Below are 44,854 nucleotides of genomic sequence, written 5' to 3'. Positions count from 1 at the left end.
AGCGTCGATGGTACTGTGTGGGGTACACACGGGAGAGCAGACCGTCGCCAGTTTATAATTAAATCAGAGAGGAAGTCTTTATATTAGGGCTTCCTCTTTTCGTATGTATTGTGCTTATATTTTCAAATTTTCGAGTCAATGTTATAATATTTTTATCTCAAGAACTTATTCAACTTTCATAAATTCATTAATCAATCAGGAGGTTATTTGCGTGGCTATAAAAGTGGCTTGTTTCAATCTTAAAGGCGGAGTCGGCAAAACAACATGGGCGATAATATTGACTCAAATTGCTCTTATGCATAAACAAAATGTCGTAGCTTTTGATCAGGACGAACAACAAAATTTTTCTTACTATATGTCCCATTTGAAAGATAATGTCAGCTTCAAAAATTTATTAACTGTACGCACTGACCCACTAAAAGAGGAACATTTTAATATTTCAACAGACTGGCTGATAATAGATTGCCATCCTAGTGCTAATGAACTCTCTAAATTTGCTCTAAAGAACGCTGATTTTGTGTTGATACCTGTAACCCCTAATATCAATGATGTAATGCATTTAGATAAAATTAGGACGATTGCAGGTGAAAATAAAGAATTAATACAGTTTCCTATTGTCAAAATCGGTTTTGGCGCAGCTGGTGTGGGAGCTGTTGCAACACATGTAGATCAAATAATAATTGACATGGGATTTGCACCTGCTGTTATAGGAAATACGTTATATTATAAACTTATTACAAAAAATTTATATTGTGTACCTAGAAAATGGTGGTCTGTAGGGCTTTCTGCTAATCAGCGCGAACCTTTCGAAAATATTTATACAGAGCTTTTGCACCGTTATAACCAGCTTTCTGCAATAAGAAACAAAAATAAAAACTGGGACGCAACCGGAGAATAGATTGAGCCATACTATTTTTATGACTGGCAGTGAAATTAATTTATCTCAAATACTGGCACGTCGTGAAAAACGCGCACACGAACAAAAAATTTTTCTCGATAAATATCACTCGCCGTTAATATCATTCAATATGAACATCCCAGGCCCGATCAAGACAAATTTACTAATCCGCAAAGCATTCGATACGGGAAAAAATTTAATTCTTGACTCCCTCGCGCAAATTAACGCAAAAATTAATGACTCTCTTGAGACTCACTCGGACACAGGCGACGAGCTTTTATTGTCAGTCAGCAACATTTCACCGGAAAATTTGAAACTTTTAGCACTCAAAATCGAGAATAACTCACAAATCGGCCGTTTATTTGATATTGACGTGATAAACTCTGACGGGGTTAAATTATCGCGAAAAACTTTTAGAAAGTGTCTAATTTGTGATAATCAGGCTCAAGAGTGCGCGCGCTCAAGGACTCACACGGTTCAAGAAATGCAAGACGCAATCATGAATTTATTGACAGAGGCTAATTTATGAGACGTAAAATTTTTTTATTCGCGGTTATATTTGCGTTTATAGTTTTTCCGGCGGAATCGGCTGTCAGGAACGCAAAAGATTTCTATAAAAGTTTATCGCGCAGACTCGGCAGGGACAGGCAGAATTATTCATATTTGACCGACAGAGAATTTGCTAATTTCCGCGAAGTAACAACAACTGGAATCGGACACAATAAATTATACCGCTCATCATCGCCCGTAAAAAATTGGGGAAATAGAAATCTTATCGCCGACAAATTAGCTCAGGAAGCAGGAGTCAAAACTTTTATAAACCTCGCTGACTCATCAACAAGCATTAAAGAATATCCAGACTTTGACGCAAGTTATTACAGTAAACAGAATATCATTTGCTTGAATCTCAGCACAAAATTTTTCACCGGCAAATTTAGAAAAACTCTCGCGCGCGGTATTAGATTCATGATCAACAACGAACCGCCATATTTAATTCATTGCGATTTGGGCAAAGATAGAGCCGGCTTTGTGTGTGCATTGATTGAGTGCTTGATGGGTGCTTCTGCAAATGAAGTCGTGAGCGATTTTCTGATCTCGTTTTATAATTATTTCGGGATTGTGCCGGATTCTGACCCTGACTCAGAGTATAATTTTGTCGCTGATAACGAGATTCGCGCGTTCCTTGCAAAGGCTTTCGGAGTCAAGAGCATTTATAACGCCAATTTACAAGAATGTGCAGAGAAATATTTTATCGGTCTCGGTCTCACTGTTGATGAAATAGAATCGTTGCGAAATAAATTAAAACCTTGACAACTTAATGAATGAGTAAAAAATTTTCCCCCGCTAATGATTCAAACGGGGGATTTTCTTTATTCCTGCGGCTTTGCTTCTGTGTCGAGTTGATCTTTTTTCGGTGCTGCCTCGTCTGCAATTAACTGCCCGTCCCTGAAGCGTAAAACTCTTTGACTCCATGTTGCAATTTCCGGCTCATGAGTTACAAGAATTACTGTTATACCCTGCTCGTGAAGTCCTGAAAAAATGTTCATGATCTCAACGGTAGTTTTTGTGTCAAGATTTCCGGTCGGCTCGTCAGCTAAAATAATCGGTGCATTTCCCACTATTGCGCGGGCGATTGCGACTCTTTGCTGCTGTCCTCCGCTCATTTGTGAAGGCTTATGATGTAATCTTTCACCGAGTCCGACTTTTTCGAGCGCGTTAATAGCGGCCTTACGTCGTTCCGAGCCCTTTACACCTCGATAAAGCAAAGGCAATTCTACATTTTCTACAGCGTCAGACTTAGAGAGCAAATTAAATCCCTGAAAGACGAAACCTAATTTTTGATTGCGTATGTCTGCAAGCTCGGCTTTATTCTGATTCTTGACGTTCACGCCGTCCAACTCATAATAACCGGAAGTAGGGACATCGAGACAGCCTAAAATATTCATCATTGTAGATTTTCCCGAACCTGACGGCCCCATAACACACACGAACTCACCACGCTCAATTTTGAACGATACAGAATCAAGCGCGCGCAATTCAACATCACCGGTCTTATAAATTTTTACGAGATCTTTGACTTCTATTATGCTGCTCATTATCTTGGACCCCCGCGTCCGTCCGGTCTTGGCCCTCTCGGTTGTCCTAATAGTCCGCCTCTTGTTGTTGTGCCTGTTGTTACTCCTGCTTGAGCATTTACTACAAGATTCACGCCTTCACGCAAAATTTCCCGCGGGCCTCTGTCTGGTCGTGTGTCGCCGTCTGGTCTGGGCGGTCTTGTTCCCGTGCTAATTTCTTTGACGAGTTCTACAAATCTGCCGTCAGTTACTCCCGTTTCGACTCTTATCGGACGCATCATAAATCCGTCATGTTCAGGCCAAAGAGTCCCGGTGTTAAGAGTCTTTCTCATCGTTAAAATATTTCTGTCAAATGAAATAGTCTTCAGCAAATCTTCAGGAGGAGTGAATCTCAAAGCAGCTACAGGGATTCTCAAAACGTTTTCGGCTTTTGCTGTCTCGATTGAAACATTTGCGGTCATTCCCGGTTTGAGCTTTAATTCCTGATTATCGACGTGAATAATAACTGTATAAGTTACTACATTGTCCGTAGTTGTCGGGGCGATTCTTACCTGTACAACTTTGCCGTTAAAAGTCTCGTCGGGGAAAGCGTCGACTCTGAATGTAACGTTTTGACCCTCTTTAACTGTTCCGATGTCGGCTTCGTCAACTTTTGTCTCAATTTTCATCTTTGAGAGATCCTGCGCGATTTTGAATAATGTAGGAGTCTGATAACTTGACGCGACTGTCTGCCCTGCCTCAACTTTTTTGTCTATTACTATGCCGTTAACCGGAGAAGTTATGCGTGTGTAGCCGAGATTCGTTTTTGCGCGTTCGACTGCGACTTTACCTTGTTCGACCTTTGCGCGTGCGTCCTTGAGTGCTGCCCGTCTGACTTCGAGATCTGCTGCGCTTGTGTCAACTGTACTGCGTGCGATTAAATTTCTGCGTAATAATTCCTGATTGCGCTTATATTGTGCTTCAGCGTCCTTCAATGATGCCTGCGCGCTTGATACACTCGCCTGCATACCGACTAAATTTGCCTGCGCCTCACTCAATGCTAATTTCTGCACAGAAGGATCTATTAACGCTATTAACTGGCCTGCTTTGACGACTGAATTATAATCAACGTATAATTCTTTGACTATGCCTGAGACCTGAGTCCCTACTTCTACTACGCTGATTGCGTTTAATTCACCTGTTGCCGTAACTGTTGAAGTGATATTCCCCCGCGATATTTGTGCCGTTACAAGTCCGTAAACTGTCGGCTCTTCGTGGAAGAAATAATAATATATTCCCCAGCCTCCTGCTGCTATGAGTGCCAGTAAAATTAATTTTTTGATTCCTGCTATCATGTTCTATACTCCTTCTCTATAATATTTCTAAAATCGTAATTTTATTTGCATCAACTATAATATTTTCAGCGTTGAGTCTGCCTAACGGGATAGATTTATTTTTGCCGTGATAGTCGCTGCCTCCGGAAATAAATAATTTTCTTGCATGTGCGATTTCTGCGAGGGATTCACATTTTGCAAGCTCATATTTTGAATAATAGCATTCAAGCCCGTTTAACCCGTAAGATATTAGCTCGTCGAGTGTCATAATAAATTTTTCGCGCGGTAATTCCGGTTCACGTTCACCGCCTAAAGGGTGCGCCCATACTGCTACGCCGCCAGAGTCAATAATCGCATTAATTGCAAGTTCTGCGCTTATCTTGTCGATTCCTGTCCTGCATTTGTCTATAAAATTTTCTATTGCTTCAGGTCTTGTGCGTGCGAATCCCTTAGCTATTATCATATTTGCTATATGAGGTTTGCCGACACTTGGAATTGACAATAAATTTTTTATCTCGCTGTCAGTGAACGTAATTGCAAACTTATCACGAAGTAACTCAATGCGCCTGAAAAATTTTGCGTGCCTCAAGTCCTCGCCGGTTTTGATAGCTTCACGGAAAGATTTATTATTCTCGTCGTAATTAAGGCCTAAAATATGACACTTGCTATTACTTCCGGTTATGCAGGAAAATTCTATACCCTGAACAAATTTTATATTTTCCGGTATGAGTTCGCGAATCTTAAGCGCGCCCGTTATTGTGTCGTGATCAGTCAGGGCAAAAATATTTATTCCTGACTCCGAAATTTTTTGCAGCAGTTCTTCAGGCGAGTCTGTACCGTCTGAGGCGTTCGAGTGAATGTGCAAATCTATCATCTAAAATTTTCCCTCGATCTCCGGCGGTAAATGTCCGAGTGCTGAGTCTAAATCCGTCCTTGCTGCCTGAGCGTCGTATAAAGCTCTGTAATATGTAGCTCTTGCAGTTGCTAGACTCGATACTGCGTCGCTTACTTCGAGTGCATCGCCGACTCCTACTTCATAGCGTCCCCGTGCAAGAGTCAAATTTTCTTCTGAATATTTCATAGCCTCTTCTGAAGATTTAACGGTGTTGATTGCTGCTTTGAGAGTCAGAGCTGCACTTCTTATAGATTGAGTGATGGTATTTTTTGCGCTCTCAACGTCTGCAAGGAGTGATTCAAGTTGTGCCCGTGCTGATTCGACTGCTGCCTTTGCTGCTCCGCCGTCTATAACCGGTACATTGAGACTCAAATCTATAGTGTATTCGCGTGAAGGGTTATTTCCTTCGCGTTTTCCGTAAGTCCCGCCGGCTGAAGCTGTAATCGTAGCAGAATTTGAACGCGCTGCACTCTTTATCGCGAGTTCTCCGCCTCTCACGTCATGAAGTAATTTTCTGTAGTCCGGACGATCCTGCAAGGCTGTAGCTACTAAATCATTCATATTTTCTGCGGACTCAGGCAATAACAATTTTGACGATAAAGCGAGATTAAATGCTCCTTCTATGTCAGTACCCATTGCGACTCGTAAAGTTTCTTGAGCGACTAGAATATCATTTTCTGCCTTTAACAGTGAGACTCTAGCTGCTGCAACGTCTGATTTTGCTTTAGTAACGTCGATTAAAGATTTTTGCCCGACATCGTAGAAACCTTGTGCGCTCCGTAAATGTTCCTCAAGGCTTGCTAATTTTTCGCGCTCGGTGTCCCTGTTTAAAATTTTGAGTACTAAATCATAATAGGCTTTCTTTGCATTTGCTGCTACTGTTATTTGAGTATTGCGCTCTGTTTCGCGTGAACCTAGTATGCTTTCATTCCTGATTTCTTTGCTGAGACGATTTTGTCCGGTGTCATAAATAGTTTTCGAGGCCGTAAGAGATAAACTCCCAGCGTTCATGTTATCGTCCCAGTATTGAAAATTGCCGCTGTTCGAGGCTGACCCCCTGAGATTAACGGTGACTCTGTCTTTAGCTTTGAGTGCTTCAAGTTGAGCTTGTAAATCTCTTGTTGCTGCCTGAGATTTTCTCAATGACGGGTGATTTGTCAGAGCAAGCGTTAAACATTCCTCAATGGATAAAGCTGTAACCTCTTGAGCACCTGCAAAATTTGCCGACAAAGCAATTAACATAACAACTAATAATATTCTGCGCATAAAATAACGCTCCCATAAAAAAATTGACCTCATGAAATTAATTTTATATTAACTCTCATGAAGTCAGTATAGTTAATCTTTATGAAAAATTTGTGATTTAACCGCGAGTTATTTGTGTGTTGGCCATTTTTTCATAAACGAGTGCTAATGCGCTGTGATCGTTCTGTCCTTTGCCGTCGCCGTGTAAAATCTTCATCATCTCGAAAACCTGCACAGTTAAGGGAATCGGCGAGTCAACTGATTTTGCAGCGTCCATTACATTTGTTAAATCTTTTATGTGCAAATCGATTTTGAATCCGGGCTTAAAATTTCTATCCATAATCATGGGTGCTTTTGCGTCCATAACAGTAGAGCCTGCGAGTCCGCCTCTGATTGCCTGATAGATTGCTTCAGGGTCAACGCCTGCTTTCTTGCCGAGCATGAGAGCTTCACTAACTGCTGCGATATTTACTGCAACAACGATTTGATTGCAAAGTTTTGTTACATTGCCTGCGCCTATATCACCGCATAAAACAACGCTTGAGCCCATAGCCTTTAAGACCGGTTCAAATTTTGCGAAGACTTCTTCTTTTCCGCCGACCATGAAACTTAATGTGCCGTCGATAGCTTTGGGTTCACCGCCTGAAACAGGAGCGTCAAGCATGTCAATACCTTTTTTCGCGAGGGCTTCTGCGATTTCACGGCTTGCGATAGGGTTAATTGATGACATGTCGATAAATGTTGCACCTTTTTCCATGTGATCGGCGACTTTGTCATCTTCGAGCATTACACTTTTTACGTGCGGGGAATTGGGGAGCATTGTCAAAACGAGTTCTGCGCCTTTTGCTGCGTCAACTGCATTTTCTGCGGCGGCTGCTTTACCTTGTCCGAATTCTACAACGTCTGCAATTACAGCTTTGTTCATGTCAAAGACTCTAAGCTCATGACCGGCCTTGATTAAATTTTTTGCCATAGGTTTGCCCATAATGCCGAGTCCGATAAATCCGATTTTCATTTTATGACACCTCGATAAAAAATTTTTTATGGATATATTGAATTATATCAGAATTGTAATAATATCACCTGAGTTAAAATCGTTTTCTGTCTTCTTCCAGCCGAAACCGTCAGTTATCCATACGAACACACAGCCGGGAATTTTGCGCGCCTCGTTGGCAAGAAATATATAGCTGCGTGCTGTCTCGTTGAGTTTGGAACCGCCGTCAGTGTAAAAATTTGTCTCTATTACGTAAATATGTTCTTCTGTCTTGACGGCGAAGTCCCAGCGTTTATTTTTTCCTCTGAAATCTGATGGGAGGCCAAGTTTCGGGCTTGTTACTTGCTTCTGAAATTTTACTCCCGATTGTGTGAGAAATTTTGCAACAAGTTTTTCCATTTGCTTTCCTCCCCTATTTTTACGGCTATTAGAGTCTAAACCTGTTTCAACGCCTGTTACATAATCTTTTACTCTATATCATTATCGCTGTATTCTGTTAAAATTGCGTTATCGTCAGCTGGAAGAGTCTCAAACTCTACACCGCAAAAATTTTCTGCATCAAGCACGTGTATACAGTCGTAATAATCTTCGCGTACTTTCCAAAATGCCGCGTCTTTGTCTTCTGCTTCGACAATAACACTTTTTGTCAATGTCTCTGTTATTATTACTTCAAATTTCGGCATGGTATCAGCTCCTAAAAAATTTTTCTGTATATTCCCCTCCCGACAAAGTCAATAAAGCCTTTATCACGCAAAAATTGCAGCTGCTGGCGAATCTTGGCAGTAATATTATGATTCTCCGGGTGCTTTTCTGCGAGCTCTGACTCAAATTTATATAGTTCGTCGAGTGAAAATATTTCGTGAGTGATCTTATCAAGACATCTCAGAATGTCAAGCAGCCATCCGCGCAAGTTCATATTATCGAGTCTGAGTCTCGCCGAATAACTATAATTTTGCATGACGACAGATTTTGCTATTTCTTGACGGGACTCAATGACTGCTATTTTTCCGTTTTCAGGTATATTGCCGTAAAGAATATAAGATCCGATATAGCCTGCTCTTCTTGCTGTAGGTGATAGAGGCTTGCGAATCTGCAAAATATCGGGCGTGAAAAAATATTTAGGAACAAGAGTCAAATTTTCTACTAGATTTTCATGATAGCCCAGCACAAATAAATTCGGGTTGGTCCGGCTCGTAATTCGTTCAAGGGCTGAATAATAAGCACCGTCTAAAATTTTTTTGCCGATTGAATTACTTTTACTCTTGAGTTCGTAAATTTCCCCGCAATTATCGCACATAAAATCCGCTACTTTCGCATTATTAGGGAGCTTAACGAGAGAATCATAACCGCATACAGGACAATACATTTCGTGTGAGAGCCAAGATTCACTAATGACTCTGACTCGCTGTGAAAGTGCCTTATATTTCAAGCCGGTAATTTCGGGAAAAGCCAGATTCATTTTTCCCCTAACAGATAATCAATATATTGTCTTGCTGCCCGCCCTGTTTTGCCTCCGTGCTGAATTTCCCACCTGTCAGCACCATATAATAATTTTTCGCGTTCAATTTCGAGTCCTGCCTCTTTTGCAAGCTCAATTACTATATCATGATAATTTTCTCGTGTAGGACTTGAATAATTTATGGCGATTCCAAATCTTGAAGCTAACGACAATTTTTCTTCTACAGTGTCGGATCTGTGAATGTCGCCTTTGTGTTCCATGTCATCGCGATCCTTCCACACTTCACGGACTATATGACGGCGGTTTGATGTTGCGTAGATTAAAATATTTTCCGGTTTTGTCTCGATTCCGCCCTCGATAATTGCTTTGAGGAATTTATAATCAATCTCGTTTTCCTCGAATGACAAATCATCAATGAACAGAATAAATTTATAATTTCTGCGTCTAAGTTTATGGGCGATCTTGAGAATATCTCTAAATTGATGCTTGTAGACCTCAACGACTCTGAGTCCCTGCGAAAAATATTTATTTAACAGAGCTTTAACGCTTGTAGATTTTCCTGTGCCTCCGTCGCCGTAAAGCAGGACATTATTTGCGGGCCGTCCGTTGATAAATGCTTCAGTGTTGCGCGTAAGTTCTGCCTTCTGAATCTCATAGCCGACAAGATTCTCAAGTTTTATATTTTCGTCAACTTTGACAGGGATAATTTTTCCCTCATAGTATTTAAATGCACGATTGAGCGCAAAGACTCCTACGCCGTAATTTGCATAAAAGCTCGTAACATGATTATAAAATTTTTCGGGTGAATCAGAGTCAGCTAATTTCCTGCTAAGTTCACAGATTATAGAGTCAGATTCATTATTAGTACTCTCGAAATTTTCAAGCCATTTACGGGAAAAACTAAAAAATTTCATGAACTCTGCAAAATCAGAAATTGCAATACTTTCAAGCGTTCCATCAGGGGGAGTGCGTCTCTCACATGAAAGCGAGAAAAAATTTTCATCGTTCACAATAAAATGAGTCAAATAATTCTGCCACACATTACCGGACGCAAAATTATTCTTTATGGCAAGCTCTATAATTTTCCCGGCCGATAAATTCAAATCGGGCATATTATAAGCATTCAAGCAATAATCTATCATGAATAAATTTTCACTCCTGAACACAAAAATTTTTATGATTATACAGCACAAAAAAATGACTCCGCGAAAAATTTTCACAGAGTCAAATAATTTCGTACAAAAAATTTTATTTCGTGACTCTAATCTGCCCTAGCCAATAATAACCCCATTTTCTAGACTGCTGCGCTAAATAAGGCGTGTCTTGTTCGTACCATTTGAAGCCCGATCCCCTCACGAATCTTTGAATATTGGTGTATTCGCGTCTGATTGCGTTTGCGGGGTTCTCGCTGCCTCGTCTGTTAATCTGATACCATGTTCGGCCAGTCCATATATAAATCACTGCCGGTTTTGCTCCCTTCCATGCAACTGGGACAGCAGGTTTGTCAAGCACTCCGATTCTGTCAATTGTTCCCTTCCAATTTCCGACTGACATAAAATCGCCCCTGAACGCCCAATCAGGTATATACGTAGAATTTTTTTGCCCCATTGCCATTTGTGAGCGCGTATAAGCTCCCTGTCTCACTGTTAAGAACTCATCGCCGGGGAGTCTTCTAATTGAAGAAATCTGCGCATCACTGACCCATTTTGTAATGCCGGCTGTCTCCGGAACAATTGAGCCGACTACATAACTTGTTGCAACGAGATTCGGGCCTTCTGACGTGCCGTATACCCACATTCCATCAGGATTTTTTTTCACGGGGTAGCCGTCAAGAGTTATATACCAGTCTTTAGGCATGTTATAAGGCTTGTACACGTAAAATGTCATTCCGGCATAGGGCGACTCAGGCACTAAAAGAGGTTCAGCAACATAAACTTTTGCGCTTGAGGTTGACTCTAACAGCAATAACGCAATGACAGCAGCAAAAAATTTTTTCATCATCGATAATCACTCCCTAAATTTATTACTCCGAGCCACTCATAACCCCATGAATTAGTATATTGCGCTAAAACGTGCGAGTCCATGTCCTGCCAGTGAAGCAAATTAGCTTTGTTTGTCTCGACAGTCAATGAATAAATTTCGCGCCTCAACGTACTTAATGCACTAGAAAAATTACTGCGCGGAAAAATCTGCTTCCATTTTGCGCCCGTCCACACGTAAATAACATTTGGATAATCGCCCTTCCACGCAACCGGGACTTTTGGCCGGCTCAAGACTCCGACTCTGTCAACACTTCCGCGCCATTTACTTATGGACATAAAATTTGAGTCTCTTGTCCAATCAGGCGAATAAACCGGCGATGAGCTGTCAACTTCAATTATTCGCGGTGCTTCGGGTTCTGCTGCTTGAGTGCCTAAAATGGGAGCAACTGACGAGACTCGCGCGTTATAGGGCTTGAGCTTCACAACTTGAGGAATCACAGAGCCTACAACATAGCCCGTTTTTGTTACAGCACCGTTATTGTATGACGCATAATACCAAATGTCTTTATTCTTATATACAAGATAGCCGTCAAAAGTCGCGTAAATGTCAATCGGCAAATTAGCAGGCTTATAAACATAAAAGCTCATGTAATGATATGCAGGCTGAGTGACTCTAATTGCATTATCGGCCGCAAAAGTTTTCGACGCAATCAAACATATTATAACCGCAAGAAATTTTTTAGCGTTCATGATTCTTTCTTCAGCCTCCATGAATTAATCTTGATTTCTCTGACCAACCGGAGGAATCGGAGTCTCTGAAATCGTACCGGGGTCAGGCGAAAATTGTCCTACAGGCGGTAAATATTGCTGCTGGGGGACTCTTTGCGGTTCCGGTTCAGGTTCAATTCTCGGAGGAAGAGTCGGCGGAGGTGTAACAGGCTGAGTCGGTCTCGTGATTTGCGGTTGTGTTGGCGTTGGAGTCGCTGGTCTTGCAGGAGTCGCCGGTGCTGGAGTCGTTGGTCTCGCCGGTTGAGTCGGTGCAGGCGTTGCAGGTCGAGTCGGCGGAGTCGGTGTTGCTGGAGTCGTTGAAGGTCTTGCAGGAGTGCGAGTCCTTGACGGCTGAGTCGCAGGTTTGCGCGTGGGTTTTGCCGGTGCTCGTTTTGTCGGAGTCGTTTTCGCGGGCGCTGCTGGTTTTCTCGGCTGTCTAGGAGTCCTCGTTGTAACATTAATTTTTTGACCTGGTTCGGGCGGATTATATAAGGGCTTATCTGCTCGAACAATTTGCGGCGCGGGCTGTGTCGCTGGAGTCCTTATAACGGGATCTGCTGTAACTTGATTATAAATTGTGCTGTCAGTCGAAATAATTGCGCTGTTAGAAGGCGGAATATATGCGGGTGTGCGTCCTCCTTCAGTCTGTAACTCATCGGGCGACGGAGGAACATAAATAGAAGGCTGCCATCTATCGCCATCAATAGGAGTTGAGCCGGGCTCAGGAGGTGTATAAACGGGTACGCTTGGGACTTGAGGATCTGCGGGGGCATTCGGGAATCTATTTCTATCGCGTGCATTCGGGGGAACTGTTGTAATTCCACGTCCGGAAGTCTCAACAGGATAAATTCTCGCGGGTCGTCTCGGATCCCATAAAGGAGTCTTCAATGGGTCATTAGGATAATAAACGACTCTCGACAAAGGCTCAAAGCTCGGATCTATCTGCACTGCTTTTGTGAAATAATATTGTGCCTGATAAAAGCTCCCGATATATTCATGATATTTCCCGTACCAGTACCATACATTAGGATCGTTTTTGTTCGTCTGGATAGCTTTAATCAAATATGGCTTGGCTGCCTCGTAACGTCCTTGATTCAATAAATTAATTGCCTGCTGTAAATAATTAGGCGCGGGCTTGGGTGCAGGTTTAACAGCTCGACGGGGTGCAGGTTTGGGAGCGGGCTTTCTTGCTCTGACTCGTCGAACTGATTTTTTCGGCGGTGTCGGGGGAGTTGGAGTCTTTGCGGGCTGCTCCGGATATGGGTTATAAGGCGTGCTGTCGTCTTGCGGTTCTCCGTCGGAAAATGCCGGATTATTATTTATCAGCAGAAGCACTATGATTGACAGAATAAAAATTTTTCTCATTGTCTCACCTTCCTGTTATAGTCGTGCGCTTGATTACTAAGTCATTAAGCTGGATGGGCTCTTTCTGGTTGTCGCGTATAACTTGAACGATTGCATTATCTTCATAAACTTTTATAACTTTTACTTTGCCGATAACTTTCGGGATTACTGCAATAGGCTCTTCGGGCGACACTGTTACATATGTATCGGATCTCACAACATCAAGAATCTCACCGACTCTGACTCCATCCTGCGAACAGTTTGCAAATGCTCCCAGAGAAATTATATATTTTCGTCGTATGCGCTTTGAGTCTGCTGTAGGTGATAAGATTCTTCCTGCTGTTACGTATGACGGTGAAAAATTATCGTTCGCTGTTAATTGCGCGCTTGGGTCGTTGCTCCTGATTGCGTTGCGAATTTGAGTCATTGCCTGTTTCTGTGCTTCCTCGATAGCTTTTCTTATTGCTGCCCAGTAAGGAGTCGTATTAAATTGCTGCCAAGTCGGGCGACTCATTCTTTGACCTTTGTAGGGCTGCTGAGTGAGTCCGAACAAATCGAGTCCGTCTCTAAATGGGCGGCCTAAACCCTTAATTGTTGCGTCAAAGAAAAAAACATCAGACTCCGAGTCAAGCGTAAATCTTCTGTCGGTGCCTTTAACGTTTCTGACTGATAATTCTTTAACCTGCGCTGTGTCATAGACTCTGATTCGTATCAAAAATTTTGCTGACTCATAATTGCCGAGTACATGTCTTTCACGCATTGTCGAACTAAATAATTCAATTTGTACGGCCATATCATCGCCGCGCCGTGAAGAAGATAGCCACTGATTCATGCCTGCTTCATCAAGAGTCCTGACATCAACAAGGGGCGAACGCTTGAACATTGACTCTAAATAATCATTCATTTTCTGCCGCAAAACGTCATACGGATAAAATTTGCTCTCCCAGACCTCAAGCTCTGTAGAATTTTGCGCCGGAAATATCACAACTGAAATTCTGCGCGGAAGTTGTGCAGCTTCAGAGATTCCCACTAACAGCAATAAAATTATCACGCACAAAAAATTTTTTACTCGCATTTAATTCACCAGTCCTGCAAAACTTTTTACATAGGGCTTAATATTTTCGTACCATTGTTTAAACTGTTTCGCCCATAAAAGCCGCGTCAACGTAAAGAAATCGTCTTCAGTGCTTCCCATAGTATCATTATGTAAGGCAGCTTTATAAATTTCTGTCGGAATCGTTATCATTATATCGCCGATATGTTTTGTCGTGTTCATTCGGGGAACGCAGCCGAAAGCAGTTAATCCCATTGTCTCATTCTCGAAAAAAGTTACTCGATAAGGAACATCACCAAGAGTCCCGCTTGAGAAATCTACCCGCCTTGAACGTGTAAAGCCCCGCTCTTGTGAGTCCTTCTCGCTGTCTGAGACGTAATTAATAATAACTTCATCAATATAATAATAGTGCCTGATATAAGCTGACAATTTATGACCGAGCTTAAATAATGCAGGATCGTGAAGAGATAAATTTTTCACGGGAATCTTCATTGTTGGCAAATTTCCGGGTGCTTTGGGTCTCTCGCCTGCCGACCATAAATAATCGGACATTTTCGTGCCTTCAGCTCCGCAATATGAGAAACCTAACAACATAGCCGCTGCTGTAACTCTAATTACGTTGTGCCAGCGTTCAGGGTTAATTTTCTTGAGTGCTGCGGGGATTCCTGTATTTATGAGTCCTTCAACACTTCTTGCAGCCTGAGAAGGGACACGCATTTTTTCAGGAATCATTAAATCTGACTCAGCGTCATTAACAGGAAAAAACGGCCGGAAAATTCCAAATGGTAACTCCTCACGATCTCCGGACGCGTCATTAATCCATAGAGACGAGCGTTTATCTTCGGACATTAAAGCAATTTCGCCCGCACTCGATACAATTTCGGGACGGTGTACAGCTTTCTCAATGTCGACTACAACCTGAAAAAATTTGACTCTAAAGTTAGTATTTACAGCAAAGGCCGCTAAAATTTTTTGTATTGCCGGTTCGAAGTCCTGCACTTGGTACGAAAAATTTTCATCGCGTTTTTTGCCGTTGATTGATAAAGTTCTGTCGCGCTTCTCTACCCATGCAATATGAATTAATTTGCGCTGATTCTTGTTCTTGTTGAATATCGACAAACGCGGAGTTTTTCCCCTTGTCCACATCTGAAGGGCTAAATTTTCGTCTATATCGTATGAACTTATAATTTTTCCTTGTTCGTCCATGTTTAGGCATCGCTCCTTTTCGTAAAATTTTGTGTGTATTTATGCAATTATAGCGCAATTAAATTTAGTTATTATTATGGATTAAGATTATCGCTCAAAGTCTTAAAATTTTATATTATTTGCAAAAATGGAGTGTATTATCATGAGAGGGAAAGTCAGAAAAATTTTTATGAGCCTCGTATTAGTTCTTATATTTGCCGGTTCTGCGTTTGCCGGAGTGCCTAGTATTATAATGCTGTCGACTCGTTCGTGTTCTGCGTGCGCAAAAATGTCGGGAGTCCTGCGTGAGATTAATAATCAATATCGCGGGAGAATTGCTACAACAAATATTTATCTTGATAATAACCCTGATATAGCGAAAAAATATAATATTAGATTCGTCCCGACTCTGATATTAAGAGACTCAAACGGGAAAGAAATAGCAGTTGAAGTCGGTTATAAATCGTCTGAAGAAGTGTTGAAAATTTTTGAGAAAGCAGGAGTGAATATTTAAGTGTGTAGAAAAATTTTATTTGCGCTCGTGTTCATTTGCGTTATGGGTGCGGGTGCTTTTGCTGACGATTTAAAATTTTCTGCTCGGCCTATTGACTGCGTGTCTCAAACTATGTTAGCAGACGGAAAGCCCGTAACTTTCAGATCATGGCTTGATATTCCATATGTAACTAAACCTGTAGAAATTGAATATCAGCGGTTAAATATTTATGTACCTGAAGAATATTTCAACGGTGAGACTATCAACGGCTACACTGCAAAAACTGCACCAATTTTCATGCCCAACGGTGTAGGAGGTTACATGCCGGGAAAACAATTAATCCCCGCAAATGATTTAATGCACGGAGGAGCTAACGTCTCACTTTACGCACTTTCACGCGGTTATGTAGTGATTACTCCTGCGATAAGAGGCAGAACTCTCGCAAACGGCAAAGCACCGGCATTGATTGTCGATTACAAAGCTGCTGTCAGGTGGGTGAGGCACAACAAAGACTCTTTACCTGCAGGAGACACAGAAAAAATTATTTCCGACGGTCTCAGCGCTGGAGGTGCGTTATCTTCACTGTTAGGCGCGACGGGTAATGCTCCGGAATACGAAAAATTTTTACGCGAAATCGGAGCAGCTGACGAGAAAGACAATATTTTTGCTTCAGTCGTTTATTGTCCGATAACAGATTTAGATCATGCTGATATGGCGTATGAATGGGTATTTAACGGGGTTAATATTTATCACATGGGACCAGCGCGCGAAATGGACGAAAAAATGAAGGCTGCTTCTGAGACGCTCAAGAAAAATTTTCCCGATTATGTGAACTCGTTAGGCCTTAAAGATTACACGCTTGACTCTAACGGTATGGGGACATTCAGAAATTTTGTAGAAGGCTTATACATTGAGTCGGCGCAGAAAGCTCTTGACAACGGCGAAGATTTAATCGGGCTTGACTGGCTTGTGATTGAGGGCGGAAAAGTTAAATCAATGAACTTGCAGAAATATGCTGTATGGGCTACAAGAATGAAAGCGGCCCCGGCATTTGACGCGTTAAATTGCAAATCTTTCGAGAATAACGAATTTGATGATAAACATTTCACGCAATATTCTTTCACACACTCGACTTCAGATAATCCCAAAATGGCCGACTCTGAAATTATTAGACTCATGAACCCATTAAATTTTATCGGCAAAGCTGACACGGCCAAGCACTGGCGAATAAGGCACGGAGTCAAAGATCGCGATACTTCTATGGCTGTACCTGCTATTCTTGCGCTGAAATTAAAAGAGTCCGGCTGTAACGTAGAAATTTCTGCTGCTTGGAATGTCCCTCACGACGGAAATTACGATTTAGATTTATTATTTGCGTGGCTGGATAGTATTTGCAAGTAAATAAAATTTTTGCCCGTTCGCGCTGCTTTATGAGTTCGAGCGGGTTCGCGTTTATTTCTAAGTATGGCAGCTAGACTTTAATATCAGTAAAAAATTTTTCATGTTAGCGCTACAAATTGTTTCAGATACAAAAAAGTTTTCGCTTTTAACGTGAGAACAGGACGAAAAATTTTCACGCTATAAATTATCAATCAAATAAATATCTCGCGCAAATACACACCTTAAGCAAAAAAATTTTTTCATGAATGCTTGCTGTCATTGAGAAAAATTAAATTTTTTGTAGTTGTAAATGTAGTTGCAAAATTTATAACTTCACTTGAGTAACTTGATGGTAAATTTTTTGTTATTATAGCATAGGTCAGTAAACATTTTTGGGAATCTATGACAAAATATTTTTGTTGAGCTAAAAACTTGAATATTTATAAAAAATTTGTTGTCCTCCCCCCTAAAACCCGTTTTTCTCGCGCTCTTTTTCCCCGCCCTTAATTATAAACGCACGTTGTTGCGGCAAACAATAGCAGCCGATAAAATTTTGACTTTACTTGAATATAAATTGTTCGGAAAAAATTATCCCTCTAGTAATATAATAATTACATCTCGCAACATGAAGGAGCAAAATTTACAGACTCACTTGAATATCTTTACGGGAAAATATCATATAGGCAGCACAAAATATTTACTTGAATATAAATTGTTCAGGAAAAATTATCCCTCTAGTAATATAATAATTACATCTCGCAACATGAAGGAGCAAAAAATTTTTATGTGCCGTTCTCTGCCGGACGAAATAAAATTTATCGAAACAGTTAAGCAGCTCGGTGACAGAGCAATTTTAATTGACAGCAGCAATTATGAAACACTCTTTATATCGCCTGAATTTCTCGCAATGATTGAGGCTGACTCAGGAGATTATAATTTTATGCAGTTAATTCACCCTGAAGATATTTCGCTCGTTGATTATATGCTCGAACACAAGCACTCACCCGACGAGTCAAAAATTTTGCAGCTCAGAATCTCTACAGCCAATAATAATTTAATCTGGTGTGAAGCTCATTTTGCATTTATCGAGTCAAAATATATTTATATAACTTTCTCGGACATTACCAGATTCAAAAATTATGAGGAAAAAATACGCACAAGTTATGACACTATCGGGCAAAATTTTTATCATCAGGACGAGCACACTCTCGGAATGTTCAGAGCTGATTTAACTCTTGACGAACTCGAAGAAATTAGGGGCAGAGACATTTTTATAAACGAGTCTGACATAAAAATTTATTCTGACATGCTCAAATCACGCGCAAAACACTATATAAATTTCATGGAACGCAAAAAATTTCTTGAAACTTTTAACGTTGACTCACTGCTTGACTCATATATAAAGGGTCAAATTTCTACTAAGCAGGTGTTATTGTCAAAGCGCGAAAACGGTACTATCTGCTACGTTGAATTTTCTGCGATGATGACAAGAAATCCCCTTAACGGCCATGTCGCAGCATTTATCACAGAGCGTGAATGCAATGACTCAAAAGTTTATCAAACTATAGTAGATAAAATTCTTGCGCGCCAGTTCGAGATGATTGCATATATAGCAACCGGAAAATATCATATTACAGTCAGTGAAGAGTTAGAAGGCAGCATACTCCCGAAAAATTCACATGACATTTTCAGCCAATATATAAATGAAGAAATCGTACCAATTTTACACGGCACAGACGAGCAAAAAAAGTCTATGGCTCATTCTCTTGCACCTGACTCGATTGCGTTCGGGACTCAAAGAAGTGCGCTCTATGAGGTAAATATTACGTGTGAGATCGACGATAAAATTTTTCACAAGCAATTCAATTTTTACGCCGTTAATCCGGGATTCTTTATTGTTCTGGTATCCGACACGACGAGACTTCACAAGGAACAGGAAGCACGCAGCACACAATTAGAAGACGCATTAGAACTCGCAAAGGCCGCAACGATTCAAGCACGCCGGGCAAATTCCGCAAAAAGTGAGTTTCTCGCAAATATGTCTCATGAGATCCGCACGCCCATTAACGCTGTTCTCGGCATGAATGAAATGATTATCCGCGAAAGCACTTCAAGCCGCATAACAACTTATGCCCGAAACGTTGAGAGCGCCGGGAAAAATTTACTCTCGATAATTAACGATATTCTTGACTTCTCGAAAATTGAAGCCGGAAAAATGGAAATCGCAGAGAGTGATTATAAATTAAGTTCTGTGCTGAATGACGTTACTAATATGATAGTCTTCAAAGCTAGACAGAAAGATTTAAAGTTTACAGTTAATGTTGATGAGTCCTTGCCTGATGATTTGTTCGGCGATGAAGTAAGAGTCAGACAGGTCGTAACAAACGTTCTCAACAATGCAGTAAAATATACTCGTGAAGGCAGCGTATCACTTGATGTAACAGGAACAAAGCAGGGCGAAAATATTAATCTCGTCTTCAGAGTTAGCGATACAGGAATCGGCATAAGAGCAGAAGACATACCGAAATTGTTCAAGAAATTCGAGCGCATTGACCTCGTGCAAAATAATACAGTCGAAGGCACCGGATTAGGACTCTCAATCACTCAGAATCTTTTACGCATGATGGACGGAAAAATCGAAGTTACCAGCGAATACGGCAAAGGGTCAACATTTACGATATATTTGCCGCAAAAAATTATTTCACCCGAACCGATCGGAAATTTCCAGGAAAAATTTGAGCGTTATGTTCATGCTTTACGCGCATATAAAGAGTCATTCAAGGCTCCTGACGCTCATTTGTTAGTAGTTGATGATACAGACATGAATTTAACAGTTATAGAGGGATTATTAAGCAAGACAGAAATAAATCTTGACACGGCCTCAAGCGGTTTAGAAGCACTCTCACACACTCAACGCACAAAATATGATTTGATTCTCATGGATCAACGTATGCCGCAAATGGACGGGACTCAGACTCTTAATAACATTCGGGCGCAGGAAAACGGACTAAATATTGACACGCCGATAATATGTCTTACTGCCGACGCTGTATCAGGTGCAAGAAGCAAATATCTTGAAGAGGGCTTTACTGATTATTTATCGAAACCAGTAGAGAGCGCGAGTCTTGAAGCAGCGTTAATTAAATATCTGCCGCAGGAAAAAATTTTATTGCAGGAGGGCGAGTCAGAACAGGAAATTTCAGAATCTCACGAGCCTTCAGAGCTTGAAAAATTTTATTCACTCACCGACGGACTTAATTACGACGAGGCCATTAAAAATTGTGCAAATGAGTCGATCTTAAGCAAAACTTTGACTCAATTCTGGAACTCAATAGATAATAATTTGCGCGACATTGAGAAATTTTTTAGCGTGTCAGATATTCATAATTATACGATCAAGGTTCATGCGTTAAAGAGTTCTGCACGTTTAATCGGGGCTGAAGAGTTATCAAGCAGGGCCGCTCACTTGGAAGACTGCGGAAATAATAACGATCTCGACGAAATAAAATCAAAGACTCCGGAATTAATTGCGCTTTATAAATCGTATCGGGAAAAATTATCGCCGCTTTACGTGAATAATGACGCAGAATTAATCACTCCCGAAAATTTGCATGAGGCCTATGAAGCTATAAAGGAATTTGCAGCAACTTTTGACAGCGACTCTATTGATGGGATTATTGCAAGTTTGCGCGAATATAGAATCCCCGAAAATGAGTCAGAGAGATTCAATATTATTGCGTCATGTGCTGATTCTGCTGATTGGAACGGATTAGAGCAGGCACTAAAAGATTTATAGACAGGAGAAAATATCATGAAGGAAAAAATTTTATACGTCAGCGACCGGCCTTCAATGGGTGCGGACATGTTGATAAAAAATTTGGACAATGACTACGAAATTTTGCGTGTGCGTTCAACAGACGAAATTAAACACGTGCCGGACATAATATTTGTAAATCTCGCGGGGCTTGAGACTTCTGACAAGATAAAAGCGTGTACAGGTTCGAAAATTTTTTTGCTGGGCAGTAAATTAGAACTCGATTCAATAGACATCAATAACGCCGAAAAATTTGCAAAGCCCTTCAACGCTAACGAGATTCGCGACAAACTAGCGGAAATTTCAGCACAGAAAGCAAGCAGCATACAGAAAATTATTTTACTTGTTGACGATGACGCAGTAATGATTCGCACGTTAAGAGACGGACTCAGCACAAGTTATAAAGTTTTGCCGGCCAACTCGGGAGCAAACGCGCTGAAAATTTTATCCCGCACAAGACCTGATTTAATACTGCTTGATTACGAGATGCCGGAAATGAACGGGACTCAAGTTTTAGAGACTCTAAGAAATAATCAGGAGACCGCAAATATTCCGGTGATGTTCTTGACGGCAAAGGGGGACTCTGGCAGCATTGAGAAAATTGACGCGCTCAAACCTGAAGGCCATATGTTAAAGACTCTCCCGTTAAGAGAGATTAAAGCGATAATTCAGAAATTTTTTGACGGGCAATAATAGATTTTACGCGAATAAAAATTTTACATCAAAAATTTCACTCAGCGTAATATAATATTTACATCATTCATTTATTTAATACATACAATAAGGGAAGGTGTTTATACAAATGGGGGCACGTAAGCCGGAAGATACAAGGAGCTTCGCATTATGTGCACACGGAGGAGCAGGAAAAACTACACTAGCTGAAGCAATGCTCTTCGACAACGGCAATATAACCCGTATGGGTTCAGTTCAGAACGGAAACACAGTCAGCGATTTTCAGTCCGAAGAACAAAAGCGCAATATCTCAATCAGCACATCATTAATGACTCTTGAGCGCAAGGGAAAAACTTTTTATATTCTCGACGCGCCGGGCTATGCTGATTTCACAGGAGAAATGAGCGCAGCAATTAGAGTCGCAGATACAGCCGTTATTCTCGTGAGTTCAGTCGGAGGAATCGAAGTCCAAACAAGTAAAGCATGGGAATATTCAGAGCACCATAAATCACCCGTTGCATTCGTTATTTCGAAAATGGACAGAGAAAACGCAGATTTTGAGAAAGTCCTAGCCGACATCAAATCGCAGTTTACAAATAACGCTCTGCCCGTGTTTTTGCCGATTGGTGCAGCAGATAAATTTACGGGAGTCGTTGACGTTCTCAAGGGTAAAGCCTACACCTACAAGCCAGACGGAAGCGGAAAATTTACAGAAGTTGAAGTCCCTGCAGATCTTGCTGACGAGTGCGAGTCATCAAAAGAGGCGTTAATCGAAGCTGCTGTAGAAATGGACGACGCACTAATGGAAAAATATTTAGAGGGCGAGTCAATTTCCGATGAAGATTTTGCGCGCACACTGAAAAAGGCCATTGCAGCACGTCGAGTCATGCCTGTTGCTGTTCTTTCTGCTACGACAAATATCGGAGTCCAACAATTTATGGATTTTGCTGCGGATTATTTCCCGTCTCCTGTTGATATTGGCGCGGTCGAGAGTGCAGAGCCGAAAATTGATGCTCCGTTTTCTGCGTTGTGCTTTAAAGTTATGGCGGACGCTTTTGTCGGTAAACTTTCATTTATCCGCGTTTATTCCGGCAGTTTATCATCAGAGGGCAGCAATATTTATAATGTCAATCAGGGCGAGGACGAGAGAATCAGCTCATTTAAATTAATGACCGGCAAAGACGGCAAAGACGTTAAAGAAGTTATTGCGGGTGATATAGTTGCGATTCCTAAGTTGCAGAGCGCGAGAGTCGGCCACACTTTAGCGGTTAAGGGCGGATTTTCCGGTAAATTTTCAGCGATTGAATTTCCAAAACCTGTTTACAGTGTTGCAGTTATTGCAAAATCGCGCGCAGATGAAGACAAGCTCGGAAATGCTATATCCCGCACACTTGAAGAAGACTGCTGCTTGACGTTCGAGAAGAATCCAGAGACTCGCGACAACGTGTTATCAGGAATGGGCGACATGCATATTGATATAGTTCTCGCAAAAATGAAGGAACGTTACGGCGTTGAACTCGACACAAAGACTCCGCAGGTTCCTTATCGTGAAACAATACGCAAAATGTCAGAAGCTCAAGGCAAGCACAAGAAGCAGTCAGGCGGACACGGCCAATACGGTGATGTTTATATTCGTTACAGACCGTTGGAAAGAGGCGCAGGCTTTGAATTTATTGACAGTGTTGTTGGCGGTGCAGTGCCGAGAAACTTTATTCCCGCCGTTGAAAAAGGTTTACGCGAGTACATGAACGCAGGCCCGTTAGCAGGATTCCCCGTTGTTGATTTCAGCGCAGAATTATATTACGGTTCATATCATGATGTAGACAGCTCTGAAATGTCATTCAAGCTCGCGACCCGTTTGTCATTCAAGAAAGGAATTATGGACGCTAACCCCGTTTTGCTTGAGCCTGTTATGGATGTTGAAGTTACTGTTCCTGAAAGATTTATGGGCGATGTAATGGGCGACTTCAATTCACGCAGAGGCCGTATTATGGGAATGGAAGCTCACGGAAAATTGCAGGTTGTAAAGGCGCAAGCTCCGTTAGCTGAAATGTTCAGATATGCAATTATTTTGCGTTCGATGACTTCCGGTGAAGGTTCTTTCTCTATGGAATATTCACACTATGAAGAAGTACCCGGCGACATTGCGAAAAAAGTTATTGCCGCTCACAAGAAGGAAGACGAGGACGAAGAGTAAAAAATTTTTATTTCCTCCTGACTCACAATCGGGAGGAATTTTTTTTATTGCATACAGGAGAAATTATTACATGATAAAGTTTTTCACGCGCCTAAAACTTGAATATATTTACGTTATATTTATGCTAGTTGCCGGGACAATATTGACATTCTTAACGCCCGTTTATCAAGTTCCAGACGAGCCGAATCACTTCGCAAGAGCATGGCAAATTTCAGAATCAATATTCATAAGCCCTACAGAAAATAGAGAAGACAGCTATAAAAATTTACTCTCACGCGTACCGGCTGCATTCTTCCCGAAAAAATATATTGATAATCCCTTTGACGCTGAAAAACGTTTTTCACTCGGCGATATTTCCGAATTTATGTCAAGCCCTGTTAATTTCAACGATATAATTACAATGCAAATAAATAATACTGGCTCATATGCTCCTGTTGTATATTTTCCTCAGGTAATAGCGGCTTATCTTGTACGTAATTTCACTAAGGGGGGGGGGGGCATTACTTCTACTCGATGAGATTTGCGGCTGTATTGTTCGTAACGTTGTGTATTTTTCTAGCGATAAAGATCTTGCCCGAAAAAAGTTTTCTCATATTCTTGATTGCAATGATGCCTACGTTTCTCGCCGAAAGTGCTTCAATAGCTGCCGACGCTGTAATAAATAGTGTAAGCATTCTTGTATCAGCTTATATATTATCACTCGCAAGGACTGACGAAAGATTAAAGCCTTCTCAAATTTTTATTCTTCTATTATCAGCTATTATTATCGGCCTGTTAAAACAAGTTTACGGGACTATAATGCTGTTATATTTTGTAATTCCGTATAAGAGACTCGGCAGCAGGAAAAATTATATTACGTTAGGGATTATTATTTTGCTTGTTTGTCTTATCTCGTCGCTCTCATGGCTTTATTTGGGTGTAACGAGATTAAATGCTGCGTCAGGTTTTAATTCCGGCATATACATAAATCCGGCTGAACAAATGAAATTTTTTGCAGCGAACCCGTTAAAAGTCTTTAAGGCAATAATCACGAGTTATAAAGATGTTACATTTTTTGCAAGATCTTTTATGGCTACTTTGGGTTGGCTTCAAGCTCCTATGTCGTTATGGTTTTGCTTTATTTATGCGTCTGTAGTCATGGCAGGAAGTTTATTTGGCGAGCTAAAAATTTATTTCCGTCAGCGTCTTATTATGATAGGCGGTTGTTTGGCGACTCTCTTAGCTATAGATTTCATGTTATATTTTACCTGGAATTCTCCGGGAGCTTTAATTTGTGAAGGAATGCAGGGGAGATATTTAATTCCGCTTGCTGTTATGGGATTCTCTGCGATTTCATATTTTCCAAGACTCAAACATGAGAAGGCTATTGCTTTGACGGCTGGTCTTGTTAGTGCTGCAATGACAATAATTAAGACGTATACATATTTTTATCGGGTATAAATAGTAAATTAGGCAACTATTTTGAATCTCATAATAAAATCTTTCTCCCTAAAAAAAATCCTGCCTCACGCTTTGAACATGAAGCAGGAAAAATTTTTTAATCATGCACTAATAATTTCATTAACTCGTCATCATGCTTGTAACCTACTGAAGACTCATCGTCAAAAATCATAGTCGCGCCCTTATCCGGTGTGTAGGCCTCCCATCCGGGATTACCAGTACGCGCAAAATTAATCCATGCTTGACTCATTTTGTCAGCAAGAGCCTGCGCCCTTTTTCCGCCCCCTGTAGCTTTCTCGCTCAAAGCAATATTATTGAACACAAACGGAATTTCAGAACAGTGATAAGCCATCGCATAACCTCCCATAACAGGAGTCTCCCACGTGAAAATATACGCATAAACAGGAGCTCCCTTTTGTGCTGCTTTAGCGTTAAGGATTCTTAGTGCGCCGTCTCTGAGCCAAAATTCAACGTACAATGAATCAGCTTTCTTCTTGTGAGGATAGGCTTTCATGAACGCTGATAATATAGAGTCTGCCTTGTCGCCGTATTTTTCGCGTAATTTCTCATCAACTTGTGAATCGTTCCAGAAATTTTTATTGTCGCCTTGATTCTTGTCCATGTTCACTAGCAGCGGGACAGTCGCCCATTCGTTGAGAGTTGAACCTGCAATAAGCGGAATATTTTTCACTTGTTCCATGAATCCGCCTGTGCCTATATCATTAGGAATCAAATCGCCGTCTTTTACTGGAGACCACGAATAAATTTTTTCGCCCTCTTTGATTGCTTGAGCCATTGCCTTATTAGCTGCTTCACTTAATTTCGAGTAGGGGACATTCTTAATTTCTGCAATTTTTTCGGGAGCAATATTTAATTTTTCGAGAGTCAATGCTGCGACTCTGCGTGCTGCTTTCTGTTCCGGGAAAGTTATTCCCATAAGATCAACAGCTCCGCTCTGTTCGATTCCCTTGTGAAAGAGTCCTGCAGCCTTAGGCATTCCCATTAGTGCGAGAATTTTTGCGCCGCCTCCTGATTGTCCGAATAAAGTTATATTTGCGGGATCTCCTCCGAATTTTGCGATATTGTCTCGAATCCATTCAAGAGCTGCAATTATATCAAGCATTCCAAGATTGCCGGAATATTTGTATTCATCACCGTAAGCCGATAAATCAAGAAAGCCCAAAACGTTAAGCCTGTGATTAATGCTCACGACTACAAGATCACCCTTGCGAGAAAGATTTTCACCGTCGTACACGTCTTCAGCCGCAGAATTTCCAGCCTCAAAACCTCCGCCGTGAAGCCATACCATTACAGGACGTTTTTTATCATCGAGTCCGGGCGTCCAAATATTAAGATTTTGGCAGTTGTTGCTTTGCGCATAATTTCTGCCTTCCCATAGCGGCCAGTAATAATGAAACGGGAACATGTCGCCTTCTGGTGTAATATCTTGCGGGGACATAGGGCCGTAATTTAATGCGAGCTTTATTCCGTCCCACGATTTTAATTTTGCAGGAGGCATAAAAATTTCTGATTCAGCGTAAGGCACTCCATGATAAGTGAAAATCTCATTGCTGATATAACCTTGAATTTTTCCGCCCTCAACATCAACAACTGCAACGCCGGGACCTGCAATAATTTCAGCAGTCGACACACCAGTAAAAGCAAGCGCAATAATTAAAGCACACGCAAAAATTTTTCTCATCATGATTTATAACCCTTTTGATTCAAGCCATTTTTCTATGTGATCGGCGATTACTTTATTATTTAGCTCCTGAAACATAAAATGACTGTTGCCCGTTATGCCCTCGTCAGGAAGATATATCACAGTCGCGTCTCCGCCGTCTTCGTTGTAATGTTTTGCAAAGTCCCGGCACTGATCTAATACACTTTTCCAGAAAGCTGTACTCTTTATATCATTCGGGCCGTTTTCGATATAATCACCGAAATAAAATATCATCGGAATTTTTGCCGCAACAAATTTTTTGTATGTCTCGCTGCCGACTTCAGGAGCAAACCCCGGTTCAATCGCAACAATTGCCGCAATATTTTCTGTGTCTGTCTGCCAGCCTACGCGCCCGCCCTGTGAATGAGTCAGATAAACAGCTTTTTTGCCGGTCATCGATCGTACTTCATATAACACTGCGCTTAAAGCCTTGCCGAAAATTTCTACGTCATAATTTCCGGTGTTAGGAGTCATTTGACGCAAAAATTGATTTAATGCTGCTTCACCTGCAGGGAATTGACTTCCTTCATAACGGTTAGGAGTCCCCCGCCCGATTCTGAAATGAGTATACCATGCCTGATCGCCGGGGTTAAATTCTGTTCCATTTGCCCGCGTATCTTGTTCATTATTTACAATTTTGACGGTTGAACCTGCTGCACCTCGTCTAGGTTGATCCACTAGAAATGCTGCGCGCCCCTTTCTCAGAAAAATATCGCTCCAGCCCTCGCGCCTGTCCGGAGTTGACTGCCAGCCCGTTCGAGTCTGCCCGTAACCATGAAGATAAACTATCGGAGTCTTATTTTCGCCGTCGGGAATTTGATAGAAAACATTTGCGTGGTCAACATGCGCCGTATTTCCTGCACGTGAGAAATCAAGCCAGTTTTCAGAAATATTAAATTTCCCCGGTAGAGGCTCTGTTACTGTTCCGCCCGCTGAAAAAATACCCTGTTCACGAATTATTAACGGTTCACCCGCAAAAGCCGGGACACATAACAAACAAATTATTAACGCTAAAAATTTTTTCATGAAATCACCCTCTAAATATTTAATGTGTAGCTTTCAAATATTGCAAATCTCCATAAAAATATGAAGCTGTTGTTCCGCCGTCAATCAAGAAATCACTTCCAGAAATCCAACGTCCACGGCTGCTCATAAGAAATTCTGCCAAGTCCCCGACCTCGTCAGGAGTTCCCGCTCTGCCTGCAGGACATAAACGAAGCATTTTGCGATAACCTTCACCACGCGGGCCGTGAAGTTCATCATTTGCAAGCGGTGTGATAATTATTCCGGGACTGATTGAATTTATTGTTGCTCCGCGTTTGCCCCATCGTGTGGCCTCGTACATTACGCGCAAAACATTACAGCGTTTCGAATATTGATAGGCCTTCAGTGTGTCAGTAATTGATTTTATGAACGGCAGATCTAATAATTTTTCTGTCGGTGAAGCTGCGAGCTGTTCGTTTTGTTCTTCGGGTAAAGCTCCGAGACGATGCCCTGACTGTGAAGAAATTATGACTCCTGAGCCGCCCTCACTGATAATTTTTCCGAACTCTTCAAGCAAAACCGCTGTCCCGTAAAGATCGACTCTTAAAATATCTTCAACTGACGCTTGAGAAGGCGAGACTCCTGCAGCATTAATTAAATTCTTTATTTCTCCTAAAGTCTGGGCATATTCAACAAGTTTCAAGATTGAATCTCTTGAGCCTAGATCCGTTGAAATTGTGCTTGTCTCAAATCCTGCATCATCAAGAATTTTTGCTGTTTTCTCCGCGCTTTCCTGCTTCAAATCTGCGAGTATTATATGCTTACCTGCTCCGACTCTTCGTGCTATTGCCTGACCTATTGAGCCTGTGCCTACAAGAACAACTACATTTTTTTTGCTCATGCTGACTACTCCTTTATTTTAATTTTGCGTACTCTTCAGCCGGTAAAAATCCGTGCCAAGTTGTTTTTGTGTCTTCGCCGGGTACTTCTATAGCTATATGCTGAAACCATGAATCTTTTGCTGCTCCGTGCCAGTGCTTGACGTTTGCGGGAATATTCACAACATCGCCGGGCTTTAACTCTTGAGCTTCTTTGCCTTCTTCCTGATAATAACCGCGTCCGGAAATTGCGATTAAAATTTGTCCGCCGCCTTTTGCTGCATGGTGTATATGCCATTCATTATAGCTTCCGGGTTCAAATGTTACGTTGAAGATTCCGACCTGCTCAAGTGAAAGAGGATGCAGAAAACTTTTTCCCGTGAAGTGTTCGCCAGCTATGTTATTAGGAGTTCCGACGGGAATAATTTTGCTCAAGCCGTCAGAAAGAAAATTAATTTTTTGGAAATAAGCCTTAATATAACCGATGGCCTGCTCAAATGTTTCGCCCTGAAAGCCGTGATCACCATTTTTAATTACGTGAAATTCTGAATCAGGATAAGTCTTCGCCGCTCTTTGTGAATACTCAATCGGAACAATTGAATCTTTATCGCCGTGCAGAATCAAAACAGGTTTTGAATATTTCGGCATGTCTGAATAAATATCATAGTCCCACATATCATTTACATAAACCGGGCCTACATCAAGCCAGCCGTTATATTTATAAATGGGCGGACAATCTTCTTTATTTGCAAATTTTTTGTGTAAATCGTCCTGAATCAACAGCGCAGGATATAAGAGCACAAGCCCGGAAATTTCATCAGCATGACGTGCCGCAGTTATTACAGAAACAGCACCGCCCTGACTGCCTCCAATAATTGCAATTTTCTTAGCGTCAACAAAATCCCATGATCTAGCAGCTTCAAGAACTGATTCTAAATCTTTTACTTCGGTCATCACGGACATTTCTGTAGTTTCACCGTCGCTATGATTGCCCGGTGTTCCGTCTGTTCGAGTCTTAGGGCCTCCTCCTGCAAAATCAAACGTATAAACCGCTATACCCATAGAAGCAAGTGCTTCACCATAAGCCGGCCATCTTCTAGCATAGTTGCTCCCGAGTTCATGTGCTGTAATCACAAGCGGAACTTTTGAATCTGTTTCGGGCATATAGAGAAGACCTCTTAAAATTTTTCCGCTTTCAGAATTTACAACGTTCATAGAAATAATTTTATGAGCAAATAATTTTTGTTCTGCTCCTGCAGCACCCGTTAAGCACAGTAAAAGCAGCAAATTCAACAACAATATTTTTCTTAACACGAATAATAACCTCCTGAAAAATTTTTGATACAATACTAACAATCGGTTCATACTATCGGTCAAGCGTAATTTTATCAAAATGGCAGGGGAGAAATTTTATGATTTACACAATGATGCAGGCTTGCAAAGAAACGGGAATGACTTATCAGGGACTAAAATTTTATTGCAACGAGGGCTTAATCCCAAATGTTAAGCGAGATAATATTAACAGGAGAATTTTTGACGAACGCGATATTGCATGGATTAAGAGTCTAACTTGCTTGAAAAATTGCGGGATGAGTCTTCAAGAAATGAAAGAATATACTAAATTATGTCTTGAAGGAGCTTCAACGATTCCGGACAGGCAAAAAATTTTAGAGCGTAAAAAATTACAGCTTCAGGAAAATATCGCAGCATTAACAGCTTCAATAGAGTATATTGACAATAAACAAAAATTTTATGATGAAGTTCTTTCGGGTGAACGTGAATATTTCAGTAATTTGCTTCCGTGTTCATGTCAGAATCAAAAGTCAGAATCCCGGCAGCACTAAACGGGCTCTGACTTAATGCCATTACTTTACAGCGTGCCGACTCTTGAAGTACGATTAATTGCATTTTCTTTTACATGGTCAATGCTCCACGTCAAAGCATCCAGCATATTTTGCTTATCATCACGCAGAACGCCTTCGATTTTCACGGAATCAAGCGGATGTAATGCCCAGAAATAACACTCAGGCAAATCCAGTCTAAGAAGAAATTCCCGCTCTTCTTCTAGGTTTTCTTTTTCTGAGGCCGGAATAAATTTACCTGTTCGTATATCTTCATCAAGTTGTGTTCCCACGAAAGCAGACATAGTGTTGATAAGAATCTTATGGGGCTTTATCTCGTTTTCCAATGCTGCGGAGACTCTAGCACACTCCAGCCCGCGACCTTTACCAGCCGTCCCAAGCATAAGTAAATCACAGTGTTGAATCCCGGCATTATTCAGGCGAATGCATTGTTTTCGAGTTTCGTTCGCTGAGTACCCTTTGTTCAGATTCTCAAGTACATCATTTAGGCCGCATTCCACCCCGATATAGAGATCGTCAACACCGGCTTCCTTCAAGGCGTTCAAATCGTCATCAGATTTAGAGGCGATATTATCCGTCCGGGCATACATGGTAATAACTTTTGTATTTGGCAGATACTTTTTTATGAGATCGATACGCCCTAAAAGTTTTCTTGCAGACAACGCGAAGGGATCTGCGCCAACTAGATAGACTCGTTGAATTTTCTCACAATAGCTTTTATACTTTTGCTTCATTTCCTTCAGATATTCCTCTTATTCCTCTACCTCAACTAGTGAAATCATTCGGAAAGGAACATCCTTATACATGTTGCAGAAAGTGCAGCTGTTATGAGTGCAGCCTTCTGTAATAGGAAGCAAAAAAGTACTCGCTTCTACCGGCGGACGATAAATTGTACCGTTATATTTCATTTTTCCTCCTCCAATCAAAATTAAAACGCTCGTGTAACCATTTCACGATATTGACGCAGCTTAATTTCGTCGCTTTCATCCATGAACTTCCGAATATAGGCAAGCAGCTCTTCTTTTGCCTCAGGTAGACGGCACTTCACATGAAACAGGTTAGAAGCGTGTTCATTCATAAAAATAGTGTCGTTAGTCAGGCACCGTACAAATTCATAAATTTCTTCAAGTTTTTCCATCTCAGTAGATTCAGTATAAAGCCCTTTTTCTATTGCCCTATATAGCGGGGTCCCCGGTACAACCGTCAGCATAGAAGTATTAACCATAGTAGGATGAAGCCCGTCATAAAGCTCTGCAGTTCTCTGTGCGTTGACAAGGCCATATTTATGACCGCCTGCTCCGTTCAGAAAATTGACGATGAAGGGCAGTCCTGATGTATTAATTTTTTCTAACTGCTCTCGTGCTTGTGCGGAAGTATAACCCTTATTGATACGTTTCAGAACAACATCATCACCAGATTCTACGCCAATGTAGGGATCGGAGAAGCCAACAGATGCCATATTCCGAAGCTGCTCTTCTGTCTTGTTGTAAAAATTATCGATACGGGCATAACCGCCGATTGTCTCAATAGACGGAACATATTTATGCAGCAATTCCGCCGTTTTCATCAGAACATCCTTCTGTTGTCTGTAAATATCCATCTGCTTCCTCATATGGCGGGCGGTTGATTCCTCCTGAAAAATGCATGTTTAAGCCCTCACTTTGTTATTCAGTAATTTATTTATATTATAGTCTAACTTGCTATATCTGCTGCGTTCACTTGGGAATTATTTCTGAGTGTAACAAAAAAAAACAGCTCCCGAAAATTTTCCGAGAACTGTTCTTTCGCAGCACAGGAAATTTATTTTTTGCGCTCGTTAAAAACTTCATTAGCAATCCTCAAAGCATTTAACGTTCGTGGAAAACCTATATAAGGATTCATTGTCGTTATTACGCTGATGACTTCTTCTTTTGTTGCTCCTGCGTCAAGAGTCCCGATCACGTGCGATTTATATTGCGCTTCAGCCGTTCCGAGAGTGCCTATTACAGCCATTGTCAACATTTCGCGCATTTTATAATTCAGAGTTCCCCGCGTGTAAGTGTCTCCGAAACAAAATGCTGAAAGATTATCCTGCAAATGTTTCTGATAATCAGGAGTCGAGTCGCGCATTTGATTAATTCTTTCGCCGTACGCATTGACCTGAAAATTTAAGCCCTTCTCGAATCTGTCTGAATCTGTTGTAGTTCCCTGATTATCGAGCGGCAAATTTACTCCCTTTGCTGCAAAAATTTCATTTGCGACATCAAGAGCCTCAAAAACTTTCGGGAATCCTATATAAGGTGCGACATGATACAATGCTTCGCGGATCTCAATGGGCTTGACGTTCAGAGCGAGCGAGCCTTCTACAGCACGTTTCAGAAATTTATGATTCTGATTAGTCGTAAGCACAACAATTGTAATTAATTGACGTTCTGTGTCAGTGAGCTTTATTTGCTGGGATAAATCGCCGTAAATATATTTTTTCATGACTGCGAATAATTCAGGGTCATTTTTCGCCGAGTCAAAAATTTCATTTCCGTGCATCCTTGTAAAATTTTCATCGGCAATTTTCGCGCGGTCATATCCGTCAAGAGTGCTTGCTGAAACTGGGAGCGCAAATAATATCACGCACAATAAAATTATTGCACTCTTCATAATTTATAGCGTCCTCCCGAAAAATTCTTTGAGCTTATTAATTTCCTGCTCGACAAATTCCGGTTTCCAATAAGTTTGTATGTGCATTGCTCCGGGAATTAAGAATAATTCTTTGTCGTTAGTTCCTGTTGCTTTCTCGATAGCGTCTTCGGACATATAAAGAGAATCCGCGATACTTCCTGCCATCATCAGCAAAGGCACGTTAATTAACTTAATGTTGTCGGTAGCGTCCCAAGCCATTAACTCGATTAAACTCGCCTGGGTGTATTCAAATGTTGAGTTAGGGTGTCTGTGAGTTTTGCCGTAATATAAAAGTCCTTCGCGGTACAAATCATTTTTTATTGAAGAAATATATTCGTCCGTTAGCTTGTCAAGATCTAAAGTTCCTCCTGCTGCTATGACATTATCATTTGCAATTATTGCGTTTCTTGCGTCGTTAGCCTGCTTTAGTCTTTCCTGAACGTCTTTAATTTGAGTGCTCATGTAACCTTCTCGACGAACACGGCCCGAATTGAACATGCTTAAAGTTGCAACAGCTTTCACGCGTTTTTCAGATTTTGCAGCGTTCAAAGTGTAACCGCCTCCGCCGCAAATTCCTAACATGCCGATTCGATTAACGTCAACTCCGGGATAAATTGTCAATAAATCAACCATGCCGTGAATATCTTCTGTCCTGAAAAATGGAATATCAGTGTGTCTAGGTTCTCCGCCGCTCTCGCCCTGATAAGCAGCATCAGCCGCAACAGTTATATATCCTAATTCAGCGAGTTTCTGAGCAAAGAGTCCCGCAACCTGTTCTTTTACGCCGCCATTCGGGTGAGCAACAGTAACAGCAGGATATTTTTTCGCCGGATCATAATCAGCAGGGGTATAAACATTTGCAGCGATTTTAATTCCGTTAAGCTCGTAAATAATCGGGTGAACATTTACTTTGCCTTTTACGTTCTCAGTGAGTGCACCGCCGTAAACAAAACCAAATTGATTAGCGTTATAAGGTGTCGGCTTTCTCTCCTCAAAACTTTTAACGGGTTTCATGTCAGCAAACGCAGCTCCAAAAAGTGAAAATAACATAACTATTGCACATATTGTAATTCTCAAGATTAATAACCTCCGTACTAAAAATTTTTTGGAGTATAACAACAGGTTGTAACTACCGGTCAAATTCTTAAGATAAACATTTCTGGAAAACTATGACAAAATATTTTTGTTGAGCTATTAAATTTGTTGTATGTGTGCGGCCCGCCTGTAATTATAAATGCACATTTTCGAAAGATTTTATTACGTGAACATCAAAAAATTTTTCTCCGATTATGATTCAAATATTGACATAAAAATTTTTCGGTCTATAATGTTTGACGTAACGAACAAACACGAAATTATTAATAGCTCCGAGCCTTAACCTGCAAGAGGCTCAATGCAGAGAAATAAATTAATAGATTCCTCGTTCTTGTTCGATCGTTTTATAGTTTTACCCCCCTCAAAAAAGTTAAAGAAGGAGAGAGACGCAGAAGCCCTCTCTTTTTTTATTTGTGCTATACTGTGATTCATGCAAATATTAACGGGAGCTTTGTAACATGAAAATCGAAAAATTGTCGCTCTACTTGATAACACTAAATGAAGAAAAACGGCTTGCGAGGACTCTTAATTCCGCAAAAAATTTGGTTGACGAAATTATAATAGTTGACTCCGGCAGCACTGACAAAACGCGCGAAATCGCAGAATCCTTCGGGGCAAAATTTATTTATCACAAATGGGAAAATTACGGCTTCCAAGTAAAATTTGCTGAGGAACAATGCAATTATAAATGGGTATTGAGACTCGACGCTGACGAAGTTATTTCACCTGAATTAGCGCAGGAAATCTTGACAATTAAACGCGACGCACTCAAAGACGGTTATATACTGCCGCGCGGTGAAGTTTTTCCGGGAATGAAACACGCTAATAAATGGGTCAGGCACTATAAAGAAATCAGACTCTACAATCGCGACTCTTGGACAATGAGCGGCAAAATCGGCAATGATGACGTAATTAAAGCTAGCCCGGACGCTACACACGGAAAATGCAAAAATTTCATAGATCATTACTCGTTTATATCGATTAATCAAATTATCAGGAAATATAATATTGAATCTGATTCACTTGCAGAACGCGCAGTAAAGCAGCAAAAAAATTATTCTCCGTGGCGGCTTGTCGGATGTTCGACGCTTGAATTTCTGAAATTTTATGTGCTTGGCCGATTCTTTCTGCTGGGCTGGTGGGGATTCATTCACAGCGTAAATGTCTCGATTCTAAGATTCCTGAAATTTGCCAAATTCTATGAGCACTATAATAATAAGTATGATGACGAATAATTTAATCAGCGTAATAATTCCGGCTTATAACGCAGAGTCACGCATAAAATTTACCCTTGAAAGCATAACAGCTCAAGACTATGACAACATAGAAATTATAGTAATAAATGACGCTTCAACAGATGAGACCGGCAAAATTTCAGCTCAATTACTTACAGATTCAGGGCGTAACTTCAAGATAATAAATCACTCTCACAATATGGGTGTGTGCGCGTCAAGAAATACGGGCTTGAAAAATTCATCAGGGAAATATATAGCTTTCATTGATGCTGATGACTTGATCGCGAAAAATTTTATTTCATGCCTTCACGAGCTTATAACGCAAAATAACAGCGATATTGCTTTTTGCGGGCTTGTTGACAGATTCACGGACGGAAAACCGGATAAAAACGTTCATCCCGTTAAACACGCATTTAATATGACATCGGGCGGAGATTTTATAATTAATAAAGCTGTTCCCGCTGTGTGGTGCTGTCTCTACGATAAAAATTTTCTCGATAAATATAATTTGTTGTTCCTTGAGGGCTGCACGTCCGGAGAAGATATTGATTTCATAAATAGAGCTATTTGCATGGCCGAAAAAGTTTCATTCACTGAAAAATGTTTATATATTTATATGCATCATAGTCAAATGGGATCAATTCGCGATAATGACACAATCGAGAAAAAAATTAAACGCTATGAAGACAACACGAACGCCCAAATTAATACAGCAAAATATCTCGCGGAAAATGCAATCTCAGAAAAAGTAAAATATCTCGCTGAAAATATCTTAACGCCTCAAACCATAATCAGGCAGGCAAATATTTTTATCATGAAATACGACACAACCGGCTATAAAACTTTTATTCATGATGAGGAGAAGCGCAAAATTTTATATAGGTCGCAAAAAATTTATATTCTCGTGAAAAATTTTGAAGTTTTCTGCAAAGGATTCTTATTGCTTCACATGCCGAATTTGTATTATCTTGCAAGAAAAAAATAATTGCCCGGTATTCAATGGCACCCGAGAAATTCTGCTTAGTGCTGCTTCCTTCCAGACCTGACACGATTCACAGACTCCCGCCGCATTGAGCCGGACAAATAAATTATACTACAGGTCAATTAATTCTGACCAGATAGAATTTGCTATTCTCATGCCGCGTTTTGATAATGCGATTCTTTCGGGAGTGATAATAAATAAATCGCGAGGCATATTATTTAGTGCTGACTCAATTTCCGGCAGTAAATCAGATTTCTTTACGCCCCATTTTGTGCGCAGTGATAATATTGCAAGCTCGATTAATTTTTCGCGCGGTGATAAATTTTCCTGCTCGTATAAAAATTTTTCGTTTATGTATTCATTGAGGCTCGAATAATTTTTGATTCTTACTCCGTCAAGATAACTCACAGCAGAAGGCCCTAACGCAATTATATTATCATGATTCCAATATGAAAGATTGTGCAGACATTCATAATTTGTCATGGCAAAATTTGAGATCTCATACTGCAAAAAATTTTTTCGAGGCAATAAATACTGCGCGTAACGATAGAATTTATACCCCTGAAAATTTAATAACTCGTTATCATATTCGCGAAATAAAGGCGTATCAGGCTCTAACGTTAATTGATAGGTCGAAATATGAGCCGCAAATTTCATCACGAGCTTTAAAGACTCTGCCCATGTCCTTAGAGTCTGTCCGGGAATAGCGAAAATTAAATCACAGCTTAGGTTCAGTCCCGAATCTTTTATCAGCTGCATTGCGTTTATTGCCTGCTTTGAGTCATGGAGCCGGCCTAAAGTTTTCAGCTCGTTATCGTTGAGACTCTGCACGCCCAAACTTACGCGGGTAAATAAATTTTTTCGCAGGAAATTCACGAGTTCAGGCGTTAAAGAATTAGGGTTAGCTTCACAAGTAGCCTCACGCAAATTATCAACGTCAAAATTTTCACGTATTATATTCATTAATTTATGCCATTGCGAAATATTTAGTAAACTCGGAGTCCCCCCGCCAACATAAAGAGTCTTTATCCGCGAACCTGTATAAAATTTTGCCTCACGTTCAAGAGCTTCAAGCCATGAGTCAATAAAATAATTTTTTCCTGACACGCTATAGAACGCGCAGTAATAGCACTTTCTCGCGCAAAATGGCACATGAACATATAAACCGCAAAAATTTCTATTTCTCTGCGCCATCAACTTGCATAAACGCTAAGAACGCCTCTTGAGGGATTGAAACTTTACCGATCTGCTTCATACGTTTTTTGCCCTCTTTCTGTTTCTCTAGTAATTTGCGCTTTCTCGTAATATCTCCGCCGTAACATTTTGCAAGAACATCTTTTCTCAGCGCACGAACATTAACACGCACTATTACACGCCGGCCGATTGACGCTTGTATGGGAATCTCAAATAATTGACTCGGTATTAACTCCTTTAATTTCGTAACAACCGCATGACCACGATTATAAGCTGCGTCCTTATGGCATATGAACGAGAAAGCGTCGGCAGCCTCACCATTTACGAGAATATCAACTCGCACTAACTCACTTGCTTTAAGGCCGATTAACTCATAATCAAGCGACGCATACCCGCGAGTCTGAGATTTTAATTTGTCGTGAAAGTCTACAATAAATTCAGATAACGGCATTTCATAAATTATTCTGACTCTTTCGGGCGTAATGTAGTCCATTGATTTATAAGTTCCCCGTTTGTCCTGAATTAATTGCATGACTCGTCCGGTAAATTCTGAAGGCACAAATACAGAAAGTTTTATATAAGGCTCGCGAATCTCTTCAATTTCTGACGGGTCGGGAAAATCACTCGGCCTGTGAGCTTCTATAACTTCACCGGAAGTCTTTAAAATTTCATAAATAACATTAGGAGCAGTAGCAACAAGTTCGACTCCGTATTCTTCGCGCAATCTTTCTCTAACTACGTCCATATGCAATAAACCAAGAAAACCGCACCTGAATCCGAATCCAAGTGCTTCCGAGCTTTCCGGCTCATAAGTTACGGCAGAGTCATTTAAGCACAATTTTTCGAGAGCGTCTCTTAATTGCGGGTAATTGTCGCGCTCAACAGGATAGAATCCGCAAAAAACTACGCTTTTGACTTTCTTGTAACCGGGGAGGGCTTTATTTGCGGGGTTAGCAGCGTCAGTTATTGTGTCGCCGACTTGAGCTTCAGCAAGAGTCTTAATGCTCGCAGTAATATAACCAACTTCACCTGGTAAAAGCTCATCAACAGGAGTAAAGCCGGGCTTAAAGACTCCTACTTCATTGACAGGATAAATAATCCCGTTTGACATGAACATAATATTTTGACCTGATTTAATTTTGCCGTTGACGACTCTAACATAGCAAATCACGCCGCGATAATTATCATAGACTGAGTCAAATATCAGTGCTTGAAGGGGTAAATTTTCGCTGCCTTCTGGTGCGGGAATGTCAGTTACAATGCGTTCGAGAATTTCATTTATGCCTTCGCCTGTTTTTGCGCTTGTTAATACTGCGTTGCTTGCGTCGAGTCCTACGACATCAGAAATTTCCTGTTTTGCGTTGTCCGGCCTTGCTGAAGGAAGATCGATTTTATTTATGACCGGTAAAATTTCAAGATTTTGTTCTATTGCTTGATAGGCATTTGCTACGGTTTGAGCTTCGACTCCCTGCGACGCGTCAACAACGAGTAAAGCACCTTCACAAGCAGCAAGAGAGCGCGAGACTTCATAAGCAAAATCAACGTGTCCGGGTGTGTCGATTAGATTCAATATATAATTTTTTCCGTCATTAGCTTTATAATCCATTCTGACGGGAACAAGTTTTATAGTTATTCCGCGCTCGCGTTCAAGTGCAAGGGAGTCTAAAATTTGCGCCTTCATGTCTCTTGACGCAATAGTGCCGGTTGCCTCCAATAATCTGTCAGCAAGCGTAGATTTTCCGTGATCTATATGAGCAATTATGCAAAAATTTCGTATGTTATTATTCATGTTTCTATCACCGTGTAAATAATATCATGACGATTAATAATTTATCGCGTCTATAAATAATCACTCTTAAAGCGTCTAATTTGCACAAAAAATTTTCATTATTCGCCAGTAAAACGAGTCTTTCTTCCGGTGCCGTCAATGCCGAATTTCTTATCGAGTGCAACATTATCGCCCGGTCTCGTAAAATATCCGTCTCGCGTTGTCTCTGGTTCGCCCATTGATAAAAGCTCGCTGACTGTTACGAAATTATAACCTCGTTCTTGAAGAATTTTCACGGTCTCGCGCAATAAATTAATTGTACCTTTGGGAACTAAATTCGCGTGAAATAATAAAATACTTCCCGGCCTCGTCATGTTTGCGACTTTGAGTGCTGATTGTCTCGCGTGATTTATATTTTCGTTATTGCCCGACTCAGCTGCTACGTCCCATTGAATTATACGCAGTCCCAGTGAGTTAATTATATTCAGCGCTTTATCATTTGCACGGCCATAAGGTAATCTGAATAATCCCATTGCAGGCGGTATGTCTTCAGCGTCTGCCTCTTCGCGTAATAATTCATATTGCGATTGAGTCCATAAAATTTGAGCCCTCAACCCCGAATCAGAAAGTAACGCGCAATTTCCGTGCGACCAGTTATGATTTGCTATCTCGAAATTTTTTGCGCTCATTATCTGCATGACCCTGCGTGAATGAGTCCTCATCCATTTACCGCCCATAAAAAGTGTAGCAGCAATATTATTTTCCCGTAAAAAATTTATAACGTCCATATCACAGCCCGTCGTAATCGTATCAAGTTCACACATGTCAAACGTAAGCGAGACAGATTTTACGCCGTCAGGAAGTCTAACACGCCTGATAATGCCTTCGTCCTTAATGGGTGCAAGAGTGTTAATCGGGATTTTTCGCGCTGGAGGATTTGAATTATTTGCTATTGCTTTGCGCGAGTCAAGTGAGTCTCGTGTCCATTCATCAGCGTTTGAGGCCGTACACGTGAAAATAAATATTATTGCCAGAAAAATTTTTATAGCTTTCATGATAAAAAATTGTGTCCCCCTGCAAAAATTTATAACAAAAATATTTTCGTCATTAATTATACATGTAACAAAAAATTTTTATTCGCGAGATATTGCAAGTACAGAAAAATTTTTACATTTTTGTAGTTGTAAATGTAGTTGTAAAAAATTTATCGCTCACTCTTTGAAAATTTTGGAAGGTTTACGCGAAAAATTATATCATTCTCTGACGCTTTTATATATCGCACACTGATATAATAATACGAAATTTTTACATGAAAGGCTAAAATTTTCCTTGATGGTTACGAACAATAATAAGCAAAATAAAAAACTTCTTGATATTCGGGAAGTAAAGCAGCTCCCTATTAATGCAGAATTTTACGTAATGGGCGTTGTATCACGTCTCATAAGGCGCAAAGACCGCAACGATAAAACTTTTTGGGACATTACATTAAGCGACGAGTCAGGCGAATTAACCGGAAAAGTTTGGAGCGACTCAACTTGGCACAGCAAACAGGGCGGAGACATTTTCCCCATCGATCCGGACAACTGCGGGCTGAAATTTGAAGGCTCAAGTATCGGAGCAGGCGGCAGAGTCTCAGAATTTCGCGATTTGATGCAATATAATTTTTCTGATGTATATTATCTCGACCAAGAAAAATTTCCGCCGATAGGTTTTGTACGTCATTCGCCGATTGATATAAATTTCCTTGAGAAAACTTTTAAAGATTTGGTCGCCGATATTAAGCACAAAAAATTACATGATTTCGTTTACGCCGTATTCTTTAAACACGATTTATGGGAAAAATTTAAAACTTGGCCGGGAGCTATTACGATTCATCACGCCTACATGAACGGCCTTCTTGAACACACTGTTTCTATGACAATAGGAGCACTCGATTTCGCAAAGCATTATGACGCATTCAAAGTTAAAATTAATCATGATTTAATAATTGCAGGCGGTCTATTACACGACATAGGCAAGCTCGAATCATATAATTTAAATCCTACGCCGCAAATGACTCTTGACGGGAACGTGATAGATCATATTGTGTTAGGCTATAACATGTTCAAGAAATTTGCAGAACTTGAAAATTTAGACGATGATTTAACGCGCGCACTTGGTCATATTATTATCAGCCATCACGGTTTAAGGGAGTATGGTTCGCCCGTTTTACCCGCGACTCCTGAAGCTATTATTGTGAGTGCCGCCGATGATTTGGACTTCAAGATGAATTTCTGGAAGGCTCAAATTGACGCATTAACCCCGCAGACGGAAATGACTGATTATTTATCGTTCGTTGACCGCAGACTCTGGCGCGGAATAGAGTTAAATTAATGAGCTACTCTATAAAAATTTCACGCGACGACGACGGACGCAGACTCGATAGAACTTTACGCAGCAAATTTAAATATGTGAGTCTCGGCGAAATAATGAAAGCTATCAGAACAGGATTAATACGCGTGAACTCGCAAAAAATTCGTGAAGGCAGCTTGCATTTATCAGCAGGAGACGAAATAATAACCCCTTGGCCGCTTGAAGAGAGTAAAAATTTTCAGATACAGCACAAAGCCTCATGGGGAAAAATAAAAATTTTATTTCAGTGCGAAAATGTCTTAATCGTCAATAAGCCCGCCGGGATTCTCGTGCAGCCTGACGAACCTAACGGAGACAGCATAATTTCACGCGTATGGGCAATGATGAACACTAAGCAGGCCGCCGCCGTTCACAGGTTAGACCGCAACACAACAGGAGTATTAGCAGTAGCTCTTCACGGTGATTCATTAAGAGCGTTAGAGTCATTATTTAAGGAAAGAAGAGTCAGAAAATTTTATCTCGCAATAGTCGCAGGCAGGGTAGAAAAAAGTTTTATCATTGACGCGCCATTATTGAAGGATTCAGAAAATAATTTAGTCAAGGTCTCTGAGTCCGGACTCTCTGCGTTGACTAAGTGCGAAAAAATTGCGGGTGATAATGATTATTCACTCGTTAAGCTGGAATTATTGACGGGAAGGACACATCAAGCCCGCGTTCACATGAGTTATATAAAACATTCGATTTTAGGCGACAGGAAGTACGGAAATTTTGCAGTAAATCACAAATTAAAAAATGTAAATCGGCCGTTATTGCACGCGTATGAACTTGTATTCCCCGAAAATCTGCACGAGTCTTTAAGCGAAATAGCCGGAAAAAAATTTACTGCTCCCATTCCTGACGATATGAGAGAATTTATAAATTTTCGCAAATGGGAGATTGATTTATAAATGAAGTCAAAATATTTTTTGCTCAGGTTAATTATTGCGCTTATACTGCCGGTTGCATTCTTTTATGCTGTAGATTATTTTGCGGTCAAGAACTGGAACGACAAAGAGTCTTTAATCGTTGAGGTTATAGAAGCAGGCCCGGAAAAAACATTACACGCCGACAAGAACAACGAATCTTTTGAGACTCTCGAACGTGATACAGTCTTGCAAATTTTATCTGGAAACCGCACGAATGATATTTTAACGGTCAAGACAGTTAGACTCGCAGGTTCAGGGCCGGACGTTAAACCGGGCGGGCGTTATTTGCTAGTTTGGGACATGTTCGACGATGGGCGCGTGCAATATTCTTTAGCTGACGGATTCAGAGTCTCAAGTGTTGCGACGTTAATTTTTGCGGTGTGCGTAATATTAATTGCTATGACAGGGACTCGCGGCTTTCTTGCGTTATTGGGACTCGGTGCTTCAATTGCTGTATTAATTTTTACGATGATCCCATTAATGACTCTCGGCTGGGATCCTGTTTTGCTTGCTCTTGCGTCAGTGTTTATAATTTCGACTGTTACAATTTTGTGTGTTGTAAGATATTTGCGTTACATGCTAGTTGCTTTATTGGGAAGTCTCGGCGGAGTCTTGTGCGGATTTGCAAGCGGTTGGGTTATGGTGCATTTATGGCAGTTGACCGGATTAGCTGGTGAAGGTTCTGCGTTGCTTGCGTCGACATTGCCGAATTTGAATATGCGCGGAGTATTGCTTGCGAGTGTGTTAATAGGTTCGATCGGTGCAGTCCTTGACGTTGGAGTCTCTGTTACTGCTTCAATGTCTGAATTTGTAGACTATGATAATTACATCCCGTTAGATAGACTCTTGCTTGCGGGCTTGAACGTCGGCAGCGAGGTTTTAGGCAGCATGATAAATACTTTGATTCTTGCGTATATGGGAAGCTCGTTATCAATGGCGATATTAATAAGTTCGGCCGGTGTAGAATTTTCCGGAATACTTAACGATCCATACATAGCGCAGGAAATTGTACAGGGACTCGCGGGGACTCTGGGTTTGTTGTTCACGATTCCTACGACAGCGTTTTGTTTCGTGTTTCAGGAGTCTTTGAGGCGCAGGCATGAAGATTAAAACAGTTATAGACATCGGCAGCAACTCCATCAAAATGCGCAGTGCAAAAATTTATAATGGCCGTCTTCACATTTTGCGCGATGAAACAGAAGTAGTCAGGCTCGGCCGGGGCATGTCAAAAAATGGAATGTTACAGCCTGAAAATATGCGTATAACTTGTGAAGCTGCGTCAAGAATGGTAAAAAGCGCGAGATTTCCCGGCAAGGACTACGAAATTTTTATAGTAGGGACTCAAGCGTTGAGGACTGCAAAAAATTCCGGCGATTTCGTGCGCATGATAAAAGATTCTACCGGTCTTGACGTTCATATTTTTTCAGGCGAGGACGAGGCAAAATTTTCATGGCTGGGAGCTGTCGACGGCTTTAATTTTTCGGGTGATGTAATAATGTTTGACTCAGGAGGCGGAAGCACTGAATTTGTGTCTGGCTGCGGAAATTTTGTCAAACTTGTAAAAAGTGTTCCCGTCGGTGCAGTTACTTTGTCGGAAAAATTTTTTGCGGATAACTCTTCACCCGTCAAAATGAGTGCTTGCGAGTCAGCTCTTGAGTTCGTGAAAAATTTATTTATCGAGCATGACATTTTATCATTCAAGACTCATGACGCAAATTTAATCGGTGTAGGCGGGGGACTTGTTGCGATGGCGAGCGTAAAATTTGCCTGTGAGAATTTCTTACCTTCACGGCTTCACGGAAAAATTTTGACTCAGCGCGATATTATGACTCAAATAAAAATGTATGCTGCGTTGAATTTAATCGAACGTCAAAATATTATAGGTCTTCCTGCGTCGAGAGCTGATGTTATTTTAGGGTCTGCATGTATAATCCTTGCTGCGTTGAGGCTTCT

The 44,854-nt window shown here is 40.9% G+C and carries 41 protein-coding genes, 1 other RNA gene and 1 pseudogene; 17 read left to right on the top strand and 26 right to left on the bottom strand.

Annotated features, from left to right (window positions below):
- Window positions 1-211 precede the first annotated feature (211 nt).
- The 3 genes from IJT21_07090 to IJT21_07080 are packed head-to-tail and all read left to right on the top strand — an operon-like array spanning window position 212 to window position 2,209.
- A complete protein-coding gene (locus IJT21_07090; GenBank protein MBQ7578010.1) occupies window positions 212-898 on the top strand; it encodes a ParA family protein in 687 nt (228 codons plus the stop codon).
- 1 nt (window position 899) lies between these two features.
- On the top strand, window positions 900-1,427 hold the full coding sequence (citX, locus tag IJT21_07085; protein ID MBQ7578009.1) for a citrate lyase holo-[acyl-carrier protein] synthase: 528 nt from the start codon (window positions 900-902) through the stop codon (window positions 1,425-1,427).
- A complete protein-coding gene (locus IJT21_07080) occupies window positions 1,424-2,209 on the top strand; it encodes a tyrosine-protein phosphatase (protein MBQ7578008.1) in 786 nt (261 codons plus the stop codon). Before citX ends, IJT21_07080 begins: the two co-directional genes overlap by 4 nt.
- Before the next feature lie 59 nt (window positions 2,210-2,268).
- Here the strand turns inward: IJT21_07080 and IJT21_07075 are convergent, their stop codons facing one another.
- The 14 genes and pseudogenes from IJT21_07075 to IJT21_07010 form a co-directional block, all read right to left on the bottom strand.
- On the bottom strand, window positions 2,269-2,994 hold the full coding sequence (locus IJT21_07075) for an ABC transporter ATP-binding protein (protein ID MBQ7578007.1): 726 nt from the start codon (window positions 2,992-2,994) through the stop codon (window positions 2,269-2,271).
- On the bottom strand, window positions 2,994-4,307 hold the full coding sequence (locus IJT21_07070; GenBank protein ID MBQ7578006.1) for an efflux RND transporter periplasmic adaptor subunit: 1,314 nt from the start codon (window positions 4,305-4,307) through the stop codon (window positions 2,994-2,996). The genes IJT21_07075 and IJT21_07070 overlap by 1 nt, the downstream gene beginning before the upstream one ends.
- Before the next feature lie 16 nt (window positions 4,308-4,323).
- The gene (locus IJT21_07065) at window positions 4,324-5,160 is read right to left on the bottom strand and encodes a PHP domain-containing protein (protein MBQ7578005.1); all 837 of its coding nucleotides are present in this window, start codon (window positions 5,158-5,160) and stop codon (window positions 4,324-4,326) included.
- Window positions 5,161-6,447 (bottom strand): TolC family protein, encoded by a 1,287-nt coding sequence (locus IJT21_07060; protein ID MBQ7578004.1) that lies wholly within the window; start codon window positions 6,445-6,447, stop codon window positions 5,161-5,163. It abuts the gene before it with no gap.
- Between the two features lie 97 nt (window positions 6,448-6,544).
- Entirely contained in the window at window positions 6,545-7,441 is an 897-nt protein-coding gene (gene garR, locus IJT21_07055) for a 2-hydroxy-3-oxopropionate reductase (GenBank protein ID MBQ7578003.1), read from the bottom strand.
- Window positions 7,442-7,483: 42 nt separating this feature from the next.
- Window positions 7,484-7,891: pseudogene (locus IJT21_07050) on the bottom strand (type II deoxyribonuclease).
- A complete protein-coding gene (locus tag IJT21_07045) occupies window positions 7,888-8,103 on the bottom strand; it encodes a DpnD/PcfM family protein (protein MBQ7578002.1) in 216 nt (71 codons plus the stop codon). The pseudogene IJT21_07050 and the gene IJT21_07045 overlap by 4 nt, the downstream one beginning before the upstream one ends.
- Before the next feature lie 11 nt (window positions 8,104-8,114).
- On the bottom strand, window positions 8,115-8,879 hold the full coding sequence (locus tag IJT21_07040) for a hypothetical protein (protein ID MBQ7578001.1): 765 nt from the start codon (window positions 8,877-8,879) through the stop codon (window positions 8,115-8,117).
- Complete coding sequence (locus IJT21_07035) at window positions 8,876-10,072, bottom strand: ATP-binding protein (protein ID MBQ7578000.1); 1,197 nt, start codon at window positions 10,070-10,072, stop codon at window positions 8,876-8,878. The genes IJT21_07040 and IJT21_07035 overlap by 4 nt, the downstream gene beginning before the upstream one ends.
- A gap of 55 nt (window positions 10,073-10,127) precedes the next feature.
- The gene (locus IJT21_07030; protein ID MBQ7577999.1) at window positions 10,128-10,880 is read right to left on the bottom strand and encodes a hypothetical protein; all 753 of its coding nucleotides are present in this window, start codon (window positions 10,878-10,880) and stop codon (window positions 10,128-10,130) included.
- Window positions 10,877-11,611, bottom strand: coding sequence for a hypothetical protein (locus tag IJT21_07025; GenBank protein ID MBQ7577998.1), 735 nt, complete (start codon window positions 11,609-11,611; stop codon window positions 10,877-10,879). The genes IJT21_07030 and IJT21_07025 overlap by 4 nt, the downstream gene beginning before the upstream one ends.
- A 24-nt stretch (window positions 11,612-11,635) precedes the next feature.
- The gene (locus tag IJT21_07020; GenBank protein MBQ7577997.1) at window positions 11,636-12,994 is read right to left on the bottom strand and encodes a hypothetical protein; all 1,359 of its coding nucleotides are present in this window, start codon (window positions 12,992-12,994) and stop codon (window positions 11,636-11,638) included.
- 4 nt (window positions 12,995-12,998) lie between these two features.
- Window positions 12,999-14,048: a hypothetical protein gene (locus tag IJT21_07015; protein ID MBQ7577996.1), complete on the bottom strand. Its 1,050-nt coding sequence runs from the start codon at window positions 14,046-14,048 to the stop codon at window positions 12,999-13,001.
- Complete coding sequence (locus IJT21_07010) at window positions 14,049-15,233, bottom strand: hypothetical protein (GenBank protein MBQ7577995.1); 1,185 nt, start codon at window positions 15,231-15,233, stop codon at window positions 14,049-14,051.
- A gap of 142 nt (window positions 15,234-15,375) precedes the next feature.
- Between IJT21_07010 and IJT21_07005 the strand changes: the two genes are divergently transcribed.
- The 7 genes from IJT21_07005 (at window position 15,376) to IJT21_06975 (ending at window position 25,208) form a co-directional block, all read left to right on the top strand.
- A complete protein-coding gene (locus IJT21_07005) occupies window positions 15,376-15,726 on the top strand; it encodes a thioredoxin family protein (GenBank protein ID MBQ7577994.1) in 351 nt (116 codons plus the stop codon).
- Complete coding sequence (locus tag IJT21_07000; protein ID MBQ7577993.1) at window positions 15,727-17,106, top strand: hypothetical protein; 1,380 nt, start codon at window positions 15,727-15,729, stop codon at window positions 17,104-17,106.
- Between the two features lie 532 nt (window positions 17,107-17,638).
- Window positions 17,639-20,881, top strand: coding sequence for a response regulator (locus IJT21_06995; GenBank protein ID MBQ7577992.1), 3,243 nt, complete (start codon window positions 17,639-17,641; stop codon window positions 20,879-20,881).
- 15 nt (window positions 20,882-20,896) lie between these two features.
- On the top strand, window positions 20,897-21,592 hold the full coding sequence (locus tag IJT21_06990; GenBank protein MBQ7577991.1) for a response regulator: 696 nt from the start codon (window positions 20,897-20,899) through the stop codon (window positions 21,590-21,592).
- 109 nt (window positions 21,593-21,701) lie between these two features.
- Window positions 21,702-23,768, top strand: coding sequence for an elongation factor G (gene fusA, locus IJT21_06985; GenBank protein ID MBQ7577990.1), 2,067 nt, complete (start codon window positions 21,702-21,704; stop codon window positions 23,766-23,768).
- Between the two features lie 70 nt (window positions 23,769-23,838).
- Window positions 23,839-24,285, top strand: coding sequence for a DUF2142 domain-containing protein (locus IJT21_06980; protein ID MBQ7577989.1), 447 nt, complete (start codon window positions 23,839-23,841; stop codon window positions 24,283-24,285).
- A complete protein-coding gene (locus IJT21_06975; protein MBQ7577988.1) occupies window positions 24,282-25,208 on the top strand; it encodes a DUF2142 domain-containing protein in 927 nt (308 codons plus the stop codon). The genes IJT21_06980 and IJT21_06975 overlap by 4 nt, the downstream gene beginning before the upstream one ends.
- A gap of 97 nt (window positions 25,209-25,305) precedes the next feature.
- Here the strand turns inward: IJT21_06975 and IJT21_06970 are convergent, their stop codons facing one another.
- From IJT21_06970 to IJT21_06955, 4 genes are read right to left on the bottom strand one after another with little or no spacing between them, the layout of a single operon-like run.
- Window positions 25,306-26,913, bottom strand: coding sequence for a carboxylesterase/lipase family protein (locus IJT21_06970; GenBank protein MBQ7577987.1), 1,608 nt, complete (start codon window positions 26,911-26,913; stop codon window positions 25,306-25,308).
- Window positions 26,914-26,916: 3 nt separating this feature from the next.
- Window positions 26,917-27,957, bottom strand: coding sequence for an alpha/beta fold hydrolase (locus tag IJT21_06965; protein ID MBQ7577986.1), 1,041 nt, complete (start codon window positions 27,955-27,957; stop codon window positions 26,917-26,919).
- A 19-nt stretch (window positions 27,958-27,976) separates the two neighbouring features.
- A complete protein-coding gene (locus tag IJT21_06960) occupies window positions 27,977-28,816 on the bottom strand; it encodes an SDR family oxidoreductase (GenBank protein ID MBQ7577985.1) in 840 nt (279 codons plus the stop codon).
- A 13-nt stretch (window positions 28,817-28,829) separates the two neighbouring features.
- Window positions 28,830-30,107 (bottom strand): alpha/beta hydrolase, encoded by a 1,278-nt coding sequence (locus IJT21_06955; protein ID MBQ7577984.1) that lies wholly within the window; start codon window positions 30,105-30,107, stop codon window positions 28,830-28,832.
- 98 nt (window positions 30,108-30,205) lie between these two features.
- Between IJT21_06955 and IJT21_06950 the strand changes: the two genes are divergently transcribed.
- A complete protein-coding gene (locus IJT21_06950) occupies window positions 30,206-30,637 on the top strand; it encodes a MerR family transcriptional regulator (GenBank protein MBQ7577983.1) in 432 nt (143 codons plus the stop codon).
- A gap of 26 nt (window positions 30,638-30,663) precedes the next feature.
- Here IJT21_06950 and IJT21_06945 read toward each other — a convergent pair whose 3' ends face one another.
- The 4 genes from IJT21_06945 to IJT21_06930 all read right to left on the bottom strand — a co-directional run bounded on the left by IJT21_06945 (window position 30,664) and on the right by IJT21_06930 (window position 34,387).
- A complete protein-coding gene (locus IJT21_06945; protein MBQ7577982.1) occupies window positions 30,664-31,389 on the bottom strand; it encodes a radical SAM protein in 726 nt (241 codons plus the stop codon).
- 194 nt (window positions 31,390-31,583) lie between these two features.
- The gene (locus IJT21_06940; GenBank protein MBQ7577981.1) at window positions 31,584-32,222 is read right to left on the bottom strand and encodes a radical SAM protein; all 639 of its coding nucleotides are present in this window, start codon (window positions 32,220-32,222) and stop codon (window positions 31,584-31,586) included.
- 233 nt (window positions 32,223-32,455) lie between these two features.
- Window positions 32,456-33,289, bottom strand: coding sequence for a carboxymuconolactone decarboxylase family protein (locus IJT21_06935; GenBank protein MBQ7577980.1), 834 nt, complete (start codon window positions 33,287-33,289; stop codon window positions 32,456-32,458).
- A 3-nt stretch (window positions 33,290-33,292) separates the two neighbouring features.
- On the bottom strand, window positions 33,293-34,387 hold the full coding sequence (locus IJT21_06930; GenBank protein MBQ7577979.1) for an alpha/beta hydrolase: 1,095 nt from the start codon (window positions 34,385-34,387) through the stop codon (window positions 33,293-33,295).
- A 476-nt stretch (window positions 34,388-34,863) separates the two neighbouring features.
- Between IJT21_06930 and IJT21_06925 the strand changes: the two genes are divergently transcribed.
- Window positions 34,864-35,640 carry a glycosyltransferase family 2 protein gene (locus tag IJT21_06925; GenBank protein ID MBQ7577978.1) on the top strand — a complete coding sequence of 259 codons (777 nt, stop codon included), beginning with the start codon at window positions 34,864-34,866 and terminating at the stop codon, window positions 35,638-35,640.
- Entirely contained in the window at window positions 35,627-36,625 is a 999-nt protein-coding gene (locus IJT21_06920) for a glycosyltransferase family 2 protein (protein ID MBQ7577977.1), read from the top strand. The genes IJT21_06925 and IJT21_06920 overlap by 14 nt, the downstream gene beginning before the upstream one ends.
- Here IJT21_06920 and ffs read toward each other — a convergent pair.
- The 4 genes from ffs to IJT21_06900 all read right to left on the bottom strand — a co-directional run bounded on the left by ffs (window position 36,624) and on the right by IJT21_06900 (window position 40,639).
- An RNA gene (gene ffs, locus IJT21_06915) (signal recognition particle sRNA small type) lies at window positions 36,624-36,722 on the bottom strand. The two genes, IJT21_06920 and ffs, sit on opposite strands and share 2 nt — an antisense overlap.
- A gap of 11 nt (window positions 36,723-36,733) precedes the next feature.
- Window positions 36,734-37,819, bottom strand: a complete 1,086-nt coding sequence (gene hemW, locus IJT21_06910) for a radical SAM family heme chaperone HemW (GenBank protein ID MBQ7577976.1) — start codon at window positions 37,817-37,819, stop codon at window positions 36,734-36,736.
- Window positions 37,800-39,605, bottom strand: a complete 1,806-nt coding sequence (gene lepA, locus IJT21_06905; protein ID MBQ7577975.1) for a translation elongation factor 4 — start codon at window positions 39,603-39,605, stop codon at window positions 37,800-37,802. The genes hemW and lepA overlap by 20 nt, the downstream gene beginning before the upstream one ends.
- A gap of 98 nt (window positions 39,606-39,703) precedes the next feature.
- Entirely contained in the window at window positions 39,704-40,639 is a 936-nt protein-coding gene (locus IJT21_06900) for a polysaccharide deacetylase family protein (GenBank protein MBQ7577974.1), read from the bottom strand.
- Window positions 40,640-40,916: 277 nt separating this feature from the next.
- On the opposite strand from IJT21_06900, the gene IJT21_06895 reads away from it, so the two are divergent.
- The 4 genes from IJT21_06895 to IJT21_06880 all read left to right on the top strand — a co-directional run.
- Window positions 40,917-41,957, top strand: coding sequence for an HD domain-containing protein (locus tag IJT21_06895; protein ID MBQ7577973.1), 1,041 nt, complete (start codon window positions 40,917-40,919; stop codon window positions 41,955-41,957).
- A complete protein-coding gene (locus IJT21_06890; protein MBQ7577972.1) occupies window positions 41,957-42,883 on the top strand; it encodes an RluA family pseudouridine synthase in 927 nt (308 codons plus the stop codon). Before IJT21_06895 ends, IJT21_06890 begins: the two co-directional genes overlap by 1 nt.
- Window positions 42,884-44,011 (top strand): YibE/F family protein, encoded by a 1,128-nt coding sequence (locus IJT21_06885; GenBank protein MBQ7577971.1) that lies wholly within the window; start codon window positions 42,884-42,886, stop codon window positions 44,009-44,011.
- Window positions 44,001-44,854, top strand: an 854-nt coding sequence (locus IJT21_06880) for a hypothetical protein (protein MBQ7577970.1), incomplete at its 3' end; no start/stop codon positions are given. The genes IJT21_06885 and IJT21_06880, both read left to right, overlap by 11 nt.

The organism is Synergistaceae bacterium (genome assembly GCA_017443945.1).
Taxonomy (GTDB): domain Bacteria; phylum Synergistota; class Synergistia; order Synergistales; family Aminobacteriaceae; genus JAFUXM01.
This window is presented reverse-complemented; position numbering and strand designations above follow the sequence as displayed.

Coding starts and splice junctions, on each gene's coding strand:
- IJT21_07080 (MBQ7578008.1), top strand. CDS start 1,424: ATGAGACGTAAAATTTTTTTATTCGCGGTTATATTTGCGTTTATAGTT.
- IJT21_07075 (MBQ7578007.1), bottom strand. CDS start 2,994: ATGAGCAGCATAATAGAAGTCAAAGATCTCGTAAAAATTTATAAGACC.
- IJT21_07070 (MBQ7578006.1), bottom strand. CDS start 4,307: ATGATAGCAGGAATCAAAAAATTAATTTTACTGGCACTCATAGCAGCA.
- IJT21_07065 (MBQ7578005.1), bottom strand. CDS start 5,160: ATGATAGATTTGCACATTCACTCGAACGCCTCAGACGGTACAGACTCG.
- IJT21_07060 (MBQ7578004.1), bottom strand. CDS start 6,447: ATGCGCAGAATATTATTAGTTGTTATGTTAATTGCTTTGTCGGCAAAT.
- garR (MBQ7578003.1), bottom strand. CDS start 7,441: ATGAAAATCGGATTTATCGGACTCGGCATTATGGGCAAACCTATGGCA.
- IJT21_07045 (MBQ7578002.1), bottom strand. CDS start 8,103: ATGCCGAAATTTGAAGTAATAATAACAGAGACATTGACAAAAAGTGTT.
- IJT21_07040 (MBQ7578001.1), bottom strand. CDS start 8,879: ATGAATCTGGCTTTTCCCGAAATTACCGGCTTGAAATATAAGGCACTT.
- IJT21_07030 (MBQ7577999.1), bottom strand. CDS start 10,880: ATGATGAAAAAATTTTTTGCTGCTGTCATTGCGTTATTGCTGTTAGAG.
- IJT21_07025 (MBQ7577998.1), bottom strand. CDS start 11,611: ATGAACGCTAAAAAATTTCTTGCGGTTATAATATGTTTGATTGCGTCG.
- IJT21_07020 (MBQ7577997.1), bottom strand. CDS start 12,994: ATGAGAAAAATTTTTATTCTGTCAATCATAGTGCTTCTGCTGATAAAT.
- IJT21_07015 (MBQ7577996.1), bottom strand. CDS start 14,048: ATGCGAGTAAAAAATTTTTTGTGCGTGATAATTTTATTGCTGTTAGTG.
- IJT21_07010 (MBQ7577995.1), bottom strand. CDS start 15,233: ATGGACGAACAAGGAAAAATTATAAGTTCATACGATATAGACGAAAAT.
- IJT21_07005 (MBQ7577994.1), top strand. CDS start 15,376: ATGAGAGGGAAAGTCAGAAAAATTTTTATGAGCCTCGTATTAGTTCTT.
- IJT21_06990 (MBQ7577991.1), top strand. CDS start 20,897: ATGAAGGAAAAAATTTTATACGTCAGCGACCGGCCTTCAATGGGTGCG.
- fusA (MBQ7577990.1), top strand. CDS start 21,702: ATGGGGGCACGTAAGCCGGAAGATACAAGGAGCTTCGCATTATGTGCA.
- IJT21_06980 (MBQ7577989.1), top strand. CDS start 23,839: ATGATAAAGTTTTTCACGCGCCTAAAACTTGAATATATTTACGTTATA.
- IJT21_06975 (MBQ7577988.1), top strand. CDS start 24,282: ATGAGATTTGCGGCTGTATTGTTCGTAACGTTGTGTATTTTTCTAGCG.
- IJT21_06970 (MBQ7577987.1), bottom strand. CDS start 26,913: ATGATGAGAAAAATTTTTGCGTGTGCTTTAATTATTGCGCTTGCTTTT.
- IJT21_06965 (MBQ7577986.1), bottom strand. CDS start 27,957: ATGAAAAAATTTTTAGCGTTAATAATTTGTTTGTTATGTGTCCCGGCT.
- IJT21_06960 (MBQ7577985.1), bottom strand. CDS start 28,816: ATGAGCAAAAAAAATGTAGTTGTTCTTGTAGGCACAGGCTCAATAGGT.
- IJT21_06950 (MBQ7577983.1), top strand. CDS start 30,206: ATGATTTACACAATGATGCAGGCTTGCAAAGAAACGGGAATGACTTAT.
- IJT21_06945 (MBQ7577982.1), bottom strand. CDS start 31,389: ATGAAGCAAAAGTATAAAAGCTATTGTGAGAAAATTCAACGAGTCTAT.
- IJT21_06940 (MBQ7577981.1), bottom strand. CDS start 32,222: ATGAAAACGGCGGAATTGCTGCATAAATATGTTCCGTCTATTGAGACA.
- IJT21_06935 (MBQ7577980.1), bottom strand. CDS start 33,289: ATGAAGAGTGCAATAATTTTATTGTGCGTGATATTATTTGCGCTCCCA.
- IJT21_06925 (MBQ7577978.1), top strand. CDS start 34,864: ATGAAAATCGAAAAATTGTCGCTCTACTTGATAACACTAAATGAAGAA.
- IJT21_06920 (MBQ7577977.1), top strand. CDS start 35,627: ATGATGACGAATAATTTAATCAGCGTAATAATTCCGGCTTATAACGCA.
- lepA (MBQ7577975.1), bottom strand. CDS start 39,605: ATGAATAATAACATACGAAATTTTTGCATAATTGCTCATATAGATCAC.
- IJT21_06900 (MBQ7577974.1), bottom strand. CDS start 40,639: ATGAAAGCTATAAAAATTTTTCTGGCAATAATATTTATTTTCACGTGT.
- IJT21_06895 (MBQ7577973.1), top strand. CDS start 40,917: ATGGTTACGAACAATAATAAGCAAAATAAAAAACTTCTTGATATTCGG.
- IJT21_06890 (MBQ7577972.1), top strand. CDS start 41,957: ATGAGCTACTCTATAAAAATTTCACGCGACGACGACGGACGCAGACTC.
- IJT21_06885 (MBQ7577971.1), top strand. CDS start 42,884: ATGAAGTCAAAATATTTTTTGCTCAGGTTAATTATTGCGCTTATACTG.